55 protein-coding genes and 1 riboswitch (2 of these 56 only partly in view) are annotated in these 57,254 nt (G+C 69.5%); of the genes, 19 read left to right on the plus strand and 36 right to left on the minus strand.

What is annotated here, in order from left to right:
* The 3 genes in view from FCG67_RS02830 to FCG67_RS02840 are tightly spaced (at most 42 nt apart) and all read left to right on the plus strand, a layout consistent with a single transcriptional unit that may run on beyond the window.
* A protein-coding gene (locus tag FCG67_RS02830; RefSeq protein ID WP_136906887.1) for a Gfo/Idh/MocA family protein crosses the window boundary here: on the plus strand, positions 1-493 show its end. It extends 581 nt beyond the left edge of the window; 493 of the gene's 1,074 nt are visible here — the last part of the coding sequence; its start codon lies off the left edge, out of view; it ends in the stop codon at positions 491-493.
* Between the two features lie 42 nt (positions 494-535).
* Positions 536-1,117 carry a TetR/AcrR family transcriptional regulator gene (locus FCG67_RS02835; protein WP_169310425.1) on the plus strand — a complete coding sequence of 194 codons (582 nt, stop codon included), beginning with the start codon at positions 536-538 and terminating at the stop codon, positions 1,115-1,117.
* Positions 1,114-2,151: an SDR family oxidoreductase gene (locus FCG67_RS02840; RefSeq protein ID WP_136906891.1), complete on the plus strand. Its 1,038-nt coding sequence runs from the start codon at positions 1,114-1,116 to the stop codon at positions 2,149-2,151. The genes FCG67_RS02835 and FCG67_RS02840 overlap by 4 nt, the downstream gene beginning before the upstream one ends.
* A 77-nt stretch (positions 2,152-2,228) precedes the next feature.
* Here the strand turns inward: FCG67_RS02840 and FCG67_RS02845 are convergent, their stop codons facing one another.
* From FCG67_RS02845 to FCG67_RS02870, 6 genes are all read right to left on the minus strand, one after another.
* Positions 2,229-2,813, minus strand: a complete 585-nt coding sequence (locus FCG67_RS02845) for a TIGR03086 family metal-binding protein (protein ID WP_136906893.1) — start codon at positions 2,811-2,813, stop codon at positions 2,229-2,231.
* A complete protein-coding gene (locus FCG67_RS02850; protein ID WP_211243087.1) occupies positions 2,810-3,565 on the minus strand; it encodes a class I SAM-dependent methyltransferase in 756 nt (251 codons plus the stop codon). Before FCG67_RS02850 ends, FCG67_RS02845 begins: the two co-directional genes overlap by 4 nt.
* Positions 3,566-3,644: 79 nt before the next feature.
* On the minus strand, positions 3,645-3,887 hold the full coding sequence (locus tag FCG67_RS02855) for a helix-turn-helix transcriptional regulator (protein WP_136906897.1): 243 nt from the start codon (positions 3,885-3,887) through the stop codon (positions 3,645-3,647).
* Positions 3,877-4,719, minus strand: a complete 843-nt coding sequence (locus FCG67_RS02860) for an ABC transporter permease (protein WP_136906899.1) — start codon at positions 4,717-4,719, stop codon at positions 3,877-3,879. Before FCG67_RS02860 ends, FCG67_RS02855 begins: the two co-directional genes overlap by 11 nt.
* Complete coding sequence (locus tag FCG67_RS02865; protein ID WP_136906901.1) at positions 4,716-5,645, minus strand: ABC transporter ATP-binding protein; 930 nt, start codon at positions 5,643-5,645, stop codon at positions 4,716-4,718. The genes FCG67_RS02860 and FCG67_RS02865 overlap by 4 nt, the downstream gene beginning before the upstream one ends.
* 91 nt (positions 5,646-5,736) lie before the next feature.
* Complete coding sequence (locus tag FCG67_RS02870) at positions 5,737-6,042, minus strand: hypothetical protein (protein ID WP_136906903.1); 306 nt, start codon at positions 6,040-6,042, stop codon at positions 5,737-5,739.
* Positions 6,043-6,154: 112 nt separating this feature from the next.
* On the opposite strand from FCG67_RS02870, the gene FCG67_RS02875 reads away from it, so the two are divergent.
* Positions 6,155-7,447 carry a D-alanyl-D-alanine carboxypeptidase family protein gene (locus FCG67_RS02875; protein ID WP_136906905.1) on the plus strand — a complete coding sequence of 431 codons (1,293 nt, stop codon included), beginning with the start codon at positions 6,155-6,157 and terminating at the stop codon, positions 7,445-7,447.
* Between the two features lie 24 nt (positions 7,448-7,471).
* Here the strand turns inward: FCG67_RS02875 and yhjD are convergent, their stop codons facing one another.
* From yhjD to FCG67_RS02940, 14 genes are all read right to left on the minus strand, one after another.
* Positions 7,472-8,500 carry an inner membrane protein YhjD gene (yhjD, locus tag FCG67_RS02880; RefSeq protein ID WP_211243088.1) on the minus strand — a complete coding sequence of 343 codons (1,029 nt, stop codon included), beginning with the start codon at positions 8,498-8,500 and terminating at the stop codon, positions 7,472-7,474.
* Between the two features lie 5 nt (positions 8,501-8,505).
* The gene (gene trpS, locus FCG67_RS02885) at positions 8,506-9,594 is read right to left on the minus strand and encodes a tryptophan--tRNA ligase (protein ID WP_246044756.1); all 1,089 of its coding nucleotides are present in this window, start codon (positions 9,592-9,594) and stop codon (positions 8,506-8,508) included.
* A gap of 42 nt (positions 9,595-9,636) precedes the next feature.
* Positions 9,637-10,116 (minus strand): barstar family protein, encoded by a 480-nt coding sequence (locus FCG67_RS02890; RefSeq protein WP_136906909.1) that lies wholly within the window; start codon positions 10,114-10,116, stop codon positions 9,637-9,639.
* Positions 10,116-10,511, minus strand: coding sequence for a guanyl-specific ribonuclease (locus FCG67_RS02895; protein WP_136906911.1), 396 nt, complete (start codon positions 10,509-10,511; stop codon positions 10,116-10,118). The genes FCG67_RS02890 and FCG67_RS02895 overlap by 1 nt, the downstream gene beginning before the upstream one ends.
* Positions 10,501-12,618, minus strand: coding sequence for an MMPL family transporter (locus FCG67_RS02900; protein ID WP_136906913.1), 2,118 nt, complete (start codon positions 12,616-12,618; stop codon positions 10,501-10,503). The genes FCG67_RS02895 and FCG67_RS02900 overlap by 11 nt, the downstream gene beginning before the upstream one ends.
* A gap of 23 nt (positions 12,619-12,641) precedes the next feature.
* Complete coding sequence (locus FCG67_RS02905; RefSeq protein WP_136906915.1) at positions 12,642-13,445, minus strand: exodeoxyribonuclease III; 804 nt, start codon at positions 13,443-13,445, stop codon at positions 12,642-12,644.
* Positions 13,446-13,481: 36 nt separating this feature from the next.
* The gene (locus FCG67_RS02910) at positions 13,482-14,534 is read right to left on the minus strand and encodes an NAD-dependent epimerase/dehydratase family protein (RefSeq protein ID WP_246044757.1); all 1,053 of its coding nucleotides are present in this window, start codon (positions 14,532-14,534) and stop codon (positions 13,482-13,484) included.
* On the minus strand, positions 14,519-14,770 hold the full coding sequence (locus tag FCG67_RS25140) for a hypothetical protein (protein WP_211243089.1): 252 nt from the start codon (positions 14,768-14,770) through the stop codon (positions 14,519-14,521). Before FCG67_RS25140 ends, FCG67_RS02910 begins: the two co-directional genes overlap by 16 nt.
* Positions 14,767-16,461: a fatty acid CoA ligase family protein gene (locus FCG67_RS02915; RefSeq protein WP_246044759.1), complete on the minus strand. Its 1,695-nt coding sequence runs from the start codon at positions 16,459-16,461 to the stop codon at positions 14,767-14,769. The genes FCG67_RS25140 and FCG67_RS02915 overlap by 4 nt, the downstream gene beginning before the upstream one ends.
* Entirely contained in the window at positions 16,458-17,360 is a 903-nt protein-coding gene (locus FCG67_RS02920) for a beta-ketoacyl-[acyl-carrier-protein] synthase family protein (RefSeq protein WP_136906919.1), read from the minus strand. The genes FCG67_RS02915 and FCG67_RS02920 overlap by 4 nt, the downstream gene beginning before the upstream one ends.
* A 5-nt stretch (positions 17,361-17,365) precedes the next feature.
* Positions 17,366-18,415, minus strand: coding sequence for a 3-oxoacyl-ACP synthase III family protein (locus FCG67_RS02925; protein WP_136906921.1), 1,050 nt, complete (start codon positions 18,413-18,415; stop codon positions 17,366-17,368).
* 61 nt (positions 18,416-18,476) lie between these two features.
* A complete protein-coding gene (locus FCG67_RS02930) occupies positions 18,477-19,190 on the minus strand; it encodes a formyltransferase family protein (protein WP_136906923.1) in 714 nt (237 codons plus the stop codon).
* Positions 19,187-22,240 carry a non-ribosomal peptide synthetase gene (locus tag FCG67_RS02935; RefSeq protein ID WP_136906925.1) on the minus strand — a complete coding sequence of 1,018 codons (3,054 nt, stop codon included), beginning with the start codon at positions 22,238-22,240 and terminating at the stop codon, positions 19,187-19,189. The genes FCG67_RS02930 and FCG67_RS02935 overlap by 4 nt, the downstream gene beginning before the upstream one ends.
* Positions 22,241-22,386: 146 nt before the next feature.
* A complete protein-coding gene (locus FCG67_RS02940) occupies positions 22,387-23,604 on the minus strand; it encodes an NADP-dependent isocitrate dehydrogenase (protein ID WP_097210453.1) in 1,218 nt (405 codons plus the stop codon).
* Between the two features lie 321 nt (positions 23,605-23,925).
* Between FCG67_RS02940 and hutU the strand changes: the two genes are divergently transcribed.
* Genes hutU through hutG form a run of 3 tightly spaced genes read left to right on the plus strand, consistent with a single transcriptional unit; the run spans position 23,926 to position 27,741 of the window.
* Positions 23,926-25,596, plus strand: coding sequence for a urocanate hydratase (gene hutU / locus FCG67_RS25145; RefSeq protein WP_136906927.1), 1,671 nt, complete (start codon positions 23,926-23,928; stop codon positions 25,594-25,596).
* Positions 25,597-25,606: 10 nt separating this feature from the next.
* A complete protein-coding gene (hutI, locus tag FCG67_RS02950; protein WP_136907188.1) occupies positions 25,607-26,782 on the plus strand; it encodes an imidazolonepropionase in 1,176 nt (391 codons plus the stop codon).
* Positions 26,779-27,741, plus strand: a complete 963-nt coding sequence (gene hutG / locus FCG67_RS02955) for a formimidoylglutamase (RefSeq protein WP_136906928.1) — start codon at positions 26,779-26,781, stop codon at positions 27,739-27,741. The genes hutI and hutG overlap by 4 nt, the downstream gene beginning before the upstream one ends.
* Here the strand turns inward: hutG and FCG67_RS02960 are convergent.
* The 3 genes from FCG67_RS02960 to FCG67_RS02970 all read right to left on the minus strand — a co-directional run bounded on the left by FCG67_RS02960 (position 27,738) and on the right by FCG67_RS02970 (position 31,845).
* Positions 27,738-28,724 carry a DUF4231 domain-containing protein gene (locus FCG67_RS02960; protein WP_169310427.1) on the minus strand — a complete coding sequence of 329 codons (987 nt, stop codon included), beginning with the start codon at positions 28,722-28,724 and terminating at the stop codon, positions 27,738-27,740. The two genes, hutG and FCG67_RS02960, sit on opposite strands and share 4 nt — an antisense overlap.
* A 104-nt stretch (positions 28,725-28,828) precedes the next feature.
* Complete coding sequence (gene hutH / locus FCG67_RS02965; RefSeq protein ID WP_136906932.1) at positions 28,829-30,376, minus strand: histidine ammonia-lyase; 1,548 nt, start codon at positions 30,374-30,376, stop codon at positions 28,829-28,831.
* A 77-nt stretch (positions 30,377-30,453) separates the two neighbouring features.
* Positions 30,454-31,845, minus strand: a complete 1,392-nt coding sequence (locus FCG67_RS02970; protein WP_136906934.1) for an amino acid permease — start codon at positions 31,843-31,845, stop codon at positions 30,454-30,456.
* Between the two features lie 181 nt (positions 31,846-32,026).
* A riboswitch (SAM riboswitch) is annotated at positions 32,027-32,144 on the plus strand.
* 136 nt (positions 32,145-32,280) lie between these two features.
* On the opposite strand from FCG67_RS02970, the gene FCG67_RS02975 reads away from it, so the two are divergent.
* From FCG67_RS02975 to metX (FCG67_RS02990), 4 genes are all read left to right on the plus strand, one after another.
* Positions 32,281-33,591 carry a bifunctional o-acetylhomoserine/o-acetylserine sulfhydrylase gene (locus tag FCG67_RS02975; protein WP_136906936.1) on the plus strand — a complete coding sequence of 437 codons (1,311 nt, stop codon included), beginning with the start codon at positions 32,281-32,283 and terminating at the stop codon, positions 33,589-33,591.
* A 2-nt stretch (positions 33,592-33,593) separates the two neighbouring features.
* Entirely contained in the window at positions 33,594-34,772 is a 1,179-nt protein-coding gene (gene metX, locus FCG67_RS02980; protein WP_425467783.1) for a homoserine O-acetyltransferase MetX, read from the plus strand.
* A 137-nt stretch (positions 34,773-34,909) separates the two neighbouring features.
* On the plus strand, positions 34,910-36,121 hold the full coding sequence (gene metX / locus FCG67_RS02985; RefSeq protein WP_136906940.1) for a homoserine O-acetyltransferase MetX: 1,212 nt from the start codon (positions 34,910-34,912) through the stop codon (positions 36,119-36,121).
* Between the two features lie 25 nt (positions 36,122-36,146).
* Positions 36,147-37,328 (plus strand): homoserine O-acetyltransferase MetX, encoded by a 1,182-nt coding sequence (metX, locus tag FCG67_RS02990; RefSeq protein WP_425467791.1) that lies wholly within the window; start codon positions 36,147-36,149, stop codon positions 37,326-37,328.
* 79 nt (positions 37,329-37,407) lie between these two features.
* Here metX (FCG67_RS02990) and FCG67_RS02995 read toward each other — a convergent pair whose 3' ends face one another.
* A complete protein-coding gene (locus FCG67_RS02995; RefSeq protein ID WP_136906942.1) occupies positions 37,408-37,719 on the minus strand; it encodes a DUF3017 domain-containing protein in 312 nt (103 codons plus the stop codon).
* 8 nt (positions 37,720-37,727) lie between these two features.
* Entirely contained in the window at positions 37,728-38,588 is an 861-nt protein-coding gene (locus FCG67_RS03000) for a bifunctional methylenetetrahydrofolate dehydrogenase/methenyltetrahydrofolate cyclohydrolase (RefSeq protein WP_179800460.1), read from the minus strand.
* A gap of 32 nt (positions 38,589-38,620) precedes the next feature.
* On the opposite strand from FCG67_RS03000, the gene FCG67_RS03005 reads away from it, so the two are divergent.
* Entirely contained in the window at positions 38,621-39,142 is a 522-nt protein-coding gene (locus FCG67_RS03005) for a GNAT family N-acetyltransferase (RefSeq protein WP_211243090.1), read from the plus strand.
* Between the two features lie 224 nt (positions 39,143-39,366).
* Here the strand turns inward: FCG67_RS03005 and FCG67_RS03010 are convergent, their stop codons facing one another.
* From FCG67_RS03010 to FCG67_RS03020, 3 genes are all read right to left on the minus strand, one after another.
* Positions 39,367-39,975, minus strand: coding sequence for a pentapeptide repeat-containing protein (locus FCG67_RS03010; RefSeq protein WP_136906944.1), 609 nt, complete (start codon positions 39,973-39,975; stop codon positions 39,367-39,369).
* Positions 39,976-40,059: 84 nt separating this feature from the next.
* Positions 40,060-40,470: a pyridoxamine 5'-phosphate oxidase family protein gene (locus FCG67_RS03015; protein WP_136906946.1), complete on the minus strand. Its 411-nt coding sequence runs from the start codon at positions 40,468-40,470 to the stop codon at positions 40,060-40,062.
* A 60-nt stretch (positions 40,471-40,530) separates the two neighbouring features.
* Positions 40,531-42,852, minus strand: coding sequence for an arylsulfatase (locus tag FCG67_RS03020; protein WP_246044761.1), 2,322 nt, complete (start codon positions 42,850-42,852; stop codon positions 40,531-40,533).
* Between the two features lie 267 nt (positions 42,853-43,119).
* On the opposite strand from FCG67_RS03020, the gene FCG67_RS03025 reads away from it, so the two are divergent.
* Positions 43,120-43,584, plus strand: coding sequence for a tRNA (cytidine(34)-2'-O)-methyltransferase (locus FCG67_RS03025; protein ID WP_097210650.1), 465 nt, complete (start codon positions 43,120-43,122; stop codon positions 43,582-43,584).
* On the opposite strand, the gene FCG67_RS03030 is transcribed toward FCG67_RS03025, so the two are convergent.
* The 3 genes from FCG67_RS03030 to FCG67_RS03040 are packed head-to-tail and all read right to left on the minus strand — an operon-like array spanning position 43,581 to position 45,502.
* Positions 43,581-44,366, minus strand: a complete 786-nt coding sequence (locus FCG67_RS03030) for a class I SAM-dependent methyltransferase (protein ID WP_136906948.1) — start codon at positions 44,364-44,366, stop codon at positions 43,581-43,583. The genes FCG67_RS03025 and FCG67_RS03030 overlap by 4 nt on opposite strands.
* A gap of 3 nt (positions 44,367-44,369) precedes the next feature.
* Positions 44,370-44,606: a DUF167 domain-containing protein gene (locus FCG67_RS03035; RefSeq protein WP_136906951.1), complete on the minus strand. Its 237-nt coding sequence runs from the start codon at positions 44,604-44,606 to the stop codon at positions 44,370-44,372.
* 8 nt (positions 44,607-44,614) lie between these two features.
* Entirely contained in the window at positions 44,615-45,502 is an 888-nt protein-coding gene (locus FCG67_RS03040) for a LysR family transcriptional regulator (RefSeq protein WP_077040915.1), read from the minus strand.
* Between the two features lie 91 nt (positions 45,503-45,593).
* On the opposite strand from FCG67_RS03040, the gene FCG67_RS03045 reads away from it, so the two are divergent.
* The gene (locus tag FCG67_RS03045) at positions 45,594-46,682 is read left to right on the plus strand and encodes a TDT family transporter (RefSeq protein ID WP_136906953.1); all 1,089 of its coding nucleotides are present in this window, start codon (positions 45,594-45,596) and stop codon (positions 46,680-46,682) included.
* Between the two features lie 18 nt (positions 46,683-46,700).
* On the opposite strand, the gene FCG67_RS03050 is transcribed toward FCG67_RS03045, so the two are convergent.
* The gene (locus FCG67_RS03050) at positions 46,701-47,837 is read right to left on the minus strand and encodes a hypothetical protein (protein ID WP_246044762.1); all 1,137 of its coding nucleotides are present in this window, start codon (positions 47,835-47,837) and stop codon (positions 46,701-46,703) included.
* 192 nt (positions 47,838-48,029) lie between these two features.
* Entirely contained in the window at positions 48,030-48,299 is a 270-nt protein-coding gene (locus FCG67_RS03055) for a metal-sensitive transcriptional regulator (protein WP_027501746.1), read from the minus strand.
* Positions 48,300-48,493: 194 nt separating this feature from the next.
* Here FCG67_RS03055 and FCG67_RS03060 point away from each other — a divergent pair, with 194 nt between their 5' ends.
* The 5 genes from FCG67_RS03060 to FCG67_RS03080 all read left to right on the plus strand — a co-directional run bounded on the left by FCG67_RS03060 (position 48,494) and on the right by FCG67_RS03080 (position 52,376).
* Positions 48,494-49,222: a TenA family protein gene (locus FCG67_RS03060; RefSeq protein ID WP_136906955.1), complete on the plus strand. Its 729-nt coding sequence runs from the start codon at positions 48,494-48,496 to the stop codon at positions 49,220-49,222.
* Positions 49,219-50,241: an ABC transporter substrate-binding protein gene (locus FCG67_RS03065; RefSeq protein ID WP_425467785.1), complete on the plus strand. Its 1,023-nt coding sequence runs from the start codon at positions 49,219-49,221 to the stop codon at positions 50,239-50,241. The genes FCG67_RS03060 and FCG67_RS03065 overlap by 4 nt, the downstream gene beginning before the upstream one ends.
* Positions 50,219-50,989: an ABC transporter permease gene (locus FCG67_RS03070; RefSeq protein ID WP_136906957.1), complete on the plus strand. Its 771-nt coding sequence runs from the start codon at positions 50,219-50,221 to the stop codon at positions 50,987-50,989. The genes FCG67_RS03065 and FCG67_RS03070 overlap by 23 nt, the downstream gene beginning before the upstream one ends.
* Positions 50,982-51,821: an ABC transporter ATP-binding protein gene (locus tag FCG67_RS03075; RefSeq protein ID WP_211243091.1), complete on the plus strand. Its 840-nt coding sequence runs from the start codon at positions 50,982-50,984 to the stop codon at positions 51,819-51,821. Before FCG67_RS03070 ends, FCG67_RS03075 begins: the two co-directional genes overlap by 8 nt.
* A 93-nt stretch (positions 51,822-51,914) precedes the next feature.
* The gene (locus tag FCG67_RS03080; protein WP_136906959.1) at positions 51,915-52,376 is read left to right on the plus strand and encodes a hypothetical protein; all 462 of its coding nucleotides are present in this window, start codon (positions 51,915-51,917) and stop codon (positions 52,374-52,376) included.
* Positions 52,377-52,452: 76 nt separating this feature from the next.
* Here FCG67_RS03080 and FCG67_RS03085 read toward each other — a convergent pair whose 3' ends face one another.
* The 3 genes from FCG67_RS03085 to FCG67_RS03095 form a co-directional block, all read right to left on the minus strand.
* A complete protein-coding gene (locus FCG67_RS03085) occupies positions 52,453-54,090 on the minus strand; it encodes an FAD-dependent oxidoreductase (protein WP_136906961.1) in 1,638 nt (545 codons plus the stop codon).
* Positions 54,091-54,179: 89 nt separating this feature from the next.
* Entirely contained in the window at positions 54,180-55,010 is an 831-nt protein-coding gene (locus FCG67_RS03090) for a DUF4349 domain-containing protein (protein WP_136906963.1), read from the minus strand.
* A gap of 72 nt (positions 55,011-55,082) precedes the next feature.
* Positions 55,083-57,254 carry the 3' portion of an error-prone DNA polymerase gene (locus tag FCG67_RS03095; RefSeq protein WP_136906965.1) on the minus strand. The gene runs 1,137 nt beyond the window's last position, so 2,172 of the gene's 3,309 nt are visible here — the last part of the coding sequence; its start codon lies beyond the right edge, outside the window — the gene reads right to left on this strand; it ends in the stop codon at positions 55,083-55,085.

Raw genomic sequence — 57,254 nt, forward strand, 5'->3', positions numbered from 1 at the left:
GATCACGGTGCTGCGGCCGACGCCGAGCTCCCATGCGGCGGAAGGACTTCAGGATCCGCAGCTGGTGATCCTCGAGACCGAGACCGGCCGGATGGTGGACATCGAGGCCTTCGTCACGAGCGGCCTGGGTTACGAGGTGCGGACCGAGGTCGTCGGCGAGCGGGGCAGCGCCATGATCGGCCTCGACGTCGGGCTGGTGCGGCGGACCGACCCCGGCCGGTGGGGCGGTCAGATCACGCCCGGCTTCCGGGAGCGGTTCGGGCAGGCCTACGACAGCGAGGTCCAGCGCTGGGTGGACGCCGTCCGGGCAGGCGGCGGGACCGGTGACTGCGTCGACGGCCCTGGCGCCTGGGACGGCTATGCCGCCGCCGCGGTGTGCACGGCCGGGATCCGATCGCTGGAGACCTGGGACCGGATCGAGGTGGACATGGTGCCCCGCTCGACCGTCGGCGGGTCCGGGTCAGCGGGGGTCGCGCCCGAGCAGCCCGAGTAGGCAGAACTCGACAATTACTAGACCGGTCTCTATATTTTTGGCATGGCAGCGCGAGGCGAGACACGGGCACAGGTATTGGCGACGGCGCGAATCCTGTTCAGCAGGCAGGGATACCACGCAACCGGGATCAATCAGGTTCTCGCCGAGGCGGATGCACCAAAAGGGTCGCTGTACTTCCATTTCCCCGGAGGCAAGGAGGAGCTGGCTGCAGAGGCAGTCGGCTTGGGGGCGAACGAGCTCGGCCAGGTCATCGACGCGGTCATCGAAGACTCGCCGGACCCGGCAGCCGCGATCTGCACCATGGCCGAACTCCTCGCCAGCCGACTGGAGGCCTCGGATTTTCTCGACGGGTGTCCGATCGCCACCGTCGCTCTTGACGCCAGCTCCGACAGTGCCGCAGTTCGCGACGCGTGTTGCGCAGGCTACGACCAGTGGCTCACATCCATCGCCAATTACCTCGCCCGATTCGGGATGTCCGTCGACACGGCCTCCGAACTGGCTCTCGTAGCCCTCTCGTCCCTTGAAGGTGCGTTGTTACTCGCCCGCACCCAACGCGACGCCACCCCCGTGCGCAGGGTCGCCGACCGCGTCGCAACCCTCGTCTCGATGGAGCTCACCAGGTGACGGACATCGATGCCCTCGTGACCGGCGGCACCGGCTTCATCGGCCGATGGCTGCTGCCCGAACTGACCGCCGAGGGTCAACGGACCGCGGTGTTGCTGCGCGGCAGCGGCAACAGGCTCAGAGAGCTGCGATCCTGGGTCGACGCCCACGGCGGCCGTGGCGATCTCGTCCTGGGCCTGTCCGGAGACCTCGCCGCGCCGGGTCTCGGACTCGACGCGGAGGATCTCGCGGTTGCCCGCACCGCTCGGCGTATGTTCCATCTCGGCGCGGCCATGTCCTACGGCCTCGCTCCAGAGATTGCCGAGGAGGTCAACGTCCAGGGTTCAGAGCGGGTCACAGCACTCGCCGCCTCATCACCGTGCCTCGAACGACTGGTGCTCGCCAGCGGATTCCAGCACCGCCGTTCCGGACGCCTTTCGACGAATCGCTACCACGATTCCAAACTGGACGCCGATGCCCGCGTCCGTCTACTCACCCAAGCTCAGGGCATCCCGCTGACCACTGTGCACCCCGGACCAACCGTCGGCGATTCCCGCACGGGCGAGACAACCCAGTTCTGGGGTTGGCCCGACCTCGTTCACGCACTGCACCGGGGACGACTGCCCCTCGTCCCCGGCGGACGCGACCATTGGTTTCCCCTCGTCGCAGTCGATTTCCTTGCCCGGTTCATTTCCCGCGCACCGCATCTCGCCGACACCGCTGGAGGGCAATACTGGCTCCTACATGCCGATACTCCGCCCCTGGCCGACCTGCTCGCGGCAGTCGCCGGTGACCTGGGCGTGCGCGCTCCCCGGGTCCATGTCCCGGTTCCACTCGCCGCCCTCGGCCTGCGGGCGGGCTTGAGCCGCTGGACCGGACTACCCGCCGAAGCCCTCGTCTTCGTCAGCAACGACCGTTTTCCCGTGGCGGACGCACAGCGTATCGCCTCGGCACTCGACCTGACCGAGCCCGACCCGATCGACCTGGCCTGCACCACTGCCCGATTCCTGGTCGCCCATGACTTTCAGGCCCCCACGCCCATCCACCGACCCTGACGGATGCCGGCACTGCTCAGATGGAGCAGCACAAGGCCACGGCGGATTCCGGTGCGCTCCCACAGTCGAATGCGGGGTCAGCGGGGGTCGCGCCCGAGCAGCCCGAGTAACCGGTCCTGGAGCGGGGCGTCTTCCGGGACCGCCACCTCCGGTCCGTACACCTCGATGCCGGGCCCGAACGCGCCAGGCGTCCGGAGCTTCTGCATCAGCTCGGCCGGGATCGCCAGCGCGCTCGACCACAGCCGGGCGACGTCCTCGGGATCCATCGCGTCGTCCTGGCCGGTCGCCCGGGCGAGGTCCCATCCGTGCAGCACCAGATCGTCACTGAGGACCTCGTCAATCTGCCGCTCGACCGACATCCGTCCGGTCGGGGTGTCGCACTCGGCCTCGGCCAGCTCCGGGGAGTCGAGCACCGCCTGGACATCGGCGCGGGCCGACCGGAAGGCCGCGAGCGGATCGTCCCCGACCGAGGGCGCCGGACCGAGGTCGCGATGGACCGGACGCAGCATGGCCGCGTGCATGGCGACGATGTGCGCCACCACGTCACGCGCCGTCCACGCCGCACACGGGGACTGCTCGGACCACTGCCCCGGCACCGCGGCGGCGATCTTTCGCTCGAACGCCTCGGCACGACGGCGGTAGCGGTCGGAGATCGGATTCACGGTACGGATTGCTTCCTCGCGCTGATCTGCAGCCGAACGTAATCGAGAACCGGTTCGGGCAGCCGTTCGGCAACGGCGTGTACGAACGGCCTGCGCTCGTCCACGGGCAGCTCACGCAGCTGGGCACCGAGCACCACGGTGCCGATGAATGCTTCCAGTTGCTCGCCGCGCTCGAGGCTCGCCGGATCTTCGACCAGGCGGACGTCGATGTCGGTGAATCCCGCGTCCCGGAGGCGATCGGTCGTTTCGGCGGCACCGGCGAAGTTCCAGATCTCGCTGCCGTCGGCGCCGCTCACGGCCCTCAGAGCAGTACGGAACGTCGCGAGGTTGCCCGCGCCTCCCGCCTCGGCGACGAACCTCCCACCTGGCCGCAGCACCGCGGCCACAGTGCGAAATGCCGCGGCGTGGTCCGGCAGCCAGTGCAGGGTGGCCACGCTCAGCGCCGCATCGGCCGGCCGTGGCAGGACCATCGGTTCGCGGACGTCCGCCTGAAGGACGTCGATTCGATCCAGCTGCGATGCCAGCCGGGTGCGCAGCTCCCGCAGCATCTGCGCGGAGCCGTCCACGGCGATCACCCGGCCTTGCGGGAGCAATCCGAGAAGCCGTTCGGCATCCCGTCCCGTCCCGCAGCCGAGATCGAGCACGGTCTCGCTGCCACTCAGCTCCAGCCGCGCGATCGCGGCCGCACCCCACCGTTTGTGCGGCAGCGGCAGCGCGTCGTACGTTCCGGCGTCCCACTCCAGCAACTCCACAACAGCCCCTCCCTGTTGCCTACATTCCAACACAGTCGAGTCCATTATTTAAGACACGAGAACCATATGTTGGGAATGATCAGGCTGTCTCGCTGCCCGACCCCAGCCGGGGAAAGGGCTCCGTGGAGAACACGACCTCCACCGCCACCTCGAAGTAGGCCGCGATCCGCAACGCCAGGTGCAGGCTGGGGCTGTATTCGCCCCGCTCGAGGTAGCCAACGGTCTGATAGTGCACCCCCAGCGCCTCGGCCAGTTCCCGCCGCGAGATGCCCCGCTCGGCGCGGAGCATCGCGATGCGGTTGTAGATGACCTCAGAAGGCACGCTGCATCGCCTTGTCCCGCCGCTCGGCCATGCTCGATCCTGATTCGTGACGCGCCATGCGTCGCAACACTACCGGCGCGATCATCAGGCCTGCGACGGCCCAAACGCCCAGCACCGCCGCGGTCTCGAGGTGCCGCCAGGACTGGCCGATCTCGATGGCGACCGCCTCGTCGGGCAGCAGCGCCGAGCGCATGCCGAGGCCGAGCCAGTACATCGGGAAGGACTGGCCGACGGCCTGCAACCAGCCCGGCAACGCCGTGATCGGGTAGAAGATGCCCGAGATCGCGATCAATCCCATCAGCGGCATCGTCAGCAGAAAGGCCGTCCGCGTGTCGAGCACGCTGCCCAGGATCGCGCCGAACGGCAGCACGGCCAGCAGCCCCAGGGCCACCACCCACACGAAGGTCACCACCGCGCCCGGACCGGACAGCGAGGAGCCGCCGATGATCACCATGCCCACCCCGAGCACGACAACCACCTGCACGATCACCGATCCGGCGGAGGCCACGATCTTGCCGACGAAGTAGCCGGTCATGCCCCGCGGCACCGCCTTGGCGCGCAACAGCGTGCCGTCCTCGCGGTCCAGCACCAGCACGTTGAGCAGGGCATACATGCCGTTGAACGCAATGATGCTGCCGAGCAGACCCGGCACGGCCAGCTCGGCGACGGACAGCCCGCTGTCGCCGTACATCCGGCCACGCAGCAGGAAAAGCACTGCGAGCGCGATTGCGGGTGTGAGGAACTGGCCGATCAGGTCGGGGCCGTTTGTGTACAGCTGCCGCAATTCGATTCCGCCGCGGGCGAGACCGGCACGGGTGGCAGTGGCGTTCATCGGGCGACCTCCGCAAGGGTGTGGACGGGCTCGGTCGCTTCGCCGGACTCGGCGCGCTTGACCAGGGTCATGTAGGTGTCTTCCAGCGAGGCTCGGCGCACCTCGAGGTCGGCGATGTCCTCGCCGTGTTGCTTGAACAGCTCGTGCACGTACTTCGTCGACTCGGTGGTGGTGTGGACGAAACGCCTACCGTCGACGGTCCAGCTCACCTGGGCTTCGCCTGCGATCGACCGGGACAGCTCGTCGGGCGAACCGTCGGCGATGATCCGGCCGCCGGCCAGGATCAGGATCCGGTCGGCCAGGATCTCGGCCTCGTCGAGGTCGTGCGTGGTCAGCAGCACGGTGGTGTCCTCGAGGTCCGCCAGCCGGTGCACCAGATCATGGAAGTCGCGCCGCGCCGCCGGGTCGAAGCCCGCGGTCGGTTCGTCCATGAACAGCAGCTCGGGCCTGCCGACGACGCCGATCGCCACGTCCAGCCTGCGCCGTTGACCACCGGACAGCGTGGAGATCTTGGCGTCGGCCAGCTCGGAGAGGCCGACCAGCTCGATGAGTTCGTCTGTGTCCCAGGGGCGTTGGACCCGGTCGGTGGAGTAGGGGCGGTAGTACGCGCCGAGATGGGCGAGCAGCTCACGCACCCTCCACTTCGCATGATCGCGCCAGGACTGCAGCACGACGCCGATCCGAGCGCGCCACTGCTCGTCGCCCTGTTCGGGATCGACACCCAGTACCTCGACGCGGCCGGCCGAGCGGCCACGGAAGCCCTCCAGGATTTCGATGGTGGTCGTCTTGCCCGCCCCGTTGGGGCCGAGCATGACCAGCACCTCGCCGCGACGAGCCTGGAATGTCACGTCACGCAGAACCTCGTTCGTGTCGTACTGCATTCGCAGCGTGTCGACATCGAGAACAACCTCATTGTTCGAAGTCATGAACCCTCCCTGTCATCAGTCTTCGATGATTTATAGCATACCTACTACATTTCAGGGCAGCAATGCTCCACCACCACGGTGTCGAACGCGTTTAGGAGGCTTCGTCCCGGAGCGACCGCTCCCTCGCCTCCTTGGCGCGGTCGACGAAGGCGCTGAAGGCAGGGATCTGCGCGGCGGGCACCCTGAACGGCAATACCTGGAAGGGAATGCTCACCCCCGTGGTCTGGAGCCTCACCTTCCAGTCCTCCCCCTTGGGGACGACGTGCACCTCCAGGAGCTCGGCGTGCACGAAGAAGATCCCCGGTGCGAATCGGGGCGTCGCGATGGTGACGATGTCGCCGTCGAGCGTCAGCAGAATGTCCCCGTCGATGCGCACCCGGTGCCGGTTCGTGGTCATGACGCTCATTCGAGCACGACCACGGCCGGCATGGCCGCCCTCGACCCGATTCGATCACGGGCCGGTGTGGAAACTTGGACCCCAGCACCGGGTCGAATACCCTGCATCCTCGATGAACGCGCCCACACGAGCCCTGACCGCACTGGCCGCCGTCGCCTCGATCGCCCTGGTCGGCGCGCCGGCGGGCGCGCAGCCCTCCCCCACTCCGCCGGACTCGAGCACGACCACCACCACGCCGTTCACCACCCCGAACACCGACCACTGCCCGCAGCGCAACTCCCCGCCGCAGGCCATCGATCTCTCCGAGGTGCCTGCCCCCGGACAGACCGCGCCCGCCGCGCTGCCCGTCCCTTCCCGGCCCGTCGGCGGCGCCCGCCTCGGCGAGTGCGGCGCCATCGCCCCCGACGGCGCACCCGGCCTGCCCGCCGAGATCTCCGCGACCGGGTGGGTGCTCGCCGACCTCGACTCGGGCGCCGTGATCGCGGCCAAGGACCCGCACGGGCGCTACCGGCCGGCGAGCACCATCAAGGTGCTCCTCGCGATCCTCGCCCTTCGCGAACTCGACCTCGACACCACCGTCACCGCCACCGCCGACGACGCGAACGCCGAGGGCAGCGCGGTCGGCCTCGGCAAGGACGGGCGATACACCAACCGCCAGCTCATGCAGGGCCTGGTGATGGCCTCGGGCAACGATGCCGCGCACGCGCTCGCCGCGCAGCTCGGCGGGGACGAGCGCACCGTGGAGAAGATGAACGAGCTCGCCCGCTCGCTCGGCGCCCTCGACACCCGCACCGCCACCCCGTCGGGCCTGGACGGACCCGGCATGTCCAGCTCCGCCTACGATCTCGCGGTGATCTTCCGTGAAGCGATGCGGGACAAGACCTTCTCCGATTTCATCCGCACCGAGTCGGTTCCGTTCCCGGGATTTCCGAAGGACCCCACCGACCCGGAGGACAAGGACCATCCCGGGTTCACCCTCGCCAATGACAACAAGCTGCTCTACAACTACGACGGCGCACTCGGGGGCAAGACCGGGTACACCGACGATGCGCGGCAGACCTTCGTCGGTGCCGCCGAACGCAACGGCCGAACGCTCGTGGTGACCCTGATGGCGGGTGACGTCAAACCGATTCGCCCGTGGGAACAGGCCGCCCGACTCCTCGACTACGGCTTCGCGCTCCCGGCGTCGGAAACGGTCGGCACCCTGACCGACTCGGCCGAGGCTCAGGAGGCCGCGCCGGTGACCCTGGCCGCACCACCGGCCAGTCCGGTCGGCGGTCCGATCGCCGCGGCCGCGCCCGCGGACTCCAGTCCCGGGTTCTCGAGAACCGCTGTCGCGGTGGTCGGTTCGGCGATCGTCGGCATGCTCCTCGTGGCGGCCGCGCGGCTCCGACGCCGGCGCTGACCGGGCCGGCCGGCCGGCCGATCGTCAGTCGCGGCGCCTGCGCCGACGCATCAATCCGCCGAGTCCGACCGCGGCCGCCGCGCCCACCCCGACCAGGGCGAGGGCCTCGGACATCGTCGGCCCCCTCGCGGGCGCCTGCTTCACCTCGATGATCGCCGGATCCGGCGGCGGCACAAACGCCTTCACCTCGTTCTCGTGCGCCGTCGCCGCCCACGCCGTGGAGAAGAGCACCAACCGCGCCGTGAAGTAGATGAACACCAGGAGGCCGATGATCGGGCCGAAGGTGGAGCCTGCCGGTCCGTTGGTGACCGCCCTCAGATAGATCACGCCCAGCCGCTTGAAGACCTCGAACCCCACCGCCGCGAACAGCGCCGCCTTCGCCGCGCTGCGGAGGGTGATCGGTTCGCGGGGCAACCGGGCGATCACCCAGACGAACAGTGCCCATGTCGCCACCACGGCGAGCACGCTCGACAGGAGGCGCACCAGGGTCCCCACCCACCCGATGTCGTCGATGCCGAGCCATTCCAGGACCCGCCCGGTGGTGCTGCCCTCACCGATAATGGACAGACCAACCGAAATGATCAGGGCGAGTACCAGACCCACCAGCTTCGCGAGATCCTTCAGCTTGGTCCGCACGAACCCCGCAGTGGGATGGCGCTGGTCCCACATCGCGCTGAGCGCCTCGCGCAGGTTCGCCATCCAACCCAGTCCCGAATACGCGGCGACGACCAGACCGATCACACCCACGGTGGTGCGCGCGGCGATCGCGGCATCGATCAGCTGGTTGATCTGAACGCCCAGGTCGCCCGGCATCGCCTTGCTGACCGCTTCGTGGATCGATGTGAGCAGCTCGGGATGCCCGACCAGGATGAAACCGGTGGCCGCGAAGCCGACCATCAGCAGCGGGAACAGCGCGAACACGCTGAAATAGGTGATCCCGGCCGCGAAGTAGTCGCCCTTCTGCGCCTGGTACCGCCCGCCCGCTCGGATCAGGTGATCAAGCCACGGCCGCGCCGCACGCAGACGCTCGAGAAGCGCTTTGACGTCCGGCACCCGGATCACCCCTTGTACTTCAGGAACCCCACCTTGTCATAGACCGTCGCCAGAGTCCGCTCGGACACCTCCCGGGCCCGTTGCGCGCCCGCATCCAGGATGCGGTCCAGCTCGGCCGGGTCGGCCATGTACGCGTCGACCTTCGCGCGGAGCGGGGTCACGAACTCCACCAGCACCTCGGCCGTATCCGACTTCAGGTCGCCGTAGCCCTTGCCCTCGTAGCCCTTTTCCAGGTCCTCGACGCTCGTGCCGGACAGCGCGGACTGAATGGTCAGCAGGTTGCTCACGCCCGGCTTGTTCTCCCGGTCGAAGCGGATCTCGCGCTCATTGTCGGTGACCGCGGACTTGATCTTCTTCGCCGACACCTTCGGGTCGTCGAGCAGGTTGATCAGCCCGGCCGCGGACGCCGCCGACTTACTCATCTTCGACGTGGGGTCCTGCAGGTCGTAGATCTTGGAGGTGCCCTTGATCATCTGCGCCTCGGGGATCACGAACGCCTTGCCGAACCGGGTGTTGAACCGCTGCGCCAGGTCACGCGCCATCTCCAGGTGCTGGCGCTGGTCCTCGCCCACCGGGACCCGCTGCGGGCGGTAGAGCAGGATGTCGGCCGCCATCAGCACCGGATACGTGAACAGACCCACCGTCGCGGACTCGGTGCCCTGCTTGGCGGACTTGTCCTTGAACTGCGTCATCCGGCTGGCCTCACCGAAGCCGGTGATGCAGTTCAGCACCCACGCGAGCTGCGCGTGCTCGGGCACCTGGCTCTGCACGAACAGCGTCGACCGATCCGGGTCGATGCCGAGCGCCAGCAGCTGGGCGGCCGCGATCTTCGTCCGGCGCCGCAGCTCCTTGGGCTCCTGCGGGACCGTGATCGCGTGCAGGTCGGGGATGAAGTAGAAGGCGTCGAAATCGTCCTGCAGCGGAACCCACTGCTGCAGCGCCCCGAGGAAATTGCCGAGATGGAACGAGTCGGCGGTGGGCTGGATACCGGAGAGCACCCGCTGCCGGGCGGCGGTGCCGGGCGCGGCGGAGGCGGTGTTCACCGGGGCGGTGTCCGATGACGGTGCGGACGGCGACGATGCGGAACTCGACATGGCCCCGATCCTTTCATGCCCGGTCACCCACCTGGAATTCGATCAGGGCTCCACCCACGCGAGCTCCCCGCCCGCCGACGTCCAGCGGCGAGCCAACGCGCTCGCCGACGGCCGATCCGCCTGCAGGATCACCCGCAACAGACCGTCGGTCCTCGCCCTCGCGCCGTCCTCGACGGCGTCGACGAACCACCCCAACTCCCCCGGCTCGTCGGCCAGCAGGTCCCCCGCGTCGCGGATCATCAGCACCAGTCCCGGCGACTCGCCCAACCAGTCGTCGGCGTCGCGCAGGCACTCGTCGAATGCGTCCTTGTTGGCACCGAAGTAGTACGGGAACTGCAGCGCCGCGGCGAATTCGTCGAAAAGGGCGTCCGTCGTCCGCATCTTCGGGGCGCGCACCACCCGCACCGTGTAGCCGCGCTCGGAGAGCGCGTAGGCGAGGGTGTCGCCGACCGGCGCGGTACCGGTCAGCATGCCCGCCACCGGACCGGTTCGATCGGTGATGAATCCGTCCACCGTTGTCATCAGCGCATCCTCACAAATGTCGTGTAGTGATCACCGGTGTACCAGGCCGAACCGTCACTTCCGGTGACGATGCGCTGCGCGTCCCTCGGTTTTCCGCGCTGCTTCGGGTTCACGTCCCATTCGCGATAACCGACGGCCCGACCCGACGCGTCCGCGGTGGGCAGTTGCCGCTCCCTGTTGCCGAAGCGGTCACCGCCCTTGGTGCCCGGCGCCCCGGCCGAGTCCGGCCAGGTGCCCTCGTCGATCTTCTGCAGGGTCGCGACGGCGGCCGCGGGGACCCCTGCAGGCGCGGACGAGCCGGGTTTGTCCTCTCCGGTGGTCAGCAGCAGCGCCGCCACGATCGCGACCAGCACCAGTACGGCCGCCGCGATCACGCCGCGGGACCTAGTGGACATTGACCCGCTCCCTCAGCCGGACCATCGACGCGGGCGCCCACCAGTTGGCCTCGCCCATCAGCTTCACCAGCGCGGGCACCAGCAACATCCGGACCACGGTGGCGTCGATGATCAGCGCCACGATCATCCCGACACCGATGAACCGCATCACGGACAGGTCGGAGAGGGTGAAGGCGCCGGTCACCAGGATCAACAGGGTCGCGGCCGCGGTCACCACCCGCCCAGTCTTGGCCGCGCCGATGCGCACGGCCTCTTCGGTGCTCGCCCCGGCCCGCCGCGCCTCGACCATCCGCGAGATCAGGAACACCTCGTAGTCGGTGGAGAGGCCGAAGACCATCGCGATGATCAGCACGACCATCCCCGAGATCAACGGTCCCGGGGTGACGTTGAGCAGGCCCGTCAGGTGCCCGTCGTAGAAGATCCAGGTGAGGATGCCGAAGGTCGCGCCCAGGCTCAACGCGGCCATCAGCACCGCCTTGATCGGCAGCACGATCGACCCGAACGCGAAGAACATCAGCACCAGCGTCGCGATCACCATCACCGCGATCATCACCGGCAGATAATGCAGGACCGAGTTCACGCTGTCGACCGACAACGCGGTGATCCCGCCCAGCAGCAACTCGGTGCCCGCCGGCGCCTCGATCTCGTCGAGTCTGCGGACCGTGTCGACCGCGGCGACCGACCGGTCGGGGTCCTCCAGCACCGCGCGGATCGCGACCATACCGTCGGCGGTGCCGACGGTGATCGCCTGCTGGACACCGTCGGTGCCGCCGACCGCCCCGACCACCTCGGCGACCGCCGCGTCGTCGGGTGGCGCGCCGTCCTCGCCCCGGATCACGATGGTGGCGCCGCTGCTCGCGATCGGGAACTGCGCGGTGAGCTGCTCCACCGTCGTGCGCGTCTCGTTGCCCGGCGGCAGCGCGGTGTGGTCCACATCGCCGAAACGGGTCCCCAACAGCGGCAGCGTCAACAGCAGCAGCACGGTCACGATGGTGGCGGCGATGACAACCGGTCTGCGCATCACGGCGGTCGCGAGCGCACCCCAGAAGCGTTGCGCGCGAGCCTCACCCCGCTCGAATGCCCCGCGGCGCCAGGTCAGCGCGTCGATCCGCGGGCCGAGGATGGCGAGCAGCGCCGGCAGCGCCGTCAACGAGAGCACCGCGGCAAGCGCGACCGCGGCCATCGCGCCGAACCCCAGCGACTTGAGCATCTGCTGCGGGAACACCAGGGTGCCGGCGAACGCGCACAGCAGCAGCACCGCGGAGAACGCGACCGTGCGGCCCGCGGAGGCCATGGCCGCGGTGACCGCCTCGTCGGTGCCCGAGCCTGCCGCCAGCTCCTCGCGATAGCGGCTGACGATGAAGAGTCCGTAGTCGATCGCCATGCCGAGCCCGAGCAGCGAGGCGATGTTCACCGAGAACACGCTGACCTCGAGGAACATCGACAGCAGGCGCAGCGCGGCCAACGCGCCGAGCATCGAGAGCGCGCCGATCGCGACCGGGATCGCCGCGCCGACCAGCCCGCCGAAGACCAGCACCAGCACCAGCAGGGTGACCGGCAACGAGACCATCTCCGCGACCACCAGGTCGCGCTTGGACTCCTTGTTGACCTCGTCCGCGATCGCGCTGAACCCGGACAGCTCCGTAGAGACCCCCGGCACGGTCAGCTGCGGTTCCAGCTCCGTGAACGACGCGATCCGCTCGCTCTCGCTCCCGGCCACGAAAACCACTGCCAGCGCGGTGGATCCGTCGCCGCTGCGCAGCAACGACTTGATCGGGCCCGTCGCGCCCCAGTAGTCCTCGATCGGCTCCGCGAGCAGGCCCCGATCGACCTCGGCGAGCCGGGCCAACACCGCGGGGCCGATGTCGTCGACGGTCTTGCCGTCGGGGGCGCGGTAGATCGCGATGATGTCCGGGCTGCGGATCCCGAAATGCTCGGCCAGCAGCTCGTCGACGAGCGCGGCCTCACTGGACGGGTCGATGTCACCGCCCTGACTGAGCCGGTCCAGCACGCCGGATCCCCACAGGCCCCCGAGCAGCATGGCACCGACCACGACCGTCAGCACGGCCCAACGGCGCCCCAGCACGAACGATGTCCACCGCGTCACGGTGGAAGACTAGCGGTATCCGACTAGCGATACTGGACGGTGACCGGCGCGTGGTCCGACCACCGCAGGTCGTAGGACGCGGCCCGCTCGACGACGGCCTGCTTCGCCCGCTCGGCGAGCACGGGCGTCGAGACCTGGTAGTCGATCCGCCAGCCGGAGTCGTTGTCGAATGCCTTGCCGCGGTAGGACCACCAGGTGTAGGGCCCCTGCAGGTCCGGGTGCAGCCGGCGCATCACGTCCACCCAGCCGAACTCGCCGAACACCGAGCCCATCCACTCGCGTTCGTTCGGCAGGAAGCCGGAGTTCTTCTTGTTTCCCTTGTGGTTCTTCAGGTCCAGTTCGGTGTGCGCGATGTTCCAGTCGCCGCACACCACCACGTGCCGGTCCGCCCGCTCGGCCGCCGCTGCCGTCGCCGCCAGATACGGCCCGAAGGATCCGAGGAACCGTTCCTTCTCCACCTGCCGCTCGGTCTCCACCTCCCCGGACGGGAGGTACAGGCTGGCCACCGTGAGGTCCTCGAAGTCGGCCTCGATGTACCGCCCGGCCTCGGCGAACTCCTCGTCCCCGTGCCCGATCCGCACCGCGTCCGCCTGCCTGCGCGACAGGATCGCCACCCCGTTGCGCCCCTTCGCAGACGGCTGGGCGGAGGCCAGGTGCCAGCCGGCATCGAGGGCAGCGGCCAGGGTGGTGGCGAGTTGCTTGTCGTCGGCGCGGGTCTCCTGCAGGCAGATGACGTCCGCCTCGGTGGCCTCGATCCACTCCAGCATGCCCTTCTTGGCTGCGGCGCGGATCCCGTTGACGTTGACGGTGGTGATGATGTGCGGCACGGGTAGGAACCGTAGCCCAACAGGCCGACAGCGCCGCTATCGCAGCGGGGCCGCCAGTGCCTCGAGCCCACCCTGCTCGTCCACCCAGTCCTTGAAGGCGGCGAGCCCCTTGTCCCGGTCCACCACCGGCCGGTAGCCGAGGTCGCGCCGCGCGGCGCCGGTGTCGAAGGTCGCGCTGCGCGTCATCAGCGCGATCACGTACCGCGACAGCGGCGGCGACCAGCGCTTCGCGATGTACGGCACCCGCCAGATCGCCTCCGCGACCGCCACCACGGCGGCCAGCACCCGTGGGTTGGGTCTGCGGCTGGGCGGGGCGAACCCGAACATCCGTGACACCACCCCGACGAACTCCCACACGTTGGTGGTCTCGGCGTCCGCGATGTAGTACGGCCTGCCCCCGACCTGGTCCGAGCTCGCGGCCCGCACGCACGCGTCGACGATGTTGTCGACATGGCAGAGCGAGGCGTAGACGTCCTTGCCGCCGGAGATGTCCGGCAGGGAGCCCTCGGACGCCTTCGCGAGCAGCCGGACGATCGGACCGGAACGGTCGCCCGCACCCCAGATCGCCCGCGGCCGCAGCGCGCAGGTGATCAGGTCGGGGCCGTTCGCCTCCAGCACCAGCCGCTCCGCGGCGGCCTTGGTCTCGGAGTACAGGTTGAGGTACCTGCCCGGGTACGGGACAGACTCGTCGACGTCGATCTGGTCGCCGCCGTCGTACTCCATCAATGCGCTCGGGCTGGAGATGAACACGAAGCGCGACACCCCGTTTCGGCGGGATGCCTCCAGCAGGTCGGCGGTCGCCTGCACGTTCTCGTTCCAGAACTGTTCGCGGACACCGCGTTCGTCCACCCTGGCGGCGCTGTGGAACACCACGTCCACTCCCCGCGTCGCCTCGAACAGGGAGTCACGGTCGGTGAGGTCGCCGTAGACGAGGGTCAACGTCGAGGTGTCGCCGAGATCGGTGAGCTTGCTGCTGCGGCGCACCAGCACGGAGACGTCCATCTCGCCGTCCGCGACCAGTCGACGGGCGAGCGCGCCACCGAGGAAGCCGCTCGCACCGGTCACCAGTGCCCTCACTGGGTCCGCCACCAGGTCGCACCGAGCAGCATCGTCATCGCGGCGATCTTCACATCCGAATGCCCCCGTGCGCGGCCTTCCTTCAGCGCGGCCGGGATCTGCGCGGCGTGCGCGCCGACACTGAGCACGACGTCGATCCACCACAGCGCCCGCGCGACACGGTTGCCGGAGGGCCGGATGAGCCCGGCCACCAGATAGATCCATCCCAGTACCGGGATGGCACGCAGCAACATGACCTTCGTACTCATCGTTCCGCCTTCACCAATTGCGATGCCGCCCAGACCGTCAGCTTCTCGCGCCCGATCTTCGCGTTGTGCCGGATGTCGACCGGGAAGCCGGGATGGAAGAGGAAGTCGTGGATCCGGTCGGTGGTGTGGCTCTGCGCTCCGAGCTCACGCAATTCCTCCTCGATCCGCGCCCGTTCGCTCTTCCGGACCCCCGGCATCAGCTCGACACAGAGCACCGGGCGGGTGTCGCTGTCACCACGGACACCGACCAGCGCGGTTCGGAACACCTCCGGGACCGTGTTGAAGATCTGCTCGCACTGGACGGTGAACAGCGCTCCGTCCGCGGTGCGGACCCGCTGACTCTTGCGCCCGCAGAACCAGATCCGGCCACCCTCGTCGATCCAGCCCAGGTCACCCGTCCGGTGCCAGGTACGGTCGCCGTCCCTGATCTTGCCGAGCGCGTTCGCCGCCTCCGGCCAGGCGTAGCTGGTGCTGACGTTCGGGCCGGCCACCACGATCTCGCCGATCCCACCCGCTGCCGCCTCGTCGGACCTGGTGGGGATCGGCTCGTCGGTGATGCCGACGACCCTCGCCTCGAGGCCGAGCGCCGGTCGCCCGATGCACGTTCCCGCGCCTGCGTGGGCTCGGGCGACGAACTCGCCGAGCAGCTCGCGCGACTCGATCGCGGACATCGGCAGCGCCTCCGTCGACCCGTAACCGGCGGTCACCTCGGCCTCGGCCGGCAGGATCGCGCGCAGCGCCGCGATGGCGTGGTCCGGTACCGGGGCGCCGCCGGAGTAGATGGACCGCACGGACGGCAGCCGCACGTCGTGCGACTGCGCGTACCGCACCAGCGGAACCAGCACGGCAGGCGAGGCGAACATCGTCCGGATGTCGAACCGGTGGATCGCGTCGACCACGTGCGCGGGATCCGTCGAGCCCACCTCCCCCGGCACGATCGGTGGCAGCACGCAACGGGAGCCGAGCATCAGGTCGAGCACCCCGAAGATCGGCAGCGTGATCAGGGACGTCTCGGGCGGCACCCGCTTGCGGGCGTCGTCGACCTGGTCCAGCATCGCGGCGAGGTTGCCGTGGGTGAGATTGACAGCCTTGGCGGGGCCGGTGCTGCCCGTGGTGAAGGCGATCATCATCACCTCGTCGGCCGGTGCCTCCTGGCTCGTGGCCACCGGCCGGTCCGGCGTCCGGCCCCAGGCCCGAAGGGAATGGCCGCCCCACAGCTTGCGCCCGACGGTGACCTTGACCCCCACCGTCGCGAACGACGAACGGAACACCAACCGCAGCAGGTGCGCCTTCGAGATGCCGATGAACGCCTGTGGGGAAACGGATTTCAGGCAGGCGAGCATCGGACGCAGACCCATGCCCGGATCGATCACGACGGGCACAGCCGCCACCTTCAGCAAACCGATCATGATGGCGTAGAACTCGGGCCCCGGGGTGACCAGCAGCAGGGTTCGCACCCCGCGCCGGATCCCGATCTCCTCGAACCGCTGGGCGAGCAGATCGGACCAGTCGTCGAGCTCCCGGTAGGTCAGCCGCCCGTACGTCGGGACACCCGCCTCGCCCTTGCCGTCCGGTGAGATCACCGCCTCCAGATCCGGGTGCGCCCGCGCGATCGCCCGGATCCGTTCCACCGATCCGCAGTGCGCCGCGGGACGGGCGGGCACTGCGGTCGTGGTCGTCGCCCTGCTCACGCCGTCGGTGCCAGCCGGTACACGGTGGCGGCCGCGCTCGGCCCGGCGCCCGCGGCCACGAACAGCACGGTGTCGTAACCCGCCAGGATCGCCTCATCCACCTGGTGATACGCCGCCGTCAGCGCGGCGGTGTGCGCATCACCCTCGACCACACCGCTGCCGAGCACCGCCTCCGGTGCGATACCGAGCTGCGCGGCAAGCGCGGCCGGGAACCCCGCGGTCGGCCGCGAGCTGATCAGTGCGGTCCGAGACAGGTCCAGCCCGCCCTCGTGCCCGCCGATCGCCTTACCCGCCGCGACACCCGCCACCTCGAGCAGACGCTCCTCGAACCCGTCCTCGCGCTCCACGGTCACCAGCGAGCGTCCGTGGACACCCATCTCGGCGATATTGGCGAACCCCCTCGTCGCCGGCGTCCCCTCCAACTCCGCAACGTGCACGGGGCCGAATCCCGATGGGGTGTCGGTCTTCTCGAGCAGCATCGCCGCCCCCGCCGTGACGAACGGGAAGTCCGCGGCGGGCCTGCGTCGCTGAAGCGAGGGGTGGGTGTCCCCGGATACGACGAGAACGTACTGCGCACTGTCGGTTTCGAGCAGGGCGGTCGCCACCTGCACCGCGTTGAGCACGCCGCAGGCCCCGTTCATCAGGTCGAACGAGAACGACCTGCTCACGCCCTCCGGATACTCGAGACCGATGCCCGCCTCCCGCTGGATCAGCGCCGCGATCGCCGGCTCGAACAGGTTCGAGTCGCGGTAGACGCCGGTGTTGATGAGCACGCCCACCTGCTCGGGCTCGATGCCTGCACTGCTCATGGCGCCGCGCGCCGCGCGAGCGGAATGCTCGATGGCGCTCGTCGTCGCCGTGGCCACGCTCATCCCGGTGGACTTGATCGAGATACCCATGTTGCTCAGACCTCCAGGGACGTGATCGTGGCGGACACGTAGCCGGTGACGATGCCGGATGCCGCAGGAACCATCAGGATCTTCGATCCCTTCGGGACCGCTTTGTCCTTCAGATGGTCGTGCAGCACGATGAAATGCGAAGTGCTGGAGGTGTTGCCGTACTTCTCCACCACGTTGAGCGCGGGCGGCATCGGAGTGCCGAACTCCTTCTCGCCGAGCGCGTTCATGTACACCACGGCCGAGGCGCCGAACTGGTGATGGATGACGAAGTCGAACTCCTCGTCGGCAAAGGTCTGCCCGCGGGCCGCCAGGAACTCCCGCTGCGCGTTCGTCCACAGCAGGAACCGTGATTCGTTGTGCATCTTGCGGTTGTCGGTGTACAGCGCGATGCCCGGCGACTGGTCACTCGGCATACCCATGCACAGGTCGGAATACTCGGACGCCGTCATCAGCTCGATGTAGTCGATCTTGTCGGCGTCGTCGACGGATCGGTCCATGATCACGGCAGCGCCCGAATCGCCGACGGACAGCGAGGCGAACTGCAGGTCGTACTTCTCCGAGATCTCGCGTACCGCGGTCTCCGAGATCGGCGTGATGTGCTCGCCGCTCACGACCATCCCGTTGCGGACCGCACCGGAGCGGATCATCCGGTCGAGTACGTAGACACCACTGAGCATCCCCGCGCAGGCGTTGGACAGATCGAAATGGATGGCGCCCTTGACGCCCAGCTCCTTGCCGAGCATCGACGCGAAGGACGGCTCCAGGTACATGAAGTCCCTGTCCTTGCTCCGCGAGATCGAGGTCGAGATGATCACATCGAGATCGCCCGCCTCGTAGCTCGAGCGGGACAGCGCATCACGGGCGGCGTTGCAGGCCAGTGTGAACGAATCCTCGTAGTTGTCCGCGCTGGAGTCGTACACCCGGCGGTCCACCACCCCGGTGATCGCCTGCAGATCGAAGCTCGGCGGCGCGGCGAGCTTGGCGAGCAGGTCCTTCGTGCTGAGCACCGCGGACGGGAGGTACGCGCCTATCGATTCGAACCTCGACTGGGTCATCTTGGATCCTCTTGGGGGTCGGTAGATCTGGCTGGTGGTTCGGCGTTCTCTTGGTGGAGCGTCACATCAGTGCGGCGGCCTCGAGATCCGGCACGGCGCCGCCTGCCGCCGCGGCCGCGACCGCCGGGTAGCGAGGAGCAAAGACCCCGAGCGCGGTCGCCCGCTCGAAGTTGGCGTTGCCGCGATGCCCCGGCAGCTCGCGAATGCTCGCCGCACCGTAGTAGCCGCCGGGGACGACCGCCGCGGGCGCCGACGGTTCCGGTCCGGTCATCACCGCGTGCAGGCTCCGCTCGAACAACCCGTGGCAGGCGCGCAATCCGTTCATCATGACATCCTGGAAGCGGTCGTCGGGTGCGATCGCGAACCGCTCGACGTCGACCACAGCTCCGGTGTCGATGCCCGAGTCGACCCGGTGCAGCGTCGCCGCATACTCGTCGCGGCCCTGCAGAATCGCGTGCACGATCGCGGCGGCGGGCAGCCCACGGAACTCCGGCAATGGGCCGTTGTGGATGTTGTAGATCCGCAGGTCGGAGTTCACGAGCGCGGGTCCGAAGATCATCGGGTTGTTGATCGACCACACCACCGAGTCGGTGCAGGCCTCGGCGAGCATCGCGGCCTCGGCGTCGACCTCGGTGGTCTCCAGGTGCGCGAGTCCCTCGAGTCCCGCAGGCGCCGGATCGCCGAGCCCGGTGCACACCAGGTCAACCGTGAAATCCGATGCAGACGCGAATCGCGCAGCGCGCCACAACAATGCGCCGCCTCCCACCAGGATCACCCGAGCTCCCCTGCCCGCTTCGCATGGACGGCGGCGGCGCACACCCTGCCGAGGGTGAGCTGGTGCACCAGGTCCTCGAGCTCGGCGACTAACGCCGCTTCGCCTGCGCGGCCGACCACCGTGCGCGAGACCTGCGAGAGCATCTCCACCGACGCCAGCGAGTCCCCGCCGAGGGCGAAGAAGTCCGAATCCGCGTGCAGGGTGCTCACATCGACCACGAGGACCTTCGCCCAGATCTGGGCGATCGCGTCCTCGATCCGCCGGTCGGGCTCCGCCGATGCGGGGCCGCTCGCCGTGTCGATCTCCTGCTCCCCGACCACCGCCTCGGCGAGGCTCAGTCCCGCGCTGTCGAGCTTCCCGTTGGCAGTCAGGGGAATCTCGTCGACGATGTGGATCTCGGCCGGGATCATGTACTTGGGCACCTTCTGTGCCAGGAAGTCCCGGAGTTGCTGTGCCATCTGGTCGCTCCGTGGGCTCCGCTCCTGCCCATGTCGCACGTCCGCCTCGGCGGCGCCCACCACGTACGCGGCCAGGACGTTGTCGCCGCGCTCCGCGCGCCGGACCGCCGCCACCGCGGCCCTGCCGACCAGGGGATGCTGCTCGATGGCGGCCTGGACCTCGCCTGGCTCCACGCGATTGCCTCTGATCTTCACCTGGCTGTCGACGCGACCGGCGAACTCGAGCGCACCGCCGGGAAGTCGGCGCGCGAGGTCACCGGTCCGATAGCACCGCTCACCCGTCGACAGGGTGACGAAGCGTTCGGCGGTGACGTCCGGCCGGTTCAGGTATCCGCGCCCGACCTGGGGGCCGCCGAAGTACAGCTCACCGATCTCTCCGTCGGGCACCGGAAGTGCATTCGGGTCGAGCAGGTGAACCGTGGTGTCTGCGGCAGGCCAGCCGATCGGCACTGGCTGGGGCGCGGCCGACGGCTCGTCGTCGAGTACAAGGGCGGTACACACGATCGACATCTCCGCCGGCCCGTAGCTGTTGAGCAGCCGGCAGTCCGGGCCGAACAGCTCGCGGGCACGCGCGGACAGCGGCCCGTGCAGCGCCTCGCCTCCGATGCTGACCGCCCGCATCCCCACCGGCCGCAGCTCCAGCCGGACCATCACCTCGAGCAGACTCGGCGTCACCATCATCGTGTTCACCGTGGAACCCTCGAGCATCTCGGACAGGACCAGGTGATTGATCTCGTCCGGAATCACCACCACCGCACCACCGCTGAGCAGCGGGAGCAGCAGCGCCGCGCACGCCATGTCCGCCGCCTGCGTGTGATAGTGCGCGTAGCGGGTCTCGGGCCCGAGCCGGTACCAGTCGGTGGCCGAGCGCATCAGGTTCACGATGCCCCGGTGTTCGACCTGGACGCCCTTGGGCCGTCCGGTCGAGCCCGAGGTGTAGGTGACGTAGACCAGGTCATCGGCAGTGGCGAGGTCCGGCAGCTTGTCGGCGCCGGAATGCGGCAGGTCATCGACCACCAGGACATCGGTTTCACCGAACGCGGCCCGCCCCTTCAACGCACGCTCGGTCACGCAGTGGCGCACACCGGAATCCGCAAGGATTCCGAGAATCCGCTCGTCCGGGTGCTTGGGATCGAGCGAGAGAAAAGCGGCGCCCGCCTTGAGAATTCCCAGATGTCCCACCACGGCGTCGAGCGTCCGACGCGCCAGCACCGCGACGACGTCGCCGTGCCGCACACCCCGGCCGCGCAGTTCCGCGGCCACCACATCGGCACGGGCGTCGAGCTCCGCATAGCTGAGCTGACCGTCCGGGCCGATCGCGGCAGGGGCGTCCGGCGCGCTCCGGACGAGGCCGTCGAAAATGCTCGTCACCGTTCGCCCGGGCGTGGGGGCCTGCGCCCCGATCGGCCCCGGCTGCACCTGGGCTCCGAGTGCGGTGGCGATATCGTCTAGCAGTCGCTCGAGTCGAGACGCGATCCCCGCACCGTTGCGGCAGGAGACCACGAGTTCGGTTCGCCCGCGAGCCTCCAGCACCGCGATCGAGAGCGGCACCATGCCCGTGTGGACCGGCAGGCCCCACACCTCGGTGGCGGCGAATCCGGGGAAGCTCAACTCGTCGAGATCGACTGTCCCCGTATGGGAGACGATCGCCGACACCAGGTTTCCCCCGGTACGGGTGCCGATGGACATGCCGGCGCGCAGGATGGACCGTGCCATCCACACCGGCATCTGCTGCAGCCCACCGTTGTTCATCTCACCGAGCTCTCGGGACTCCACCATCCCGCGCAGCAGTTGGGCATGGATGCGCGACCAACCGTCCCCCGGCGTCGCGTCGAGGAACAGCGGCAGCGCCAGGTTGGCCGTCGACCGCAGGTCCTTGTCGTGCCGACGCAGATCGACGGGGACCATGATCCGGGTCTTGCCCCCGACCGCAGCCGTGATCAGCTCGGCGATCCGGGCGACCACCGCGGGCGAGGTTCCCTCCACGGTTCGCCTGCGCCAGAGGAAGTCCGATTCGCCGGGGGCCGGGCGGGCCCGCCCGAACGGCGAACGCGCGGTGGGGATCAGCGCGGTCGGCTTGCCGTCGATCCCGAGCGACTCGACGAGGCTGTGGTCGGCGATCGCGTCCCGCGCGCCGACCGTCCGTTCGCCGCGCAGCAGGCGGAACACCTCGGCAGCCCACAGATGCAGGCCCTTTCCGTCCATCACGCCATGAAAAGCCCTGAACACCAGAGTATTCCGAGTGTCTCCGAGCAGCAGGACCTCACAGGTCGGTCCGTGCTCGGGGTCGAGCGGACGACTCAGCATCGGATGGTCGTCGAGCGGGGTGTCCACCAACGAGTGTTCCGTTGCCACCACCACCGGGGGCGCGATGCGGCTGTCCACCCATCGGTCGCCGCGCCGCACGAGCCGGGCACCGGGACAGGATTCGGACGCACCCGCCACCGCGACCGCGAGGTCCCGCTCGTCGACCGAGCCCGTCCCCTGGATCACCAACTGGATGGCGAAGGGCGGGGCCAGCGTCAGCATCGCCAGATACAGACGCTCGGTGGGTGAGATCGGTCGTTCGAAAAGGGGCACAACGGAAGACAACGTCGCTCCTAGCCAGGGGGGTGCCGGAATAGTATCGGTTCGACGGTGACTCTGCATGGGGTTGCCCGAGTCGGTCCCGACAAACAAAAAGTGGGACCCGCCCCGACCTGGGGCTGGTCCCACTTTCCGGCTCTATGTGGCCGCCGCTATCGGCTGGCCTTCTGCATGTTCTCGTCCAGCGCACCGAGGAACTCCTCGGTGGTGAGGTAGCCCTGGTCGCCGCCGACGAGGGACGCGAGGTCCTTGGTCATCTGACCACCCTCGACCGTCTTGATGACGACGTCCTCGAGCTGCTGCGCGAACGCGATCACCTCGGGGGTGTTGTCCAGCTTGCCGCGGTGCTCGAGACCCCGGGTCCACGCGAAGATGGACGCGATGGGGTTGGTCGAGGTGGGCTTGCCCTGCTGGTGCTGGCGGAAGTGCCGGGTGACGGTGCCGTGCGCGGCCTCCGCCTCACAGGTCTTTCCGTCCGGCGTCAGCAGCACCGACGTCATCAGGCCGAGCGAGCCGAAGCCCTGGGCGACGGTGTCCGACTGGACGTCGCCGTCGTAGTTCTTGCATGCCCAGACGTAGCCGCCCTCCCACTTGAGTGCGGAAGCGACCATGTCGTCGATGAGGCGGTGCTCGTAGGTCAGGCCCGCCGCGTCGAACTCGGACTTGAACTCGGTCTCGTAGACATGCTGGAAGATGTCCTTGAACGCGCCGTCGTACGCCTTGAGGATGGTGTTCTTCGTGGAGAGGTACACCGGGTAGTTCTGCTGCAGGCCGTAGTTGAGCGAGGCCCGCGCGAAGTCCGTGATGGACGAGGTGAAGTTGTACTGCCCCTGGACGACGCCGCCGCCCTCGGGGAAGTTCACCAGCTCGTGCTCGATCGGCTCGCTGCCGTCCTCGGGCGTGTAGGTGATCATCACCTTGCCGGGGCCGGGCACCTTGAAGTCGGTGGCGCGGTACTGGTCACCGAACGCGTGACGGCCGATGATGATCGGCTTGGTCCAGCCCGGAACCAGTCGCGGAACGTTCGAGATGATGATCGGCGCGCGGAAGATCGTGCCGCCGAGGATGTTGCGGATGGTCCCGTTGGGGGAACGCCACATCTTCTTGAGGCCGAACTCCTCGACGCGTGCCTCGTCCGGCGTGATGGTGGCGCACTTGACGCCGACGCCGTGCTTCTTGATCGCGTTCGCGGCATCGATCGTGACCTGGTCATCGGTCTTGTCGCGGTACTCGATACCGAGGTCGTAGTACTCGAGATTCACATCCAGGTACGGATGGATCAGTTTGTCCTTGATGAACTGCCAGATAATGCGGGTCATCTCATCGCCGTCGAGTTCGACGACAGTGCCTTCAACCTTGATCTTGGACATGTGGTATTCGCGTCCTCCTAGGAAGTTTCCCCTGGTCACACGGCTCGGGTCCCGCTTTGTGAGCGAGACCACGAACGACTCAATCAGTAATCTATACAACCCGTGCGAACCGGGTCGATCCGCACCAAACAAGACGAGCGTACTGCTAACCGACTCGGGTGCAACCGCTGGCCCGGCCCCTGCGAACCTACCGATCGGTAGCTTTACGCAGCTCAAGCGCGGATTCGGGCCGTGACCTCGGCGCCGATTCCGCCGAACTCTGGCCAACCCGGTTCCGACGGAGTGTGATGAGTGGGCGGACGTCATCGAGGGGAGATCGAGATGACCGAACGTGCCGACGCCGGTCCACGACCGGTCCGCGCCCCGCGCGGCAACACCCTGACCTGCCGGGGGTGGCAGCAGGCGGGCGCCCTCCGGATGCTGATGAACAACCTCGACCCGGAAGTCGCCGAGCGCCCCGACGACCTGGTCGTCTACGGCGGCACCGGCCGCGCCGCCCGCAACTGGGCGTCCTTCGACGCGATCGTGCGGACACTGCGGACGCTGGCCGACGACGAGACGCTGCTGGTGCAGTCGGGCAAGCCGGTCGGGGTGCTGCGCACCCACGAATGGGCGCCGAGGGTCCTGATCGCCAACTCCAACCTGGTCGGCGACTGGGCGAACTGGGAGGAGTTCCGCCGGCTCGAGGCGCTCGGCCTGATCATGTACGGCCAGATGACCGCGGGCTCGTGGATCTACATCGGCAGCCAGGGCATCCTGCAGGGCACCTACGAGACGTTCGGCGCGGTCGCCCGCAAGCGGTTCGGTGGCTCGCTGGCGGGCACGATCACCCTGACCGCCGGGCTGGGCGGCATGGGCGGGGCGCAGCCGCTGGCGGTGACCATGAACGGCGGTGTCGCGATCTGCGTCGAGTGCGACCCGGACCGGATCAATCGCCGCATCGCGCATCACTACCTCGACGCGAAGACCGAGAGCGTCGAATCGGCGCTGGAGATGGCCGTCCTCGCCCGCCACGAGGGCCGCCCGCTGTCGATCGGACTGCTCGGCAACGCGGCCGAGGTGGTGCCGCGACTGCTCGCGATGAACGCGCCGATCAACATCGTGACCGATCAGACCTCGGCGCACGACCCGCTGAGCTATCTGCCGGTCGGGATCGCCGTCGAGGACTGGCACCGGATGGCAGAGAAGGACCCCGACTGGTTCACGACCGAGGCCCGCGAGTCGATGGCCGCGCACGTCGAGGCCATGGTCGGGTTCATGGACGCGGGCGCCGAGGTCTTCGACTACGGCAACTCGATCCGCGACGAGGCCCGGCGCGGCGGCTACGACCGGGCGTTCGATTTCCCCGGCTTCGTGCCCGCGTACATCCGCCCCCTGTTCGAGGAGGGCCGCGGCCCGTTCCGCTGGGCCGCGCTGTCCGGCGACCCCGCCGACATCGCGGCCACCGACAGGGCCGTCGTCGACCTGTTCCCGGACGACGATCACCTGCGTCGGTGGATCACACTCGCGGGCGAGAAGATCCGTTTCGAGGGCCTGCCCGCGCGCATCTGCTGGCTCGGCTACGGCGAACGCCACCGGGCCGGCCTGAGATTCAACGAGATGGTCGCCTCCGGCGAGGTGTCCGCGCCGCTGGCCATCGGCCGCGACCACCTCGACGCCGGCTCGGTGGCGTCCCCGTACCGGGAGACCGAGTCGATGGCCGACGGATCGGACGCCATCGCCGACTGGCCGCTGCTCAACGCACTGGTCAACACGGCCTCCGGGGCCTCGTGGGTGTCCATCCACCAGGGCGGCGGCGTCGGCATGGGACGGTCCATCCATGCCGGCCAGGTGTGCATCGCCGACGGCACCGAACTGGCCGCGCGCAAGCTCGAGCGGGTGCTCACCAACGACCCGGCCACCGGCGTCATCCGGCACGTCGACGCCGGCTACCCCGCCGCGGCCGGGGTTGCGGCCGCCCGCGGCCTGCGCGTCCCGATGTGGGAGGGCTAGTGCCGTGAGCATCAGCCCCTGGGTGGTCGTCGACAACATCGGCACCCTTGTCACCAACGACCCGGAGGCCGGCGAGGGCAGGCTCGGGCTCATCCGGGACGCCGCCGTGGTGCTGGGCGACGGCGTCATCCAGTGGGTGGGCGCACATGCCCACATCCCACAGGGCAGCGCGGACGCCACCGTTGACCTCGAAGGCCGGGCGGCGTTGCCCGGGTTCGTCGACAGCCATGCGCATCTCGTCTTCGGCGGCGACCGCGCCGAGGAGTTCGCCGCCCGGATGGCGGGCACCGCCTACGCCGCGGGCGGCATCCGCACCACCGTCGCGGCAACCCGCGCCGCGACGGACGCCGAGCTGAGCGCGACCGCCGCGCGCCTGGTGGCCGAGTCCGTCCGCTCGGGCACCACGACGATCGAATGCAAGTCGGGATACGGGCAGTCGGTCGTCGACGAACTGCGGAGCCTCGAGGTGGCCGCGGAGGTCACGCCCGAGACGACGCTGCTGGCCGCGCACCTGACCCCGCCCGAGTTCGACGGCGACACCGATGCGTACGTGCGCATGGTGTGTACGGAGATGATCCCGGCGTGCGCGCCGAACGCCAGGTGGATCGACGTGTTCTGCGAGACAGGCGCATTCGACGAGCACCAGTCGCGCGCGGTCCTCGAGGCGGGCATCGCCGCCGGCCTCACGGCACGGGTGCACGGCAACCAACTCGGCCCCGGCGCCGGGGTCCGACTCGCCGTCGAGCTGCGCGCCGCCTCCGTCGACCACGTGAACTTCGTGACCGGCGAGGACGTCGAGGCGCTGGCATCGGGCGATACGGTCGCGACGCTGCTGCCGTGCGCCGACTTCTCCACCCGCAACCGGTATCCCGACGCCCGGGCACTGCTCGATGCCGGCGTCACCGTCGCGCTGGCCTCGGACTGCAACCCCGGCACGAGCTACACGACCAGCATTCCGCTGTGCATCGCCCTGGCGGTGCGCGAGATGCACCTGAGTCCGGACGAGGCGGTGTGGGCCGCGACGGCGGGCGGCGCTGCGGCGCTGCGGCGCAACGACATCGGGCACATTCGGGTCGGGGCGAAGGCCGACCTGATCGCGCTGGACGCGCCCACGCACCTGCACCTGGCCTACCGGCCGGGTGTGCCGCTGGTCCACGAGGTGTGGAAGGACGGGTACCGACGATGACGAAGGTGGACCTCATTCCCGGCGCCTGGTCGGGACGCGACGACGGCCCCGGCCCCGACCACCTGCGCTGGCATTCGGCGATGTCCGCTTTCCACGCCGACATCACGCCAGGGGCAACCGTTCTGGTCGGCTTCCGCAGCGACGAGGGCGTACGGCGGAACCGAGGACGACCGGGGGCCGCGAGGGGTCCGACCGCCCTACGTCACGCGCTGGCGTCGATGGCACTCGCCGCGCCGACCCGGGTGTTCGACGCGGGCGATGTGGCGGTCGCCGTGGGTCACCTCGAGGACGGCCAGCGGCGGCTCGGCGATGTGGTGGCCGGGTTGCTCGACGCCGGCCATTTCGTCACGGTGCTCGGCGGTGGGCACGAGGTCGCCTACGGAGGCTATCTCGGACTGTCGACCTCGGCGGCGGGCATGTCCGGCGCGCGGCTCGGGGTGCTGAACCTGGACGCGCACTTCGATCTCCGCGACGATCCCGCGCCGAACTCCGGGACTCCGTTCCGGCAGATGGCCGACGCAGAGGCGGAGCGCGGTCGGCTGCTGAACTACGCGGTGCTGGGCATCGCGCAGCCGAGCAACACCGCGGCGCTGTTCACGCGCGCCGTATCACTCGGCGTGCGGTACCTCCTCGACGACGACTGCGGCGCGGCAAACCTGCCCGCCGTGGAGTCGTTCATCGACGAGTTCCTCCGGACGGCCGACCTGGTGCACCTGACCATCGACCTGGATGTCCTGCCCGCGTCCGTCGCACCCGGCGTCAGCGCCCCCGCGGCGTTCGGGGTGCCGCTCGAGGTGGTCCAGCGGGTGTGCGACATCGTCGCGCGCAGCGGCAAGCTCGCACTGCTCGACGTCGCGGAGCTCAATCCGAAGCTCGACTTCGACAACCGGACCGCACGAACCGCGGCGAGGCTGATCCATCGCGTCGTCACCTGGCGGGCGCCGCAGGCCGAGGCCTAGTCGACTTCGAGTTTTCGCTCGGACCACTTGGCCATCCAGCTCGCGTTCTCCGCCGAGATCGCGCCCTCGCAGTCGTCGACGAAGGCCTTCCACGCGGCCGGGTCGGTGGGCGATCCGCTTGTCCGCCAATCGTTCACGCGCCCAACCAGCCGACCCGCACAGGCGGAGTAGCTCATCGCGAGGTAGTCGTATCTGCTGCCGGCTCGGTGCGCCGCAACCGCTCCCCCGAGCGTCGTCAGCACGGCCACCCACGGTGCGACGCCGGATGACGGTTGGCCGCCCGCTGAGGTGCCGGCGTCGCCGGCGAGAACCGTGACAACGGCGGCGACGCTCGCGGTCGCCACGCTCAACCCGAGCGCCGACCATCGCAGACGCCGGGCCCGCCCCGCGTACTCGCGCGCCCGGGGTCGGTAGTACTCGGTGATCTGACCCTGCACCCGTTCCCGGACGTAGTCGCCGGGTGTCATGGGTCCCGGAACGACGGCGTCGCGGACCTCCGCGTCGTCATCGTCGATCTCGGCGACGTGGGCCAGCAGGTCCTCGACGGCTTCCTCGATCTCAGCGACCTCCGCGGCCAGTCGCGCAGGCGCGTCCGCGCCGTCGAAGGGAGCGGCCCCGGCCCGAAATCTCAGTACCAGTTGCTTGATGCCCTCCGAGGCGGCCCGGGCCCGGGCCCAGCGACGGACCGCGTCGGGCGTGAGCAGGAAGGCCGTCACGGCGGCCGCAATGGCCAGGCACACCGCGCCGAAAGCCGCGACCGGGACCCTGGCCACGCCGGCCGTCCGCAGGAAGGTCGCGGTCGCCGTCGCCGCGATCGCGCCCGCGGCGCCGAGGTAGAGCACGGCCGCGCGGGCGATGTCGATACGCCTCTTGAGACGGTCGGCCACGAGGGACCAGCGGACGCGTGTCGCCCAGATCGAGGCGACCAACGCTTCCTCATCGCTCGTCGCGCGCTCGCTCGGCACGGCGCGGGTAACAGCCATGACGACCACCTCGTTCACAACGACAGTCGGGTTCGCCCGCGTACCCATCGTGTGCCCCGGCGCCGCGCGGGTCACGAGTAGTCGGCTACCCGATCCCGGTCGACTCAGGCCAGACCCCCGACCACCATCTCGGCGCTGCGCAGCAGCGCACCCGAGGCCGCCAGATCGACGGCGGCCCCGATCTCGGGGGCGAGGAACCGATCCGGGCCGGGTCCACCGACGCGGACCCGGATCGCGTCCCGCACCGCGGCAGTCGCCGGCGACGGACGCAGCGGTGCCCGCAGGTCGAGCCCCCGCGCCGCGGTGAGCGCCTCGATCGCGAGCACCCGCGTCAGACCGTCGATCGACCGGCGGAGCTTGCGCGCGGCCGACCATCCCATCGACACGTGATCCTCCTGCATGGCCGAGGAGGGGATCGAGTCCACGCTCGCAGGCGCCGCCAGCCGCTTGAGTTCCGAGACGATCGCAGCCTGGGTGTACTGCGCGATCATGTGCCCGCTGTCCACCCCCGGGTCGTCGGCAAGGAACGGGGGCAACCCGTGGCTGCGCGCGGAGTCGAGGAACCGATCGGTTCGGCGTTCGCTCATGCCCGCCACATCCGCGACGACGATCGCGAGGAAATCGAGCACGTATGCCACCGGTGCGCCGTGAAAGTTGCCGTTCGACTCGATCCGGCCGTCGAGGGTCACCACCGGGTTGTCGATGGCGCTCGCCAGCTCGCACGCCGCGACCCGTTCGGCGTGGGCGAGGGTGTCCCTGGCGGCGCCCGCGACCTGCGGCGCGCACCGCAGCGAGTAGGCGTCCTGGACCAAGGGGCAGTCGGGGGTGGCGTGGCTGGCGACGATTTCCGAGCCCGCCAGCAGCCGGACCATGTTCGCCGCCGCCGCGGCCTGCCCGGGATGCGGGCGCAACGCCTGGAGATCGGCGGCGAACACGCGGTCCGTGCCGAGCAGCCCCTCGACGCTCATCGCCGCGGTGATGTCGGCCAGCGGCAACAACCGGCGCAGGTCGTCACAGGCGAGCACCAGCATGCCGAGCATCCCGTCGGTGCCGTTGATGAGCGCGAGGCCCTCCTTCTCCTCGAGGGCCAGCGGGTAGATCCCCGCCGCGGCCAGCGCGTCGGCGGCAGGCAACTGCTCCCCCGCGGCGTCCCGGACCAGGCCCTCCCCGGTCACCGCGAGCGCCGTGTGCGCGAGCGGCGCGAGATCGCCCGAGCAGCCGAGGCTGCCGAATTCGGGAACCACGGGCGTGATCCCAGCCGACAGCAACGCGGCGTAGGTGTGCGCCACCGCGGGTCGTGCGCCGGTGCGCCCGGTCGCCAGCGTGGCCAGGCGCAGCAGCATCATCGCGCGCACCACCTCGCGTTCGACCTCCGGACCGCTCCCCGCGGCGTGCGAACGGATCAGGCTGCGCTGTAGCTGGGCCCGCAGCTCGGGCGGGATGTGCCGGGTGGCCAGCGCGCCGAAACCGGTGGACACGCCGTACACCGGACCGAAGTCCCGCGCGAGCGCCTCGACGTGCGCCCTGGTCGCCGCCATGGCCGATACGGCCTGATCCGACAGCCCCACCGCGGCGTCGGAACGGGCCACACGCAGCACCTGGCCTGGCGTCAGGGGGCCGACGCCGACCAAGACCGGTCCGGGACTGTCCACCGCGGGCTCCTCCGTCGGGAAGCGAGCTGCTGCTCACATCCTCCCGCCGAATCGGACGCGGCGCGGGGGAATCGCCGTCAGGACGGCTGATGCACGAGTTCCGGCTCCGATTCCGGCTGCGGACGAACAAAGCGGAAGTAGGCGAGGGTGAGCAGGATCAGCCACACGGCCCCGACCACCAGCGCCACCCTGGTGTCCGCGGAGAAGGCGAGAACGACGATCACGAAGACCAAGAAGGCGATCGCCAACATCTGCCCGTACGGCCAGAACGGCACCGGGAACTTCAGCTCCGCCGTCTCCTCCGCGCTCATCCGGCGCCGCGACCGGTACTGCGACAGCAGGATCATCAGCCAGACGAAGATCGTGGCGAAGGTGGCGATGGAGGCGATCACGAGGAAGACGGACTCCGGGATCGCGTAGTTCAACAGCACCCCGACCAGCAGGGCCACGATCATGATGACCACCGTCATCCACGGCACGCCGTTGCGCGAGACCCGCCGCATGATCGCGGGCGCCTGCCCGCGTTGCGCCATGCCGAACATCATCCGGCCTGCGCCGAAGATGTCGCTGTTGATCGCGGACAGCGCCGCCGTGATCACCACGATGTTCAGCACGGTCGCGGCGGGCCCGATGCCGAGGCCCTGGAAAATCTGCACGAAGGGGCTGCCGTCGGTGCCGATGCTCTGCCACGGGTTGATCGCCATGATGACGGCGAGGGTCAGCACGTAGAACAGCATGATCCGGATCGGCACCGTGTTGACCGCGCGCGGGATGGTCCGCTCGGGATCCTGCGCCTCGCCCGCGGTGACACCGATGATCTCGGTCCCTCCGAAGGCGAAGACGACGATCGCGAAGCAGCCGACGAATCCGCCGAAGCCGGTCGCGAAGAACCCGCCCTCGGACCACAGCTGGCTGATCCCCGTGCTGGTGTCGTGGATCCCGAAGCCGAAGATCAGGATCGCGACACCCGCGGCGATCATCGCCACGATCGCCGCGACCTTGATCAGCGTGAACCAGAACTCGAGCTCGCCGAACACCTTGACGCTGAGCAGGTTGATCGCGCCGATGAAGAATACGATCGCCAGCACCCAGATCCACCGCGGCACGTCGGGGAACCAGAACCCCATGTAGACGCCGAAGGCGGTCACGTCCGCGAGGCAGACGACGATCATCTCGAAGGTGTAGGTCCACCCCGTCATGAACCCGGCCAGCGGCCCGAGGTGCTTGCTCGCGTACTCGCCGAAGGAGCCCGACACGGGATTGCTCACGGCCATCTCGCCGAGGGCACGGAGCACGATGTACACCGCAAGGCCACCGATCAGGTAGGCCAGCAACACCGACGGACCGGCCTGTTGGATCGCCGCGGCGGAGCCGTAGAAGAGTCCCGTCCCGATCGCGGAGCCGAGTGCGATGAACCGGATGTGCCGGGCGGTGAGACCTCGGGTCAGCGCCGTGGCGGCGGCTTTCACTATCGGTCTCCCTGCGAGGTACTCGAAACTCGGGCGATGCCAAGAACTTGATGATTGCGACCAGGAGCCTAGCCCTGTAATGCAGGTCACCCGCCGTTGCCGTGTCTCGCAGGCGCCCCGGTCACACCGAAACGCCGCCCTAGCTACCGGCCGTTCGATCCGAGCCGCTAATATCGGGGGCGGTCATGAGTACCAGCATCAAGCCCCGGCTAGCTGGTCGGCAACCCTCCATCCGCGGTGGGGTGCCCCGGGTGATGACCGGGTTGTCCGAGAAAAAATTCGGATGACAAGCGCGGGTCCGTCGGGACGGACCCACAAACCGGGCCACGACCCACCGGAGGTTCACCATGTGTTGTTGTCGCAGATAGGTCCCACTCTTGCCCCCTGGCGCCTGAGCTGCGCCGATCTCCCCCAATTTCTTGGAGTAGACAACACATGAGCGAGAACACCCCCGTCACCGACCCGACCGCGGCCTGGAGCTTCGAGACCAAGCAGATCCACGCGGGCCAGACGTCCGACGCGACAACCAACGCGCGCGCTTTGCCGATCTACCAGACCACCTCGTACACGTTCAACAACACCGATCACGCGGCGGCGCTGTTCGGACTGGCCGAGCCGGGCAACATCTACACCCGGATCATGAACCCGACCCAGGACGCGGTCGAGCAGCGGATCGCCGCGCTCGAGGGGGGTGTCGCGGCACTCCTGCTCGCCTCGGGTCAGGCCGCCGAGACCTTCGCCATCCTCAACCTGGCCGAGGCAGGCGACCACATCGTCTCCAGCCCGCGCCTGTACGGCGGCACCTACAACCTCTTCCACTACACGCTGCCCAAGCTCGGTATCACGGTCAGCTTCGTGGAGGACCCCGACAACCTCGAGCAGTGGCGTGCGGCCATCCAGCCGAACACCAAGGCCTTCTTCGGCGAGACCATCTCCAACCCGAAGAACGACGTCTTCGACATCCCCGGTGTCTCGGCGGTGGCGCACGAGAACGGCATCCCGCTGATCGTGGACAACACGGTCGCCACCCCGTACCTGATCCGGCCGCTCGAGCACGGCGCGGACATCGTGGTGCACTCGGCGACCAAGTACCTCGGCGGGCACGGCACGGCGATCGCGGGCGTCATCGTCGACGGCGGCAACTTCGACTGGACCCAGGGCAGGCACACGAACTTCACCACGCCCGATCCCAGCTACCACGGCGCGGTGTTCGCCGACCTCGGCGCGCCCGCGTTCGCGCTCAAGGCCCGCGTGCAGCTCCTGCGCGATGTGGGCGCAGCGGTCTCGCCGTTCAATGCCTTCCTCATCAGCCAGGGCCTGGAGACGCTGAGCCTGCGCATCGAGCGGCACGTCGAGAACGCCCAGCGGGTCGCCGAGTTCCTGCAGGCCAGGCCCGAGGTCACCTCGGTCGCGTACGCCGGCCTGCCCTCCTCGCCCTGGTACGAGCGCGGCCAGAAGCTCGCGCCGAAGGGTGCGGGCGCGATCGTGGCGTTCGAGCTGGCCGGTGGGGTCGACGCGGGCAAGAGCTTCGTCAACGCCCTCACCCTGCACAGCCACGTCGCCAACATCGGCGACGTGCGTTCGCTCGTGATCCACCCCGCCTCCACGACGCACTCGCAGCTGACCGCCGAGGAGCAGCTGGCATCGGGCGTGACCCCGGGCCTGGTGCGGCTCGCCGTCGGCATCGAGGGCATCGACGACATCCTGGCCGATCTCGAGGCCGGTCTCGCGGCGGCGGCATCTTGACAGTGCGCTCCGATTCAGACGCCCGTTCGGCGCGGCCTCCGCGGGGAGCCCTACCGGCCCTCGCGGGGTTCCCGCCGCCGAACGGGCGGTTGACGGGCATCGGTATCGGCGCACTCCGACTGGAGAGCGGCGAGGTACTGCCGGACGTCACCCTCGCCGTGCAGGCGTGGGGTGCGCCGAACGCCGACCTCGACAACATCGTGCTCGTCGAGCACGCGCTGACCGGCGACTCACACGTCTCCGGTCCCGTCGACGACGAGCACCCGTCGCCGGGCTGGTGGAACGGCATGATCGGCCCCGGCGCCCCCATTGACACCAACGAATGGTGCGTCCTGGCCACCAACGTCCTCGGCGGCTGCCGCGGCACCACCGGGCCCGCCTCACTCGACCCGGACGGCCGGGCCTGGGGCTCACGCTTCCCGGAGATCTCCATCCGCGACCAGGTCGAGGCGGAACTCGCACTGGCAGACGCGCTGGGCATCGACCAATTCGCGGCGGTTGTCGGCGGCTCGATGGGCGGCATGCGGACCCTCGAATGGACTGTCGGCCACCCCGACCGCGTCCGGTCCGCCCTGATCCTCGCGGTCGGGGCACGGGCGACCGCGGACCAGATCGGCACCCAGACCACCCAGATCGCCGCGATCACCGCCGACCCCGACTGGCAGGGCGGCGACTATCACGGCACGGGGCGGGTACCACGCGCCGGACTCGGGATCGCCCGACGGATCGCGCACCTGACCTACCGCACCGAGGACGAACTCGACACCCGGTTCGGCAACACCACACAACCAGGCGAGGACACCTGGCACGGCGGCCGCTACGCGGTGGAGAGCTACCTCGAGCACCAGGCCGACAAGCTGGTCGCCCGCTTCGACCCCGGCACCTACGTGCTGCTCACCGAGGCGATGAACCGTCACGACGTCGGCCGCGGCCGAGGCGGCATCGAGGCCGCCCTGGCCTCCACACCCGTCCCGGTGATCGTCGGCGGCGTCGACTCCGACCGGCTCTACCCACTACGCCAGCAGGAGGAACTCGCCCAGCATCTGCCCGGATGCGACGGGCTGCGCGTGGTGAACTCCCGATACGGCCACGACGGCTTCCTCACCGAAGCCGAATGGGTCACCAAGCTACTCGGCGAGACCATGGCGCTGGCCCGGGCGAGCCGTAAACCCGCCGAATAGGGCGAATCTCACAGGGCCGACCGGATTTTCGTGATCACCATTCTGGTGGACTCGATCTCGTTACGATCGGCGCCGTGCGTTCGCCTGTGATCCATCCCATTTCGACCACTCCGTTACCGACTCACCCCACGACGGTCATGCGAACATCGGGCACCCGGCCGCTCGAGGCCTTCCCCCCGACCGACGGTTCCCTGGTCACGGTCGGTATCGGCGCACTCCGACTGGAGAGCGGCGAGGTACTGCCGGACGTCACCCTCGCCGTGCAGGCGTGGGGTGCGCCGAACGCCGACCTCGACAACATCGTGCTCGTCGAGCACGCGCTGACCGGCGACTCACACGTCTCCGGTCCCGTCGACGACGAGCACCCGTCGCCGGGCTGGTGGAACGGCATGATCGGCCCCGGCGCCCCCATTGACACCAACGAATGGTGCGTCCTGGCCACCAACGTCCTCGGCGGCTGCCGCGGCACCACCGGGCCCGCCTCACTCGACCCGGACGGCCGGGCCTGGGGCTCACGCTTCCCGGAGATCTCCATCCGCGACCAGGTCGAGGCGGAACTCGCACTGGCAGACGCGCTGGGCATCGACCAATTCGCGGCGGTTGTCGGCGGCTCGATGGGCGGCATGCGGACCCTCGAATGGACTGTCGGCCACCCCGACCGCGTCCGGTCCGCCCTGATCCTCGCGGTCGGGGCACGGGCGACCGCGGACCAGATCGGCACCCAGACCACCCAGATCGCCGCGATCACCGCCGACCCCGACTGGCAGGGCGGCGACTATCACGGCACGGGGCGGGTACCACGCGCCGGACTCGGGATCGCCCGACGGATCGCGCACCTGACCTACCGCACCGAGGACGAACTCGACACCCGGTTCGGCAACACCACACAACCAGGCGAGGACACCTGGCACGGCGGCCGCTACGCGGTGGAGAGCTACCTCGAGCACCAGGCCGACAAGCTGGTCGCCCGCTTCGACCCCGGCACCTACGTGCTGCTCACCGAGGCGATGAACCGTCACGACGTCGGCCGCGGCCGAGGCGGCATCGAGGCCGCCCTGGCCTCCACACCCGTCCCGGTGATCGTCGGCGGCGTCGACTCCGACCGGCTCTACCCACTACGCCAGCAGGAGGAACTCGCCCAGCATCTGCCCGGATGCGACGGGCTGCGCGTGGTGAACTCCCGATACGGCCACGACGGCTTCCTCACCGAAGCCGAATGGGTCACCAAGCTACTCGGCGAGACGCTGGACCTGGCCAGAATCGGCCGCATCGGGGCCGCCGCCGGACAACCAGGATCAGAGCAGCGAAAAGTTTCCGGATTGCCCTCATCCTGGACGCTTGATCGATAACATCGGCGCCGTGTCAACACCAACGATCAACCTCAGCACCGCCGTCGAGCGGCTCTCGACCGACGCCACCACCCGCAGCGTCGTCGCGTTTCCGCCGACGGACGGGCGTCTGACCAAGATCAGCGTCGGTTCGCTCAGCTTAGAGGGCGGTGGCACCCTGCCGGACGTCACCGTCGCCGTGCAGTGCTGGGGCACCCCGAGCGCTGCGCTCGACAACATCGTGCTCGTCGAGCACGCGCTGACCGGCGACTCGCATGTCACCGGGCCCGCCGACGACGAGCACCCGTCGCCGGGCTGGTGGAACGGCATGGTCGGCCCCGGCGCCCCCATCGACACCGACGAATGGTGTGTGATGGCCACCAACGTCCTCGGCGGCTGCCGCGGCACCACCGGACCGGCCTCGCCCGCCCCGGACGGAAAGCCGTGGGGCTCACGCTTCCCCCTGGTCTCCGTCCGCGACCAGGTCGCGGCGGAACTCGCGCTGGCCGACGCGCTGGGTATCAAACGATTCGCCTCCGTCATCGGCGGTTCGATGGGCGGCATGCGAACCCTCGAATGGACGGTGGGCCACCCCGACCGGGTCGGCTCGGCCCTGGCGCTGGCGATCGGTCCGCGCTCGACCGCGGACCATATCGGCAGCCAGACCACCCAGATCGACGCGATCACCACGGACCCGAACTGGCAGGGTGGCGACTACCACGGCACCGGCCGGACCCCGGACACCGGACTGAGCATCGCCCGCCGGTTCGCGCACCTGTCGTACCGCGGTGAGGCCGCCCTCGACCTGCAGTTCCAGAACGCGACACAGCAGGGCGAGGACATCTGGGCCGGTGGCCGGTTCGCGGTACAGAGCTATCTCGAGTACTGCGCGAACAAGCTGGTGACGAGCTTCGACGCCGGCTCCTACGTTGCGCTCAGCGAGGCCGTCAACCGGTACGACGTCGGTCGCGGTCGCGGCGGGATCGCGGCCGCGCTGGCCTCCACCCCGGTCCCGGTGGTCGTCGGGGCCATCGACTCGGACCGGATCATGCCGCTTCGCCAACTCCAGGAGATGGCGGAGCTGCTGCCGGGCTGTGCCGGCCTGCGGGTGGCGCGGTCCGACGCCGGGCACGACGGCTTCCTCACCGAGGTCGACTGGGTCACCTCGCTGGTCGACGAGACCTTGACGCTGGCCAGGGCCAGCCGGGTGAACACCGCAGTAGCGTGATGCGGTGCTGCCGCCGTGACGGCGGCAGCACCGCGTTCGCGCGCGCCCGCAACAACGGGCGCCGCGATCAGGGCACCCCTCAGTCGGTGCCCAACGGATCGATCGAGACCGCCAGCCACACGATCGCGGTGCCGACCGCGGTCAGCGCCCCCACGTCGAAGCGCTGACCCCGGACCGCGAGCAGCCCGACCCGTTCGGTGGGCAGGCACAGCCGGAATCCGGCGGCCAGCAGCGTCGCAAGCCCGAAGACGAAGGCACCGCGACGCCACCGGTCGGCGAGCACGAAGACCACCGCGACGAGCACCACAGCGAACACCGCCAGCAGCGGCAGGTTCTTACGGGCGAAGCGCACCCAACGGTTCGCCGTCGGTGCGGACGTCTGAGCGGTCATCGCGGGTTCTACTCGGAGCCCGCCGCGAGCCGCTCCGCGCGCTCCACGACGTTGGTCAACAGGAAGGCTCGCGTCAGCGGCCCGACGCCGCCCGGGTTCGGTGAGATGAACCCCGCGACCTCGCGGACGCTGTCGTCGACGTCGCCGCGCAGACCGTCGGCGGTCCGGCTGACACCCACGTCGAGCACCGCGGCGCCCGGCTTGACCATGTCCGCGGTGATCAGCCCCGGAACCCCGGCCGCCGCCACGATGATGTCGGCGCGCTCGACCTCGGCAGCGAGGTCCTTGGTTCCGGTGTGGCAGAGGGTGACCGTGGCGTTCTCGCTGCGACGGGTCAGCAGCAGACCGATCGGCCGGCCGACCGTGATGCCACGGCCGACGACCACCACGTGCGCACCGTTGATCGGCACCTCGTAGCGACGGAGCAGGTGCACGATGCCGCGGGGGGTGCAGGGCAGCGGCGCCTCCTTGCCCAGCACCAGACGGCCCAGGTTCACCGGGTGCAGCCCGTCGGCATCCTTGCCCGGGTCGATCCGCTCGAGCGCGGCGTTCTCGTCCAGGTGCTTGGGCAGCGGGAGCTGCACGATGTACCCGGTGCACTCGGGGTTGGCGTTGAGCTCGTCGATGGTGGCCTCGAGCTGGGCCTGGGTGATGTCGGCGGGCAGGTCGCGCCGGATCGAGGTGATCCCCACCTTGGCGCAGTCGTTGTGCTTGCCGCGCACGTAGGCGGCGGATCCGGGGTCGTCGCCGACCAGGACGGTGCCCAGCCCGGGCGTGATGCCCTTGGCCTTGAGCGCATCCACTCGGGCTTTGAGATCGATGAAGATCTCGTCGCGGGTTGCCTTGCCATCCAGGATCGTCGCAGTCACGGCCACCATTGTTTCAGGTATGACTGGATGGCATGGCAACGACTCCCGAACAGGCACCCGATCTCGTCGGCCCGAGGGTGGTGCTGACCGCGATCCGCCCCGAACACCGCGACCGGCTGCGCGAGATCCACCGCCAGCCCGACGTCCGCCGATGGTGGCAGATACCCGACGACGACTGGCCCGAGGTCGAGGAGCCGGACACCGTCAAGTACACGGTGCTGGAGGACGACCAGGTCATCGGGTTCGCGCAGTGGTATTGCGAACCGGACCCCGACTACCGGCACGCCGGGCTGGACCTGTTCCTCTCATCCGGGACGCAGGGCCGGGGCCTCGGCACCGAGGTGGTGCGGGTCATCTGCGCTCATCTGATCGATGACCACGGGTTCCACCGGCTGGTCATCGACCCGAAGCTCGCCAACACCCCCGCGATCGCCTGCTACCGCAAGGTGGGCTTCAAGGACGTCGGGGTGATGCGCGAGTACGAGCAGAACAAGGAGGGCACCTGGGACGACGGCCTGCTGATGGACCTGCTGGCGCGCGAGTTCGTGCGCTGAGGCAGGCCGGGCCCGCTGCGCGAGGCGCACTACGGCGTGACGCGATTCGATGAGATGCGGGCGGACCTGGAGATACCGAAGGCCGCGTTGAGCTCGCGGCTGAAGGGGGGTGTGGCGGGGCCGTGACCGCTCGTCTCGTGTGCGACTGCGGTCATCTCGCCGCACCGGCGGACCTTGGTTGCCACCGCGGCCAAGGACGCCGACATCGCGGCGGACGGGAGTCGCTAGGGCTCGACGATCAACCCGTGCGCGGAGGCCATCGCGATTGCCTGCGTCATCTCGATCTTCGTCTGGTCCAGCTTGGCGCTTGTCCACAGCGCCGCATCGACGTGCGCACCGCGCAGGTCCGCGCCCTCGAGCCGGAGGCCGCTGGTGCGGGCGCCGAACAGGTCGACGGACTGCAGCACGGCCTGCCGCAGGTCGGCGTCGACGAGGTTGGCCTCGCGCAGTCGACAATCGGTGAGATTGACCCCGCGCAGGTCGGCCTTGCCGAGCGAGGCGAGCGTGAAGTCCACCTCGTCGAACTCGATCGGCCGGATGCGGCAGTCCTGGAAGTTGGAACCGAGCAGGCTGGAACTCCGGAACACGCTGTGCCACAGCCGCGTCCGAATGAACGTGCAGGACCGGAACGCCGTCACCGTGTGATGCGAGCCGGACAGGTCCGCGCCGGTGAAATCGCAGTCGGTGAACACGACGCGTTCCGTGCGCAGCTCGCTCAGGTCCGCGTCCCGGAAGTTGCAGCCGGTGTAGTGCCGATCCTGCCAACTCTGACGCGGCAAACGCGCGTCCGAGAAGTCCTCGCCGACGAATTCCTCGGGGTGTTCCGGTGCCATGTGGCCATCCTGCCCCCACCCACAGACGGTCACGGGTGCCGGTGGCCGAGCGCTTGCCGTACCCGGTCTGCTACTCGGCCCCGATCAGGCGGGGGGCGTCATACGCACGCGGGTCGGCGTGATCCGTAGTTCGGTGCTGTAGACCCGGTCGATCTCCTCGACCGTCGTCCCGAGCTCGCCGGTGATGCTGGCCTCGTACTTGTCGAGATAGGCGCGCAGGCCGCTCGATCGCTTGTTCGGCGTCGCCGACGCGGTGCCGTTGATGACGACGATGTCGGTGCCGTGCGGGTCGGAGTTGAAATTCAAGGTGACCGTCGGTCGCTCGGCGATGTTGTGCACCTTCCGCGATCCAGGGGCGCTGAACACCACCAGATCGTCACCGTCCGGCACGAACCAGACCGGGTTCGGTGCGGGCGCTCCGCTGTCGGTGACGGTGGTCAACCAGGCGATGTGATCCTCTGCGATGTGGCGACGAGCCTCGGGCGGCATGTCCATGTCGGCCTCCTATTTACCAAGCGAGCGGCGTTAGAACAATTGCGCGACATATCTGACTGATCACGTGTATTGGACCAGCATTTTCTCGATGTGGCCAGTGAACGGGAACGGGGCCCTGTCGTAATAGTCCAGAGACACCGGTGAACCGAGGCAGGAGCCGACGTCGAGGCATTCGTTGGCAGTGAAGACCAATGGCACGCTGATCGGAACGACGCCGTCGGCGACCTGTTCGCCGTCGACGCAGACGGTGACCTGCAGCGGCCCACCAGGCCGGGACTCGGTGTATTCAGTGATCAGTTCGATGGTCTTGCGGCCACCGGTCAGTGGTGTCGCCGCCCGGATCTTCGTGCGCATCAGGATGAACAGGTTGTACTCATAGCAGAGGTAGCCGTCGTCGAGATAGCAGGTCAGTCCGCCGCCGGCGCCCCCGAGCGCGTAGAGGACACCATTCGCCTGGTCCGGGATGCTGACCTCGAGGGTGACGCGGTTGTTCTTGTTGCCCAACGCGGGGGCACAGAACTCGGGCATCCGAGTGATGGGCCCGGGGAACTCCCACCGGGTGTAGGGCGGGGTGATGCGTTGGTCCGGGTGCAGGACCGGCACCCACAGTCCGCCGCCGATCGGGAGTGCGTGGTTCTTCGCCGCTTCGATCGCGAACATCTCCTTCAGCTGGGCGAGTTTGCCTGGGTGTTGCGCGGCGAGGTCGTGGTTCTGGGTGAAGTCGTCGTCGAGGTGGTAGAGCTCCCACACGTCGTCGTCGGGGGTCCAGTCGGTGATGCCGGGCGGCAGGCCGGGCAGCCACGGCACTCGCGGGCCGAACGCCGATGCCATCCAGCCGTCGAAGTAGATGGCGCGGCTGCCCATGACCTCGAAGTACTGGGTGCGTTTGCCGCCGGGCGCGTCGCGGTCGAGGAGGGTCTCCGCGAAACCGGCTCCGTCGAGGGGATCCTGCGGGAATCCGTCCACCACCCGGGGCGGGGCGATCCCGACGATGTCGTAGATGGTGGGGACGATGTCGTTGCAATGCAGGAAGCGGTCGCGCGGCACCGGGTCGGGGGTGATGTTCGCCGGCCAGCGGACCGCCATCGGGTTGCGGGTGCCGCCGAGGTGTGAGGCAAGCAGCTTCAGTCCCTTGAACGGTGTGCTGCCCGCCCAGGCCCAGGCGGCGTGGTACTGATTCTCGGTCTTCGGGGACCCCAGCGCGTCGAGTCCGCCGAGGTGGTCGAGCGCGGCGATGTGCTGCGCCGCGGTGGTGGGGATGCCGTTCTGGGCGATCAGTTCGCAGATGGTCCCGTTCTGTCCCTCGCCGGAGGATCCGTTGTCGCCCCATATGTAGAAGATCAGGGTGTTCCCGCCATAGCCGAGCCGGTCCACCTCATCGACGAGGCGACCGACCTGGACGTCGCAGTGTTCGGCGAACCCCGCCGCGACCTCCATCAGCCGCCGCTGGAACGGTTTCTCATCGTCGGGGATGTCGTCCCATCCCGCCATGTCCGGGTGCCGTTCGGTCAACTCCGCCTCGGGTGGGATCCATCCCTTGTCCTTGGCCCGCGCGAAGACCCGCTGCCGGTAGGCGTCCCAGCCGTCGTCGAACTTGCCCGCGTACCTGTCGGCCCAGTCCTTCATGATGTGGTGCGGACCGTGGAGGCAGCCGCTCGCCCAGTACAGGAAGAACGGCTTGTCGGCGTCGAACGCCTTGTGCTTGCGCAGCCAGTCGATCGCGTCGTCGGCAAGGTCCGCGCTCAGGTGGTAGCCCTGCGCGGGGGTCTTCGGGGGCGCGACGAGAGTTGTGTTGCGGACCAGATTGGGTTCGTACTGGGAAGCCTCCCCTGCGAGAAAGCCGTAGAAGTAGTCGAAGCCCACCCCGGTGGGCCAGTTGTCGAACGGACCAGCGGCGGTGGTCTCCTCCGCGGGGGTGTTGTGCCATTTGCCGAACGCGGCGGTGCTGTAACCGTAATGCCGCAGGACCGTCGCGGCGGTGGCGCTGGAGCGCGGAATGTGTCCGGAATAGCCGTCCCAGTCGTTGGCCAACTCGGCGATCTGGCCGTTGCCGACGCGGTGGTGATTGCGGCCGGTCAGCAGGGACGCCCTCGTCGGCGAGCACATCGCCGTCGTGTGGAATCGGTTGTAGGACACCCCCTCCGCGCAGATCCGGCTCAGGGTGTCGGTGCGGACCTCGCCACCAAAGGTGTCCGGCAGTCCGGGTCCGGCGTCGTCTATCAAGACGATCAGCACGTTGGGTGCCTCTTCGGGCAGTCGGCGCACCTTCGGTCGTGGCCGATATGTCGATTCCTGCATCGTGCGTCCGGCGATGCTGCCGGGTGGGGGTGGTGGGAACGGCAGCGTGTCGCCACCGGGGATTGGATCGGCGATGATGCCCATCGTTATGCCTTCCGAAGGCCTACCAAGATCGCCGCCGTGACCCAGCCGGCAGCGCCGTCTGACACAAACAATCACAGCACGAATCGGTCCATCCCGCGATCATCGATTCCGACGGAAGCACCTCGCCTGCGTGTCCCGAGTTCCGGCCGTTGACGGACCCCGGCGCTGGAGCGCCTCCGGGTATCTACATCAATGACAACCGCCGTGCTCCCATGGGCCATCCCGGGTCTGTGAACGGCCCGCGACCTCCGGTGGCAAGCTGATGCGGTGTTCCGACTGATGTTCCACGAGCCTCGCATCCCACCCAATACCGGCAACGCGATCCGACTTGTCGCGGGCACCGGGTGCGAGCTGCACCTGGTCGGTCCGCTCGGTTTCGACCTGTCCGAGCCGAAGCTGCGCCGGGCGGGCCTGGACTACCACGACCTGGCCTCGGTGACCGTGCACGAGAACCTCGAGGCGGCGTGGGCCGCGCTGGCACCCGAGCGGGTGTACGCGTTCACCGCGCACGGGCAGACCTCGTTCGCGGACGTGGAGTACCAACCGGGCGACGTGCTGCTGTTCGGCCCCGAGCCGACCGGGCTGTCGGCAGAGGTGCTCGCCGACCCGCACGTCACCGCCCAACTGCGGATCCCGATGGTCCCGGGCAGGCGCTCGCTCAACCTGTCCAATGCCGCGGCCGTCGTCGTGTACGAGGCCTGGCGCCAGCACGGCTTCGCGGGCGGGAGCTAGCGGGGCGCGGTCGCCACGGCGAACGCCACCCGCATCTGGGTGAACCGGAACAGGCCGGGACCGCCCGAGACCTCCTCGTACGCGCGCACCACGTCGTCGACGAACCGCGGCACCCGGTCTTCGTCCAGCCGGGCGGTCCACGCCGCGAAACCCACCGCGCACCAACGGGAGAACTCGTCCCGCGATCCGAAGTCCCAGTCGAGATCCGAGGTCCGCAGGTCGGTCACGACGAGGCCGGCCGACGCGGCCAGCTCCGGATAGACGGCCGGGTCCACGTGGGTGAACGGCGCCTCGAACTCGGCGAACGACGCGGCCCACGCCTGCTCCCGGCACACGCGCATGGCCACCGACTCGAGGCTCGGCCGCTCGCTCGCACACACCATCTGGATGATCCCTCGCGCGCTGGGGTGCGCGGCGCGGGCGATGCCGGCCAGCGCCCGGCGCTGCTCGCTCACCCAGTGCAGCGCGTTGAACGAGACAACGACGTCGAACTCGTCCTCGAACGGCAGCTCGCGCGCGTCCGCGACGAGGAAGGTCGCGGACGCCCCGTCGGGCACCGGCCTGGACCGGGCCTTGTCGATCATTTTCGCCGAGACGTCGACACCGACCACCGACCCCCGCGGCAACCGACTGGCCAGGGCGAGCGTGATGAACCCGTCGCCGCACCCGACATCGAGCAGGCGCTCGGTGCCGGTCAGCTCGAGACCGGACAGCGACCTCTCGGCCAGCGTCCGCTGCAGGCCACTGACCTCTGCGTACCCCTCACCGTCCCATTCGGACACGGGTCAATCCTGCACCTCGAAGCGCTTGTGGCGGGAGGTTTGCCCGGATATCAGCCGCACCGACCTCTTCGACAGGCCCAGATGCGCGGCGAGCAACTCCTCCGCCGCCTTGTTGGCCTTGCCCTCCACCGCAGGTGCGCGCACGTACAGCAGCAGGGTGCCGTCCTCGAGGACCTCGACCAGCGGCCCCTTCTTGCTGTTCGGCTTGATCTGTGCGGCGACGATGCGGGGTCCGGACACCGGCGCCCTCACCCAGCAGCGATGTCGAGGAAGTCGCGCGCGGGCCCGCGCAGGCCACGATCAGCCGACCACACCGCGAGCAGCCGGCGCGGCAGGCGAAGGCCCTGCACCTCGACGGAGACCAGCCGTCCGTCCGTCAGGTCCGCCGCCACTGCCAGCGAGGACACCACGGCGGGCGCGTTGCCCGCGACGACGGCGGCCTTGACCGCCGTGCACGAGGTGAGCTCGAGCAGCGGGTCCACGCACCCCGGCACGGCATTCTCGAGCGTGTTCCTTGTCCCCGAACCGAACTCGCGCTGGATCAACGGTGTCCTGGCGAGTTCGATCGGGGTGATGGGCGCCGCGCTCGCCCACGGGTGCCCGGGCGGGACCACCACCACCAACTCGTCGCGCGCCACCTCCCGCGCATGGAGTCCGGCCGGCACGTCCGGCCCCTCCACGAAGCCGAGGTCCGCCTCCCCCGCCAGCACCTGGGCCGCGACGTCGGTCGAGTTCAGCAGCCGCACCGAGGTCACCACGGTCGGGTTCTTGCGCCGCATGGTCACCGTCCAGCCCGGCACCAGGTACTCGGCGATCGTCATGCTCGCCGCCACCGTCAGGTTGGCCTCGCGCTCGCCGCGCAGCGCCGAGATCCCCGACGCCAGCTCCTCGGCTGCGGCGAGCGTGCCCGCCGCCCACTCCAGCACGAGCCCGCCCTCATAGGTCGGGGTGACGCCGGTGGTGGCACGGTCGAACACCCTGATCCCGAGCAGCCGTTCGGCCGAGCGGATCCGGGCGCTGACGGCCTGTTGGCTGAGTCCGTGTTCGCGACCCGCTGCCCCCATGCTGCCGAGCCGGGCGACGGAGACCAGGACGTCGAGGGCGGCGAGTTCGGGGACGCGCGGGGACAACGGCATATCAACAGGATAGGCCGCCACAACCTGAGGTTGTGACAGGCCAACCACAAGCCGTCTACCGGCGCCGACGTCCGGACGGCAGTCTTTAATCATGCTCACGACCGCCCCCGCCCCCGCGACAACCGCCCGCCGCAGCCCCGCGTTGGCACACCTGACGCCGAACTGGTTCGCCGTGGTGATGGGCACCGGGATCATCGCGGTGGGCGCGGCCTCGCTCCCGGTCGATCTGCCGGGGCGCGACTCGATCGCGCGGGCGTTCTGGGTGCTGGCGACCGCCGCGTTGCTGCTGCTCTCGGTCGCGTTCGCGGCCCACTGGGTGCGCCATCGCGAGCAGGCACTCGGCTACGCCCGCAACCCGGCGATGGCACCCTTCTACGGCGCACTGCCGATGGCCGTGCTGACCGTCGGCGCGGGCACCGCGGCCGTCGGCACCGAGATCTTCGGCCCGTCCGCCATCGTGGTCGGCGCGGTCCTGTGGGCGCTCGGCACCGTGGCCGGGGTTGCTGCGGCCGTCATCGTGCCGCCTCGCATGTTGTCCGGCGGCACTCCCGGTCCCGTGTGGCTGATGCCGGTGGTGCCCCCGATGGTGTCCGCCACCACCGGAGCCGCGCTCATCCCCCACCTGCCGGAGGGCCAGGCCCGGCTCGCCATGCTGATCGGCTGCTACGCCCTGTTCGCGATGGCGCTGACCGCGGCCATCGTGACAATGGCGGTGGTGATCCGGCATCTCGCCCGCACCGGACTACCCGCCGTGCAGGCCATCCCGACGATGTGGATCCCGCTGGGCATCATCGGGCAGTCGATCGCCGCCGCGAACCTGCTCGGACGGGTCTCCGACACCACGGTCTCGTCCGGCGCGGCCGCCGGGCTCCGCGCGTTCGGCGTCGCCTACGGCACCGCGATGGCGGGTGTCGGCGTGCTGGTCCTCGGCTACGCGTGCCTGCTCACCGCACGGGCCGCAGGTCGCGGGCTCCGCTTCTCGATGAGCTGGTGGAGCTTCACCTTCCCACTCGGTGCCTGCGCCGTCGGCGCGGGAGCGCTGGGGATCGCAACCGATTCCGTTGCCGTCCAGTGGTTTTCCGTGGCCCTGCTCGCATCGCTGCTCGCCATCTGGGCCGTGGTCGCCGCGAACACCGCGCGCGGGGTGTGGACGAGGGCACTGTTCGTCCCCGTCCCCTGAGCCCGTCGCGCGCCGCCGTCAGAGCAGGAACACCAGCACCGCGCCGATCAGGGCGACCGCCGCGATGAGCGCGAGCGCGCCGGCCAGCAGGAGCGGCCTGCCCCCTCCCGAGGGGGCGTCGGTATCGGGGTCGTCTTCCGGATCGACGTCCGCGTCGACGTCCCGAACGGCCTGGATCGCCCCGACCGCGGACGCGGTGAGCAGGCTCGACCGTTCGTGGGCGTCGGTCACCTCGCGCACCTCGCGCACCGAACCCGGGATCGCGCTGATCACCTCGGTGACGTCATACGACGGCGGCAGGCCGATCCGTCGGATCGCCATCGCCGGTGTCTGGAATCCGGCGGCCAGGATCGCCGCGCCCAGCGCGGCGGCCTGCTCGGGGCCCGGGCCCACCACGCTGTGCACCCCGAGCCGGTCGGTCAGCGCGGTCGCGACGCCCTTCATGGCCACCGTGTCCCGCGCCACCAGTCCGTCCCCGGTCACGATCACGGCGTCGAGGTTCGAGGGCAACCAGCCGAAGGCGCCGAGCGCGGTGGAGAGCTGCGCGGTCGGCGACGTCCCGCTACCCGCGGGGAACCGGAAGGAGCGACCGACCAGGACACCCGAGCGCACCAGGCTCACGGTCGTTCCCGCGTCGTCCGCGTGATACGTCCCGATCAGCTGGCCCGGTGTCTCCGCGACCTCGGATTCGAACCAGGCACACGTCGCTTCCGCGTCGGACACCAGCGTGATCTGCGGCATGCCGCCGTAGTCGAGCGATTCCCGGAGGTCCGCCACGGACTCGGAATCCCAGTTGGACGGGTAGGTCGCCCAGACGTGCGGCGTGCCGCCGTCCCGACCACCGTGGTCCGGCAGCGGCTCACATTCATGCAACAGGCTGCTGATCGCCGTCGCGACCACGTCCTCCGCCCGATACCGGGTGCCGTCGCTCGCCGCGACCCCCTCGGGGTCGCCGACCCTCGACAGGAACCCGGACAGCGTGTGCTCCGTCCCACCGTCCTGCCCGACACCGCCGAGCACGGTGCTCCCGTCGGAGCCAACATGCAGCACCGTGTCGCGGACGATGACTATGGGGTCCGGGGTTCCCACGCCGTTCGACGCGATCACCGTGTGCGACACGATGCTGCCCACCCTGAGCCCAATTCCCACGGACACGCCAACACCTCATTCGGTATGAACAGATCACCGCCCGCGCGCCGAATCATTCAGCGCGCGGCCGGGTTACATCTTGCTATGCCGACGTTCAGGTGGGCGTGCGACACGACGGCAAGAGCGCCCGGTTCCCATTTTTTGCGATGCCCTTGCGGGTGTTCGGGGTCCGCGGACCGCCGGTGCCGCGGCCCGGCGTCAGGCCAACGCCAGGAAGAGCTTCTCGAGCTCCGCCTCGGTCATCGGCTCCTGGTTGTCCCGGTTGGTTCCGGACAGGCAATCGCGTAGGCCGGTCGCGACGATCTTGAAACCGGCGCGGTCCAACGCACGCGAGACCGCGGCGAGCTGGGTCACCACGTCCTTGCAGTCGCGGCCGCTCTCGATCATCGAGATGACGCCCGCCAGTTGGCCCTGCGCGCGCCGCAGCCTGTTGAGCACCAACGCGATGCTCTCCTCGTCACCCGTCATTGCGCCACTCCCTGTTCTCACGTCCGGATCCGTCGACTCCGATGGTACCCGCCGGGGTATGTGATCGCGGGCGGGTGCGGCCCTGGCCTGCGCAGATGCTAATGTCGCCGTGTTGAGACACGGGGTGCTCCGCAAGTCGCGGGGCTGAGAGCAGACCCGAGAACCTGGCCAGGTAATGCTGACGAAGGGATGTCATGGCTTCGCATACGCCCACCACGGGCGGCCCCACTAGCGGGGGCACCGACCGCTTCACCGAACACCTGTGGGATCACACCAAGGCGCTGCGCGTCGCGATCGATGAGCTGGAGTTCCTCCACCGTCTCGGCGACGGCAGCCTGCCGCTGGACGTCTTCCGCTTCTACGTCGAGCAGGACTCGCTGTACCTGAGCGGGTACGCCAAGGCGCTGGCCATTCTCGCGTCGCGGGCACCCGACCCGGCGTCCGCCGCCTTCTGGGCCACCTCCGCCGCCAGCGCGGCCGTGGTCGAGACCTCACTGCACGAGGACCTGCTGTCGGGCGGGGTGCTGCCGCCCGCCGAGCAGAAAGCCCGGCACTCCCCGACCTGCCTCGGCTACGTCTCGTACCTGATCGCGGCCGCGGCAACCGAGCCGTACCCGGTCGCGGCGGCGGCGATCCTGCCGTGCTTCTGGATCTACGCCGAGGTCGGGCGCGACCTGGCCGCGAGCGCGGCGAAGGTGCTGGCCGCCGATCCCGGACATCCGTACGCGCAGTGGGTGTCCACCTACGACGCCGAGGAGTTCCAGACCTCCGCGGCGACCGCCCGCACCCTGGTCGACGCGGCCGCGGCCGCCGCCACCCCGGGCGAGCGCGAGGCGATGGTCGAGGCGTTCACCGTCGCGACGCGGTACGAACTCCTGTTCTGGGACACCGCGCTCCACCCGCAGCCCTGGCCCGCGCCGTGAGCGCCCGGATCCGCCGCGCGCTCGCGGGCGCCGTCGTCGCGCTGTCCTCGCTGTCATTGCTCACCGCGTGTGGCTCCGACACCGACTCCGGGGAGACCATCCGGTTCGCCCTCGACTGGACGCCGAACACCAACCACACCGGGCTCTTCGTGGCGGAGCAGCAGGGGTACTTCGCCGACGCCGGACTGGACGTGGAGGTGTTGCCGTACAACAACACCGCGGTCGACACCCTCGTCGACGCGGGCAACGCCGAGTTCGGGATCAGCACCCACGACGCGTCGACGTTCTCCCGGGCCTCCGGCGCGCACACCATCTCGGTCCTGGCACCGCTGCAGCACTGGGCGACCGCGATCGGCGTCCGCGCCGACCGGGCCGACATCGTCAGCCCCAAGGACCTCGACGGCAAGACCTATGCCGGGTTCGGCGATCCGGGCGAGAACGAGACGCTGCGCCAGGTGATCCGAAACGACGGCGGCACCGGCGATTTCAACTCGGTCACCCTCGGCACGTCCGCATACGAGGCCGTCTACTCCGGCAAGGCCGACTTCACCGTCTCCTACTTCGCGTGGGAGGGCATCGAGGCCGAGCATGCGGGCACCCCGATGCGGTACTTCCGCTACACCGACTACGGGTTCCCCGACGCCTACGCCATCGTGATCGACGGCAACGAGGACTGGCTCGCATCGCACCCCGAGCAGGCAGGCAAGTTCGTTCAGGCGCTGCAGCGGGGCTACCAGTTCGCCGCGGACAACCCGGACGAGGCCGCGAAGATGCTCATCGAGGCCAACCCGGGCGCCTTCAACGACGAGTCACTGGTGATCGAGAGCCAGCGGATGCTCGCCTCGCAGTACATGAAGGACACGACCGGGAAGGTCGGCACCCAGACCCTGCCGCAATGGGCAGGCAACTCCGGATTCCTCTACCAGCACGGACTGCTCGCCGGCCCGGACGGCAACACCTTGACCACCGAACCCGACTGGTCGACGTACTTCACCGATGACTACCTCGGCCCTTCGTAGACTGACCCCCGCCCTGGTGGTGGTGGCGGCGCTTGTCGTCGCCTGGCAGATCTATGTCGACGTCAGTGGGATCCGTCCGCAACTGCTGCCGTCACCGGTGCGCGTCGCGCAGCAGGGATGGGGGCATCGCGAGGAGATCGCCGTGCACGCGGGCGCCACGCTGACGGTGACCCTGATCGGGTTCTCGGTGTCGCTGGTCCTGGCGTGGGCGCTGGCGATCCTGGTGGATTTCTCGCCGTGGCTGCGCCGCGCGTTCGTGCCGTTGTTCGTGGCCTCGCAGACGCTGCCGATCATCGCGATCGCCCCCCTGATGATCATCTGGTTCGGGTTCGGGCTGCTGCCGAAGGTCCTGGTGATCGCCCTGGCCACCTTCTTCCCGATGGCGATCGGGCTGATCGAGGGCTTCGCCTCGACCGAACGGGAGGCAGGCGCGCTGCTGCGCAGCATGCGTGCCTCGCGTTGGCAGGTGTTCCGGTACGTCCGGCTGCCGTCCGCGCTGCCGCGGTTCTTCACCGCGCTGCGGATCGGCATCACCTACGCCGTCGTCGGGGCGGTGTTCGCCGAGTACGTCGGGGCCAGCAAGGGACTCGGCATCTACATGAGCCTGCAGAAGAACTCGTTCCGCACCGACCTGGTGCTGGCGGCGGTGCTGGTCACCGCCGTCATCAGCATCGCCCTGTACCTGCTCACCTTCGCGGTCGAGCGGGTCGTCGCCCCGTGGTCCCGGATGGAGCACGGCCGTGGGTGAGGCACGGGGATCGAGGATCGCGCTCGAGGGGATCACCAAGTCGTATCCGCTGCCCGGGCGCGGCGGCGGCGCCGCCCGTCGACACGGCACCGGTTCCCGCCTCGTGCTGGACCGGGTGTCATTCGACGCCGCCCCCGGCGAGTTCGTCTCCGTCATCGGCCCGAGCGGCTGCGGCAAGAGCACGGTGTTCAACATCCTCGCCGGGCTGGACTCGCCGGACTCGGGCCGGGTGCTCGTCGGCGACGAGGCCTCGTCGGGAACCCCGCACAGCGCGTACATGCCGCAGAAGGACCTGCTGTTCCCGTGGCGAACGATCCTCGACAACACCGCGCTCGGGCTCGAGGTGCAGGGGATCGACAAGCGGGAGGCCAGGCGCCGCGCCCGCGAGCTGTTCCCGATCTTCGGCCTGTCCGGGTTCGAGGACGCCCGCCCGTTCCAACTGTCGGGCGGGATGCGCCAACGCGCCGCGATGCTGCGCACGGTCGTCCAGGACCGCGAGCTGCTGCTGCTCGACGAGCCGTTCGGTGCGCTCGATTCGCTGACCCGCACCGAGATGCAGGACTGGCTGCAGCAGGTGTGGCAGCAGTACCGGTGGATGGTCCTGATGATCACGCACGACATCCGTGAGGCGGTCTACCTCTCCGACCGGGTGATCGTGCTGTCGGCCCGGCCCGCAACCGTGCGCCGGGAGGTGCGGGTGGACCTGCCGCGACCCCGGGAGCTGTCCGTCGTCACCTCGCCCGAATTCGTCGCTGTGGAGCAGGAGCTGCTGGAGGTGCTGCACGAGGAGTCGCGCCGCGCGCTCGCCGAGCAGGAGTCGGCGCCTCGGTGACCCGCGGACCTGGCGCCACCGACGCGCTGCGGCCACACTGGAGTTGAATCCCGGGTCGACGACGGGCCGGGGCGATACCGCAGGAGAATTGCCATGGGTAGCAGGGGACCGTTCGGCATCGATCCGGAAGACATCGAGCGCATCGCCCGCGAGGCCAGTGCGGGACTGCGCGACGCGGCCGAGAAGTTCGGCAGGTTCCTCGACGATGCAGGCATCCCGTACTCGCACTCGTTCAATGTAGGGACCAGCACGTCGTGGCCCCGGCCGAAACCGGAGACCACGGGCGACGCCGGCGACGGCGTGTGGGCGATCTACACCGTCGACGAGGACGGGTCCGCCCGGGTCGACCAGGTGTTCGCCACGGAGCTCGAGGCGCTGCGGACACACAAGAACAACACCGATCCGCGGCGGCTGGTGCGATTCCTGCCGTACGGGGTGACGGTGAGTGTGCTGGACGAGAACGCCGACGCCGACGACACCCCGGACGCGGCGCGCGCCGATTACACCGAGCCGGAGGTCGGCGGCGACACCGGAGCATTCCCCGCCGACAGCTGACGAGCCGACCGCGTCATCGCCGAGCCGATTCGTCGGCGAACCCGGCCGCGGCCAACTGGCCGACGATCTGGTCGACCTAGGCGAACTGGTCGACCCGAACCTGCCCGGCCCGCCAGGTGCGGTAACCGCCATCCAGGTTGCGCACGCTGCGTCCGAGCTGACGCAGCAGCTGGGTCGCCGTGTGGCCGCGCTGGCCGACCTGGCAGACCGCGATCAGCTGGCCCTCCGGCAATTCGGCTGCGCGCGACCGCAACTGGTCGAGCTCGATGTTGACCGCACCGGGGATCGAGCCCAGGGCGAACTCGGCCGGGGTGCGCACGTCCACCAGCACCGCACCGGCCTCGGCCAGCGCGGGCAGCTCGTGCCACTGCACGGTGGCGGTGGTGCCGGTGCGCAGGTTGTCGGCGACGTAGCCGAGCATGTTCACCGGGTCCTTCGCCGAACCGAACTGCGGCGCGTAGGCCAGTTCGAGGTCCGCCAGGTCCGCGGCGGTGAGGCCGCCGACCATGGCGGTGGCGATCACGTCGATGCGCTTGTCCACGCCGTCACCGCCGACGCCCTGGGCGCCGAGGATCGCGTCGGTGTCCGGGTCGACGAGCAGCTTGAGCGACATGCCCTGCGCGCCCGGGTAGTAGCCGGCGTGCGACTGCGGGTGCGTGTGGATGGCCCGATACCCGCGGCCTGCCGCGCGCAGCCGCTTCTCGTTCCAGCCCACCGCGGCAACCATCAGCGAGAACACCCCGACGATCGCGGTGCCGACGACGGGGCGCGCCCGCACCGGCCTGCCCGCGATCACGTCCGCGACCAGCCGGCCCTGCCGGTTCGCGGGGTTCGCCAGCGGGACCAGCCCGGCGCCGCCGGTGAGCGCGTCGGTCTTCTCGACCGCATCGCCGACCGCGTAGACCCCCGCCGCGGAGGTGCGCATGCTCGCGTCGACCACGATGCCGCCGCGGGGTCCGACCTCGATGCCGGCGCCGACCGCCAGCGCGGTCTCCGGCCGCACCCCGATCGCCATCACGACGATGTCGGCCGGGACCAGCCGGCCGTCGGCGAGGGTCACGGTGTCCGCGCCGATTCCGGTCACCTGGGTGCCGAGCTCGAGCCGGACACCGTTGCCGCGCAGCTCATCCGCGACCGGCGACGCCATCTCGGGATCGAGCGGGGCCAGCACCTGGTCGGCCAGCTCGACGACGGTGACCTCGAGTCCACGGTGTCGCAGGTTCTCGGCGAGTTCGACGCCGATGAATCCGGCCCCGACGATCACCGCGGTGCGGGCGTCGGCGTCGAGTGCGCCGACCAGCCGGTCCACGTCCTCGACGTCGCGCAGGACCAGCGCACGCCCGACCCCCTCGATGTCGGGGACGATGGGGCTCGCGCCGGGGCTGAGCACCAGCGAGTCGTACGACTCCACGGTCTCGTCGCCGGTCCGCAGCTCGCGGACGGTGACGGTCCCGGCGGCGGGGTCGACGGCGACCACCTCGGTGCGCACCCGGACGTCGAGGCGGAACCGGGCGGCGAGGCTCTCCGGGGTCTGCAGCAGCAGCGCCTCCCTGTCCTCGATGACCCCACCGGCGTAGTAGGGCAGCCCGCAGTTCGCGAACGACACGTGCGCACCGCGCTCGAAGACGACGATCTCCGCCTCCTCGTCCAGGCGACGCAACCTGGTCGCGGCGGACATACCTCCGGCGACCCCACCCACGATGACGACCTTCACGGCGACTCCTCTCAGTCGAGTCCTACTATACCCCCTAGGGTATCTGAAGGGCCCGTGGCCGTGACCGGTCACACCCCGGGACGCCGAGGTCAGCGCCTGCGGACCAGCCGCACGACGGCGTACCCGACGAGGACGACCAGCGCGCCGAAGCCCACCCAGGGGACGGCCCGGCCGAGGAAGACGATCAGTCCGTGCAGCGCGGACAGCAGCGCGTGCCACCCGGCGACGACGCCGTCCCAGAAGCTGTCCGGGTCCGCGCTGTCCGGCCCGTCGGTGGTGATGTCGATCGAGATCGTCGCGAGCTCGACCTGGTCGGCCAGCGCGCGCCGCTGCGCGACGAGGCTGTCGAGTTCCGCCTGCCGCTCCGAGAGCGCGTTCTCGGCTTCGATCAGATCCGCGGTGTTCGCGGCGGTCGCGATCAGCCCCTGCAGCCGCGTGACCGAGGCCTGCAGCGCACCGATACGCGCGTCGAGATCCTGGGTCTGCATGGTGACATCGCTCTTGCTGACGCTCACCCCGGTCACCTCACCGAGGTCCGAGATCTCGTCGAGGGTGGCGGTGAGGCGGTCCGCCGGGATCCGAACCGTCAGCGAACTGCTCGGCTCGGTGTCGTCGGTCCGCGGCCGCTCGGTCCGGTCGTCGACCCGTCCGCCCGCGTCCTCGACGATGCGCACGACGGTGCGGCCGGCGTCGATGGGGTCTGTCGCGATGAGCGAGACCGTGCCGGTGGTGACCTCCTGACGTTCGGCGAGGCCCTCCGCGGGCGCCGGGGCGAGCTTCGCGTCGGGTGCGATGCCCGCGTCGGCACCGGCCGTGAGCGACGACTGCGACTCGGACTGCGACTGCTCGGGTTCGCCGCCACTGCACCCCGCCAACAACGCAGTCAGGATCAGGATCGTGGCGAGCGCGGGTGCCTTCATACCGGGATGCTAGGCCGGTGGCCGTCGGTGGACGGAGCTCCGACACGCCGCTCGGCGTTCATTCGGTGCGGTTCACCGATAGTCCCGGGACTTGCCCGTCATCCGCAGGTCCATCCGCTGCAACCGGTCCGCCACCACCGTCACCGCTCCCTCCGCGTTCTGTACCTTTCCCCGGACCAGGAGCGCGGGCGCGGTGTGCGCGAGCGTGCGGTAACGAGCCCAGAGTCCCACCGAGCAGACCACGTTCACCATCCCCGTCTCGTCCTCGAGGTTGATGAAGGTGACCCCGCCCGCGGTGGCCGGGCGCTGGCGGTGGGTGACCGCTCCCCCGACCAGCACCCGGTCGCCGTCGGACACCGCCAGCAATCCCGATGCCGGGGTCACGCCCAGCGCGTCGAGCTGGGGGCGCAGGAACTCGGTGGGATAGGAGTCCGGCGAGACCCCGGTCGCCCACACATCCGCGGCCGCGAGCTCGACGTCGCTCATCCCGGGCAGGGTGGGCGCGACGGTGGAGGCGCCCATGCCCGGCAGCCGTCCCGGCCGCTCCCCCGCGGCCGCCCCCGCCGCCCACAGCGCCTGCCGGCGCGACCCGGCGAAACAGCCGAGCGCGCCCGCGGTGGCCAGCGACTCCGCCTGCGGGGTGGTCAGTTCCACCCGACCGGTCAGGTCGAGCAGGGAGGTGTAGGGCCCGCCCTCGCACCTGGCCGCCACGATCTTCTCCGCCAGTGCCGAACCGATGTGCCGCACCTCCCCGAGACCCAGCCGGACCTCCAGCCCGTCGCCCTCGAGCGTGGCGTGCGCCAGGCTGGCGTTCACGTCCGGCCCGTGCACCCGGACCCCATGCCTGCGGGCGTCGGCGACCAGCGACTGCGGGGAGTAGAACCCCATCGGCTGGGCCCGAAGCAGGCCGGCGCAGAAGGTCGCCGGGTGGTGCAGCTTGAACCAGGCCGAGTAGAACACCAGCGCGGCGAAGCTCTGCGAATGGCTTTCCGGGAAGCCGAAATTCGCGAAGGCGTACAGCTTCTCGAAGATCCGGTCCGCCACTTCCCCTGTGACGCCGTGCAGTTCGCGCATCCCGTCGTAGAACCGGCCGCGCAGCCGTTCCATCCGCTCCGGCGACCGCTTGGACCCCATCGCCCGGCGCAGCTGGTCGGCCTCGGCCGCCGTGAACCCGGCCACGTCGACCGCCATCTGCATCAGCTGTTCCTGGAACAGCGGCACCCCCAGGGTCCGCGCCAGGGCCTTCTCCAGCGACGGGTGGTCGTAGGTGACCGGCTCGATCCCGTTGCGGCGCCGGATGTACGGGTGCACCGAGCCACCCTGGATGGGCCCGGGCCGGATCAGCGCCACCTCCACCACCAGGTCGTAGAAGTTGCGCGGCTTCAGTCGCGGCAGGGTGGCCATCTGGGCGCGGGATTCCACCTGGAACACCCCGACAGAATCGGCTCGCTGCAGCATCTCGTAGACCGCCTCCTCGGACAGGTCCAGCCTGGCCAGATCCACCTCGAGGTTCTTGTGCTCGGCGACCAGGTCGATCATGTAGTGCAGCGCGGAGAGCATGCCTAGCCCGAGCATGTCGAACTTGACCAGCCCCACAGCCGCGCAGTCGTCCTTGTCCCACTGGAGAACGCTCCGGTTCTCCATCCGTGCCCATTCCACCGGGCACACGTCGGCGATCGGACGGTCGCAGATCACCATGCCGCCGGAGTGGATGCCGAGATGCCGGGGCAGGCCCTCGATCTGGCCCGCGAGCTCCAGCACGGCGGGCGGGATATCGGTGCCGGTTTCGCCGGCGACGCCGGTCCATCGGCTGACCTGCTTGCTCCACGCATCCTGCTGACCCTGCGAGAAGCCAAGTGCCCGAGCCATGTCCCGCACCGCCATCTTGCCGCGGTAGGTGATGACGTTCGCGACCTGCGCCGCATAGGCGCGGCCGTAGCGGTTGTAGACGTACTGGATCGCCTCCTCGCGGCGATCCGATTCGATGTCGACGTCGATGTCGGGTGGGCCGTCCCGTTCGGGCGAGAGGAACCGCTCGAACAGCAGCTTGTTCCCCACTGGGTCGACGTTGGTGATGCCGATCGCGTAGCAGACGGCCGAGTTCGCCGCCGATCCCCTGCCCTGGCAGAGGATGTCGTTGCGGTGACAGAAGGACACGATGTCGTGCACGACGAGGAAGTAGCCCGGGAACCCGAGCTGGGCGACGATCGTCAGCTCGTGCTCGATCTGCCGGTAGGCGTCGGG

The sequence above is a fragment of the Rhodococcus oryzae genome, assembly GCF_005049235.1.
GTDB classification, from domain to species: domain Bacteria; phylum Actinomycetota; class Actinomycetes; order Mycobacteriales; family Mycobacteriaceae; genus Rhodococcus_G; species Rhodococcus_G oryzae.

What these genes read in the sequence shown, in the direction of transcription:
- FCG67_RS02835 (WP_169310425.1), top strand. Translation starts at nt 536, where the DNA reads ATGGCAGCGCGAGGCGAGACACGGGCACAGGTATTGGCGACGGCGCGA.
- trpS (WP_246044756.1), bottom strand. Translation starts at nt 9,594, where the DNA reads ATGTCGAGTTCCGCATCGTCGCCGTCCGCACCGTCATCGGACACCGCC.
- FCG67_RS02860 (WP_136906899.1), bottom strand. Translation starts at nt 4,719, where the DNA reads ATGAACGCCACTGCCACCCGTGCCGGTCTCGCCCGCGGCGGAATCGAA.
- FCG67_RS02865 (WP_136906901.1), bottom strand. Translation starts at nt 5,645, where the DNA reads ATGACTTCGAACAATGAGGTTGTTCTCGATGTCGACACGCTGCGAATG.
- FCG67_RS02895 (WP_136906911.1), bottom strand. Translation starts at nt 10,511, where the DNA reads ATGTCCACTAGGTCCCGCGGCGTGATCGCGGCGGCCGTACTGGTGCTG.
- FCG67_RS02975 (WP_136906936.1), top strand. Translation starts at nt 32,281, where the DNA reads ATGAGCGAGAACACCCCCGTCACCGACCCGACCGCGGCCTGGAGCTTC.
- FCG67_RS02995 (WP_136906942.1), bottom strand. Translation starts at nt 37,719, where the DNA reads ATGACCGCTCAGACGTCCGCACCGACGGCGAACCGTTGGGTGCGCTTC.
- FCG67_RS03055 (WP_027501746.1), bottom strand. Translation starts at nt 48,299, where the DNA reads ATGACGGGTGACGAGGAGAGCATCGCGTTGGTGCTCAACAGGCTGCGG.
- FCG67_RS02960 (WP_169310427.1), bottom strand. Translation starts at nt 28,724, where the DNA reads ATGGCTGTTACCCGCGCCGTGCCGAGCGAGCGCGCGACGAGCGATGAG.
- hutU (WP_136906927.1), top strand. Translation starts at nt 23,926, where the DNA reads ATGACCGAACGTGCCGACGCCGGTCCACGACCGGTCCGCGCCCCGCGC.
- FCG67_RS03020 (WP_246044761.1), bottom strand. Translation starts at nt 42,852, where the DNA reads ATGGGCATCATCGCCGATCCAATCCCCGGTGGCGACACGCTGCCGTTC.
- FCG67_RS02875 (WP_136906905.1), top strand. Translation starts at nt 6,155, where the DNA reads ATGAACGCGCCCACACGAGCCCTGACCGCACTGGCCGCCGTCGCCTCG.
- FCG67_RS25140 (WP_211243089.1), bottom strand. Translation starts at nt 14,770, where the DNA reads ATGAGTACGAAGGTCATGTTGCTGCGTGCCATCCCGGTACTGGGATGG.
- FCG67_RS03080 (WP_136906959.1), top strand. Translation starts at nt 51,915, where the DNA reads ATGGGTAGCAGGGGACCGTTCGGCATCGATCCGGAAGACATCGAGCGC.
- FCG67_RS03090 (WP_136906963.1), bottom strand. Translation starts at nt 55,010, where the DNA reads ATGAAGGCACCCGCGCTCGCCACGATCCTGATCCTGACTGCGTTGTTG.
- FCG67_RS03045 (WP_136906953.1), top strand. Translation starts at nt 45,594, where the DNA reads ATGCTCACGACCGCCCCCGCCCCCGCGACAACCGCCCGCCGCAGCCCC.
- FCG67_RS03070 (WP_136906957.1), top strand. Translation starts at nt 50,219, where the DNA reads ATGACTACCTCGGCCCTTCGTAGACTGACCCCCGCCCTGGTGGTGGTG.
- FCG67_RS02940 (WP_097210453.1), bottom strand. Translation starts at nt 23,604, where the DNA reads ATGTCCAAGATCAAGGTTGAAGGCACTGTCGTCGAACTCGACGGCGAT.
- FCG67_RS02925 (WP_136906921.1), bottom strand. Translation starts at nt 18,415, where the DNA reads ATGACCCAGTCGAGGTTCGAATCGATAGGCGCGTACCTCCCGTCCGCG.
- FCG67_RS03060 (WP_136906955.1), top strand. Translation starts at nt 48,494, where the DNA reads ATGGCTTCGCATACGCCCACCACGGGCGGCCCCACTAGCGGGGGCACC.
- FCG67_RS02890 (WP_136906909.1), bottom strand. Translation starts at nt 10,116, where the DNA reads ATGACAACGGTGGACGGATTCATCACCGATCGAACCGGTCCGGTGGCG.
- FCG67_RS03015 (WP_136906946.1), bottom strand. Translation starts at nt 40,470, where the DNA reads ATGGACATGCCGCCCGAGGCTCGTCGCCACATCGCAGAGGATCACATC.
- metX (WP_136906940.1), top strand. Translation starts at nt 34,910, where the DNA reads ATGCGAACATCGGGCACCCGGCCGCTCGAGGCCTTCCCCCCGACCGAC.
- hutG (WP_136906928.1), top strand. Translation starts at nt 26,779, where the DNA reads ATGACGAAGGTGGACCTCATTCCCGGCGCCTGGTCGGGACGCGACGAC.
- FCG67_RS02920 (WP_136906919.1), bottom strand. Translation starts at nt 17,360, where the DNA reads ATGGGTATCTCGATCAAGTCCACCGGGATGAGCGTGGCCACGGCGACG.
- FCG67_RS03040 (WP_077040915.1), bottom strand. Translation starts at nt 45,502, where the DNA reads ATGCCGTTGTCCCCGCGCGTCCCCGAACTCGCCGCCCTCGACGTCCTG.
- FCG67_RS02870 (WP_136906903.1), bottom strand. Translation starts at nt 6,042, where the DNA reads ATGACCACGAACCGGCACCGGGTGCGCATCGACGGGGACATTCTGCTG.
- FCG67_RS03005 (WP_211243090.1), top strand. Translation starts at nt 38,621, where the DNA reads ATGGCAACGACTCCCGAACAGGCACCCGATCTCGTCGGCCCGAGGGTG.
- FCG67_RS03010 (WP_136906944.1), bottom strand. Translation starts at nt 39,975, where the DNA reads ATGGCACCGGAACACCCCGAGGAATTCGTCGGCGAGGACTTCTCGGAC.